Raw genomic sequence first — 45611 nt, forward strand, 5'->3', positions numbered from 1 at the left:
GGTCGCGGACTCGCCGGCCGCGAGCGGGCCCGACCACGACACCACGGGCTCCGCGTAGGACACCGTGCCGCTGTCCGCGGCCGCGTCGCCGTTGTAGGTCGCATCGTCCAGCACACCCGTGAGGTCGTCGGTGAAGGATGCCGGGTCCTCCTCGGTGTAGTCGCCCGTGCCGGTCGACGTCACGGTGATGCTGTACGTCACCACGTCACCAGGCTCGGCCGCGTCGACGTCCGCGACCTTCTCGATCTGCAGGAGGCGGATGGGCGTCACCACATGGCACTCGTCGGGGAGCTCCACCGGCGGCTCGGGATCGCGCGGCTCCACCGCGAAGCAGTTCGACTCCGGCGGGCCCAGCACCGCGTTGTCGAGCGAGGCGTCACCTGCGGGCGGATCGTCGACCGTCACCGAGTAAGTGATGGTCGCGGTCTCCCCCACCCCGAGCGACCCCGTCCACGTGAGGGTCGGCTCCGCGTAGGACACCGTGCCGGTGTCCGCCGCCGCGTCCTCGTTGTAGGTCGCGTCGTCGAGGATCTCGCTGAGGTCGTCGTCGATCCGTGCCGGGAACAGGAACGTGTACGGCACCGAGCCGGAGTTGGTGACCTCGATCGTGTAGGTCACCGTGTCGCCGACCGTGACCGCGCCCTCGGGATCCGCGGTCTTGACGATCTCCATCGCGCGCAGCGTGTGGTGCTCGATGCAGTCGGCATCGTTCGACTCGGGATCGGTGCAGTTCGACTCCTCGGGGCCGATGACCACGTTGTCGATCTCGCCGTCGCCGGTCACCGGCTCGTTGACCGTGACGGTGTAGGTGATCGTCGCGGTCTCGCCCGGCTCGAGCGCCCCGGACCAGGACAGCTCGGACCCCGCCACGGAGGCGTCCCCGACATCCGCGGTCGGGCCCTCGGTGAGCGTGGCGTCGTCGAGCACCTCCGTGAGGTCGTCGGTGAAGGTGGCCGGATCGTCCTCGGTGTAGGGCACCTGTCCGATGTTCGTCACGGTGATCGTGTAGGTGACCGGGTCGCTCGGCTGCACCCGGACGCCGCGGTCGGAGGTCTTCTCGAGCGCGAGCGCCCGGACCGGCACCTCGACGGTGCAGCCCTCCTCGGTCCCCGTGTCGCAGTTCGACTCCGGCGGGCCTACCACCGCGTTGCCCAGCACGCCGTCCCCGGTGAGGGGATCGTTCACCGTGGCCGAGTAGGTGATGGTCACCGTCTCCCCGACCGGGATCGGGCCGAACCAGCTCAGGACCGGCGCCGCGTACGTGAACCCGCCTGCCGAGGCCGCGAAGTCGCTGTTGAGCGTCGCGTCGTCGAGCATGTCGCTCATGTCGTCGGTGAACGTCGCCTGGGTGTAGTCGACCTGGCCGATGTTGGTCAGCGTGATCGTGTACGTGATGGTCTCGCCGGGCAGCACCTCGTCGTCGGGGTCGGCGGTCTTGAGGATCTCGAGGGCGCGCACGGGTACCTCGGTGGTGCAGCCCTCCTCGGTCCCTTGGTCGCAGTTGGATTCCGGCGGGCCCACCACCGCGTTGTCCAGGAGCCCATCGCCGCTCATCGGGTCGTTGACGGTGACCGAGTAGGTGATGGTCGCGGTCTCGCCCGCGGCCAGCGCGCCCTCCCAGCTGAGGATCGGCGCAGCATAGGTGGGCGTCCCCGCGTCGGCCGCCTCGTCGTCGTTGTACGTCGCGTCGTCCAGCACCGCCGTGAGGTCGTCCTCGAACGATGCGGGCGCATCGTCCGTGTAGTCCGCCTGGCCGATGTTCTCCACGGTCACCGTGTACGTCACCGTCCCGCCGGGGAGCACCTCACCCGCCGGGTCCGCGACCTTGGTGATCTCGAGCGCCTTCACCGGCACCTCGGTGGTGCAGGACGGATCGGTGGAGTCCTCCTCGCAGTTGGATCCCGGCGGGCCGACCACGGCGTTGTCGAGCAGCCCGTCGCCGCTCATCGGGTCGTTCACGGTGACCGAGTACGTGATGGTGACGGTCTCGCCCGCCGCGAGCGGTCCCTCCCAGCCGAGGACCGGCTCCGCGTAGGACGGCGTGCCGGAGTCGGCGGCCTCGTCGTTGTTGTACGTCGCGTCGTCCAGCACCGCCGTGAGATCGTCCTCGACCGAGGCCGGCGCCTCGGCCGTGTAGTCGGACTCGCCCGAGTTGGTCACCGTCAGCGTGTACGTCACCGTCCCGCCGGGGAGCACCTCACCGGCCGGGTCGGCGGTCTTGTTGATCTCGAGCGCCTTGACCGGCACCTCGGTGGTGCAGCCTTCCTCCGTGCCGTCGTCGCAGTTCGACTCCGGAGGGCCCACCACCGCGTTGTCCAGCAGCCCGTCGCCCGTCAGCGGGTTATTCACGGTGACCGAGTAGGTGATCGTCACGGTCTCGCCCGCCGCGAGCGGTCCCTCCCAGCTGAGCGTCGGCTCGGCGTAGGTCGGCGTGCCCGCGCTCGCGGCCTCGTCGTTGTTGTACGTCGCGTCGTCGAGGACCGCCGTGAGGTCGTCCTCGAACGATGCGGGCGCATCGTCCGTGTAGTCGGCCTGGCCGATGTTCTCCACCGTGACGGTGTAGGTGAGGGTCTGCCCCGCGACCACCTCGTCCGCCGGGTCGGCGGTCTTGGTGATCTCGAGGGCCTTGACCGGCACCTCGGTGGTGCAGCCCTCCTCGGTCCCCTCCTCGCACGTGGAGCCCGGAGGACCGACGACCGCGTTGTCCAGCAGCCCGTCGCCGCTCATCGGATCGTTGACGGTCACGGAGTACGTGATGGTCACCGTCTCCCCCACGTCGACGCCGCCGGTCCACGTGACCACCGGTTCGTCGTAGTCGACCGCGCCGGAATCGGCGGCCTCGTCGTTGTTGTACGTCGCGTCGTCGAGGACGTCCGTGAGGTCGTCGGTGACGGTGGCGCCGAGGATGGCGACCTGACCGGAGTTCGTCAGGGTGACCGTGTAGGTGACGGTGTCGCCGGGGATCACCTCGTCCGCCGGCGCGACGGTCTTGAGGATGTCGAGCGCGGTGATCGGCAGCACCACCTCGCACTCGGGTCCCGCGTCCTCGGTGTCGCAGTTCGACTCCGGCGGGCCGAGCACCGCGTTGTCCATCACCCCGTCGCCGCTGAGCGGGTCGTTGACGGTCACCGAGTAGGTGATCGTGACGCTCTCGCCCACGGCGAGCGGGCCCTCCCAGCTCAGAGTCGGCTCGGCAAAGGACGCCGTGCCCGCGGAGGCGGCCTCGTCGTCGTTGTAGGTCGCGTCGTCGAGGACGTCGGTGAGGTCGTCGGTGACGCTCGCGGGCTCCTCGGCGGTGTAGTCCACCTGCCCGGTGTTGGTCACGGTGATGGTGTAAGTGACCACGTCGCCTCGCTGGGCGCTGCCCGCGGCGTCGGAGTACTTCACGATCGAGAGCTCGCGCACGGGCACCTCGGTGGTGCACCCCTCCTCGGTCCCGTCGTCGCAGTTGGACTCCGGAGGTCCGACCACCGCGTTGTCGAGCAGCCCGTCCCCGGTGAGCGGATCGTTCACCGTCACCGAATAGGTGACGGTCACGGTCTCGCCCGCGGCCAGCGCGCCCTCCCACGACAGGATCGGCGCAGCATAGGTGGGCGTCCCCGAGTCGGCGGCCTCGTCGTTGTTGTACGTCGCGTCGTCCAGCACCGCGCTGAGGTCGTCGTCGAACGATGCGGGCGCATCGTCCGTGTAGTCCGCCTGGCCGATGTTCTCCACCGTCACCGTGTACGTCACCGTGCCGCCGGGCAGCACCTCATCCGCCGGATCGGCGACCTTGGAGATCTCGAGCGCCTTCACCGGCACCTCGGTGGTGCAGCCCTCCTCGATCCCGTCGTCGCAGTTGGACTCCGGTGGGCCCACCACCGCGTTGTCCAGCAGCCCATCCCCGGTCAGCGGATCGTTCACCGTCACCGAGTACGTGACGGTCACGCTCTCGCCCGCGGCCAGCGCGCCCTCCCAGCTGAGGACCGGCTCCGCGTAGGACGGCGTGCCGAAGTCGGCCGCCTCGTCGTTGTTGTACGTCGCGTCGTCCAGCACCGCCGTGAGATCGTCATCGAACGATGCCGGGTCTTCGACCGTGTAGTCGGTCTGCCCCGTGTTGGTCACGGTCACGGTGTAGGTGACCACGTTGCCCGGGAGCACCTCAGCCGTCGGCGCCGCCTGCTTGGTGATCTCGAGGGCGCGGATCGGGTTGGGCTCGACGCAGTCCGGGTCCGTGGTGTCCACGCTGTCGCAATTCGATTCCGGCGGTCCCACCACCACGTTGTCGAGCGTGCCGTCGCCGCTCAGGGGCTCGTTGATGGTCACCGAGTAGGTGATCGTGACGCTCTCGCCCACGGCCAGCGGGCCCTCCCAGGACAGCACAGGCTCGGCATACGACGGCGTCCCGCCCGTCGCGGCCTCGTCGTTGTTGTAGGTGGCGTCGTCCAGCAGGTCGGAGAGGTCGTCCTCGAGGCTCGCGGGCTCGTCCGCCGTGTAGTCCACCTGCCCGGTATTGGTCACGGTGATCGTGTAGGTCACCACCTCACCCGGCAGCACCTGTCCGTCGCTGTCGGAGGACTTCACCAGCTCGAGCTCGCGCACGGGCACCTCGGTGGTGCAGCCCTCCTCCGTGCCCTCGTCGCAGTTGGACTCCGGAGGTCCGACCACCGCGTTGTCCAGCAGGCCGTCGCCCGTGGGCGGATCGTTCACCGTCACCGAGTACGTGATCGTCACGGTCTCGCCGGCCGCGAGCGCGCCCTCCCAGCTGAGGATCGGCTCGGCGTAGGACGGCGTCCCCGAGTCGGCCGCCTCGTCGTTGTTGTACGTCGCGTCGTCCAGCACCGCGCTGAGGTCGTCGTCGAACGATGCGGGCGCATCGGCCGTGTAGTCCGCCTGCCCGATGTTCTCCACCGTCACCGTGTACGTCACCGTGCCGCCGGGCAGCACCTCACCGGCCGGGTCCGCCACCTTGGTGATCTCGAGCGCCTTCACGGGCACCTCGGTGGTGCACCCCTCCTCGGTCCCGTCGTCGCAGTTGGACTCCGGCGGGCCCACCACCGCGTTGTCCAGCAACCCGTCCCCGGTGAGCGGATCGTTCACCGTCACCGAGTACGTGATCGTCACGGTCTCGCCCGCGGCCAGCGCGCCCTCCCACGACAGGATCGGCGCCGCATACGTCGGCGTCCCCGAGTCGGCGGCCTCGTCGTTGTTGTACGTCGCGTCATCCAGCACCGCCGTGAGATCGTCATCGAACGATGCCGGGTCCTCGACCGTGTAGTCCGCCTGGCCGATGTTCTCCACCGTCACCGTGTACGTCACCGTGTCCCCGGGCAGCACCTCATCGGCCGGGTCTACGACCTTGGTGATCTCGAGCGCCTTCACGGGCACCTCGGTGGTGCAGCCCTCCTCGATCCCGTCGTCGCAGTTGGACTCCGGTGGGCCCACCACCGCGTTGTCCAGCAGCCCATCCCCGGTCAGCGGATCGTTCACCGTCACCGAGTAGGTGATGGTCACCGACTCGCCTGCCGCGACGGGCCCCGTCCAGCTCAGCGTCGGCGCAGCGTAGGTGGGCGTCCCCGCATCGGCCGCCTCGTCGTTGTTGTACGTCGCGTCGTCGAGCACCTCGGTGAGGTCGTCCGTGAACGTGGCGTCGAAGTAGTCCACCTGCCCCGTGTTGGTCACGGTGATCGTGTACGTCACCGTCCCTCCGGGCAGCACCTCGCCCGCCGGCTCGGCGGTCTTCTCGATCTCGAGCGACGCGAGAGGCACCGTGACCTCGCACTCCGGCCCGGCGTCCTCCGCATCGCAGTTGGACTCCGGCGGGCCCACCACGGCGTTGGTGATGAGGCCGTCGCCGCTCGGTGGGTCGTTGACGGTCACCGTGTACGTGATGACCACGGTCTCGCCCACATCGAGCGGCCCCGACCAGGACAGCACGGGCTCCGCGTAGCCGGTGGTCCCACCCGTCGCAGAGGCGTCGTCGTTGTAGACGGCGTCGTCGAGGACGTCGGAGAGGTCATCGGTGATCGAGGCGGGGTCCTCGGCCGTGTACGGCGCCTGGCCCGTGTTGGTCACGGTGATCGTGTAGGTGATCTCATCGCCCGGCTGCGCGCTTCCGACGGCGTCGGAGTACTTGACGATCGCGACCGCCTTGACCGGCACCTCCGTGGTGCAGCCTTCCTCGGTCCCGTCGTCGCAGTTCGACTCCGGCGGACCCACGACCGCGTTGTCGAGCAGGCCGTCGCCCGTGGGCGGATCGTCGACCGTCACCGAGTAGGTGATGGTGACGCTCTCTCCCGCCGCGAGTGCGCCCTCCCAGCCGAGGATCGGCTCGGCGTAGGACGGCGTCCCGGACGATGCTGCTTCGTCGTTGTTGTACGTCGCGTCGTCGAGCACCGCCGTGAGGTCGTCCTCGAAGCTCGCCGGGTCCTCGGCCGTGTAGTCGACCTGGCCGATGTTCTCGACCGTCACCGTGTAGGTCACCGTCCCGCCCGCGGGTACCTCATCGGCCGGGTCGGCGACCTTGGTGATCTCGAGCGCCTTGACGGGCACCTCGGTGGTGCACGGGATTTCCGTGCCGTCGTCGCAGTTCGACTCGGGCGGGCCCACCACGGCGTTGTCGAGCAGCCCGTCGCCGGAGATCGGGTCGTTCACCGTGACCGAGTACGTCACGGTGACGGTCTCGCCGACCCCCAGCGCGCCCTCCCAGGACAGGATCGGCTCGGCATAGGACGGCGCGCCGGAGTCGGCGGCCTCGTCGTTGTTGTACGTCGCGTCGTCCAGCACCGCCGTGAGGTCGTCCTCGAAGCTCGCCGGGTCCTCCGCCGTGTAGTCGACCTGCCCCGTGTTGGTCACGGTCACGGTGTACGTGACCACGTCGCCGGGCAGCACCTCGTCGTCGGGGTCCGCCGTCTTGGTGATCTCGAGCGCCTGCACGGGGTTGGGCTCGACGCAGTCGGGATCCGTGGTGTCGGCGGAGTCGCAGTTCGACTCGGGCGGGCCGACGACCACGTTGGCGAGGATGCCGTCGCCGCTCGGAGGGTCGTTCACCGTGACCGAGTACGTGATGGTGACGGTCTCGCCGGCCGCGAGCGCACCCTCCCAACTGAGGATCGGATCGGCGAAGTCGACCGTCCCGGAGCCCGCCGCGGCATCGCCGTTGTACGTCGCGTCGTCGAGCACGTCGGAGAGGTCATCGGTGATCGACGCCGGGTCCTCCGCCGTGTAGTCGGTCTGCCCGGAGTTGGTCACGGTGATGCTGTAGGTCACGACGTCGCCCGGAAGGGAGCTGCCGTCGCCGTCCGAGGACTTCACGATGTCGAGCGCCCTGACAGGCACCTCGGTGGTGCAGCCTTCCTCTGTGCCGTCGTCGCAGTTCGACTCGGGCGGGCCCACCACGGCGTTGTCCAGCAATCCGTCGCCCGTCGGCGGATCGTTCACGGTGACCGAGTAGGTGATGGTGACGGTCTCGCCCGCCGCGAGCGCGCCCTCCCAGCTCAGGATCGGCTCGGCGTAGGACGGCGTTCCGGAGTCCGCGGCCTCGTCGTTGTTGTACGTCGCGTCGTCCAGGACCGCCGCGAGATCGTCCTCGAAGCTCGCCGGGTCCTCCGCCGTGTAGTCCGTCTGCCCCGTGTTGGTGACGGTCACCGTGTACGTGACCACGTCGCCCGGCAGCGCCTGATCCGCAGGATCGGCGGTCTTGAGGATCTCGAGCGAGCGCACCGGGACCTCGGTGGTGCAGCCCTCTTCCGTGCCGTCATCGCAGTTCGACTCCGGCGGACCCACGACTGCGTTGTCGAGCAGGCCGTCACCCGAGAGCGGATCGTTCACGGTCACCGAGTACGTGACGGTGGCGCTCTCGCCCGCGGCCAGGGCGCCCTCCCAGCTGAGGATCGGCTCGGCGTAGGACGGGGTCCCGGAGTCGGCGGCCTCGTCGTTGTTGTACGTCGCGTCGTCGAGCACCGCCGTGAGGTCGTCCTCGAAGCTCGCCGGGTCCTCGGCCGTGTAGTCGATCTGACCGGAGTTGGTGACGGTCACCGTGTAGGTCACCGTGTCACCGGGCGCCACCGCGTCGGAGGGCGAGGCGGTCTTGACGATCTCGAGCGAACCGACCGGCACCGTCGTGGTGCAGTCCGGGTCCGTCGACCCGACCTCGCAGTTCGACTCGGACGGCCCGACCACGCCGTTCGTGAGCAGCCCGTCCCCGGTGGGCGGATCGTCGACCGTCACCGAGTAGGTGATCGTCACGCTCGCGCCCACGGCGAGGGGGCCGTACCACCGCACCTCCGGCGCGGCGTAGTTCGGGACGCCGCTCGTCGCCGCGAGGTCGCCGTTGTAGGTAGCGTCGTCGAGGACGTCGCTGAGATCGTCCTCGAAGTAGGCGAGCAGGTAGTCCGCCTGGCCCGTGTTCGTCAGCGTGACCGTGTAGGCGACAGTGTCGCCGGGAACCACCCCGTCGGAGGGCGACGCGGTCTTGACGATCTCGAGCTGACGGATGGGCACCTCGGTGGTGCAGCCCTCCTCGGTGCCGTCGTCGCAGTTCGACTCCTCGGGTCCGACCACCGCGTTGTCGAGCAGCCCGTCGCCCGAGATCGGGTCGTTGACCGTCACCGAGTACGTGATCTCGATGCTGTCGCCCGCCGCGAGCGCACCCTCCCACGCAAGGATCGGGTCGGTGAAGTCCACCGTCCCCGACGGCGCCGCGCCGTCGCCGTTGTAGGTGGCGTCGTCGAGCACCGCCGTGAGGTCGTCCTCGAAGCTCGCCAGCGCATCGTCCGTGTAGTCGACCTGGCCGATGTTCTCCACGGTGACCGTGTACGTCACGATGTCGCCCGGGCGCACCGCTCCCGCCGGGTCGCTCACCTTGGTGATCTCGAGCGCCTTGACGGGCACCTCGGTGGTGCAGCCCTCCTCGGTGCCGTCGTCGCAGTTCGACTCCTCGGGTCCGACGACGGCGTTGTCCAGCACGCCGTCACCCGTCGGTGGATCGTCGACCGTCACCGAGTAGGTGATGATGACGCTCTCTCCCGCGGCGAGCGGTCCCTCCCAGGACAGCACAGGGTCGGCGAAGGTCACGGACCCGGCGCCAGCCGCGCCGTCGCCGTTGTACGTCGCGTCGTCGAGCACGTCGCTGAGGTCGTCGTCGAAGGTCGCCGGGTCGGCGTCCGTGTAGTTGAACGTCCCCGTGTTCTCGACGGTGACGGTGTACGTCACCGTGTCGCCCGGCAGCACCTCGTCGACGGGGTCGGCCACCTTGGTGATCTCGAGCGCCCGGATCGGGTCGGGCTCGATGCAGTCCGCGTCCTGCGTCTCCGCAGGGTCGGTGCAGTTGGACTCCGGCGGGCCCACCACCACGTTGTAGAGGTTGCCGTCCCCGCTCACCGGCTCGTTCACCGTCACCGAGTAGGTGATGGTCACCGACTCGCCCGGCTCGAGCGCACCCTCCCAGTGCAGGGTGGTGCCGTCGACGCTCACCGTGCCACCGGTGGCGGAGGCGTCACCGTTGTACGTCGCGTCGTCGAGCACGTCGCTGAGGTCGTCGTCGATAGCCGCTGGGTCGTCGACGGTGTAGGCCACCTCGCCGTTGTTGGTGACGGTGACCTCGTACGTGATCGTGTCGCCGGGCACCACACCATCGGCGCCGTCCGAGGTCTTGACGATGTCGAGGGCGCGGATCGGCACCTCGGTGGTGCAGCCTTCCTCGGTTCCCGTGTCGCAGTTGGACTCAGGCGGGCCCACGACCGCGTTGTCGAGCAGCCCGTCGCCGGACGGCGGGGAGTTCACCGTGACGGAGTACGTCACCGTGACGGACTCGCCCGCGGCAAGCGCACCCTCCCAATGAAGGGTCGGATCGGTGAACGACGCGGTGCCCGAGGAGGCCGTCGCGTCGCCGTTGTAGGAGGCGTCGTCGAGCACGCCTGAGAGGTCGTCGTCGAAGGAAGCCGGCGCATCGGCCGTGTAGTCCGCCGGGCCCGGGTTGGTGACCGTCACGGTGTACGTGACCGTGTCCCCGGGAGCGGCCTCCGCGTCCGGCGAGACGGTCTTGAGGATCTCGAGCGCGCGGATGGGCAGCTCGACGTTGCAGTCGGGGTCGCCGGAGCCGTCGGCGCAGTTGGACTCCTCCGGGCCGACCACCGTGTTGCTCAGGAGCCCGTCGCCCGAGACCGGGTCGTTCACGGTCACGGAGTATGTGATGTCCGCGGACTCGCCGATCGCCAGGGCGCCGGTCCAGCTGAGGACCGGGTCCGCGTAGCTCGGCGTGCCCGAGGACGCGGCCTCGTCGTTGTTGTAGACGGCGTCGTCGAGCACGTCGCTGAGGTCGTCGGTGATCGAGGCCAGGCCGTTCTCATCGTTGTAGTCGACCTCGCCCGTGTTGGTCACGGTGATGGTGTACTCGACCGTGTCGCCCGGCAGCGCCGAGTCCGAGGGATCGGAGGACTTGGTGATGGTGAGGCCCGGGTCCGGCAGGTCGACGTAGATCGTGTAGTCCTCGACCTCGCCGCGCCCGGTGATGCCCTCGGGGTTCTCGGAGAGGTTGGCACCCGGTGTGGTGCGCAGCCGCAGGTAGGTCGGTTCGTCCACGGTCTGCACCGCATCGTCCGGCACGATCCAGGACAGATGCGCATTGCCGTCCACGCACTCGACGGCGCCGGCACGTTCGGAGCCCTCGAAGGTGCCGTTGAAGTTCCAGTCGACCCATCCGGAGACGTATCCCGGGCCGACGCACGCGACGTCCAGGTCGTACGGCTCGCCATAGTCGGTATCCAGGACGCCGGGCGGCGAGATGCCGTCCTCATCGGTCGCGGGATTGCCGGTGTTGTCGTCGTAGTCGGCACCGGCGCTGCCGATGTAGATCGCGTCCGAGTCGACGGTCGATCCGAGGATCGGGACGTAGCCGCCCGGGGTGCCGGGCGTGAACGACTCGTCGGAGACGTTCGTGATGCCTGCGTTCACGGTGCCACCGCTCCAGGTGGACTGGAGGAGCGATCCCGCCGACCCGTAGCTGAGCGGTGCGTCACCGAAGTCCGCCTCGAAGACCACGCCGAGCGCGACGGCGCTGTAGCCGCCGCCGTGCATCTGGACGTGCGCGCCCGTCGCGCCTTCCATGAAGCCCACCGCGATGGGTCCGTAGGTGTTGTTGACCTCGGAGCACTGGGTGTTGTCCGACGCCAGGCGGAGGGTGTTGCCCGTCAAGGTCGCGAGCGTCGAGGTGTCGCACGCGCGCGTGCGGTCGATCACGCGCCACGTGGCGTTCTGGTTCGGGGTCGCCTCGACATACTCGCCCTGACGGAAGTTGTTGCTCTCGGCGTCGGCGACCACGAGGCCGCGGACCTCGACCTCCTCGTCGCCCAAGAAGACGGAGCAGTCGAAGTCGAAGTCGACCGTGCCGGCGTTGTCGACGTTGGCGATGCCCGAGACCAGCTGGTTCGCGCCGTCGATGCCGCCGATGTTGTAGAGGTTGTCGAGCGCGTCTCCGCGATAGTCGCCGGGGCGGTACGCGCGAATGGGACCGACGACGTTGGTGATGGTGCAGGTGGTGGTGAGGGTCTGCAGGCCCACCGTCCTGGTGTTGCTCCGCGTGGTCCCTGACGGGATCGACTCGCCGTCCGCGCCCCACTCGAACCAGTCGATGTAGCCGGGGTACAGCCCGTCGCCGCTCTCGGCGTAGCGGGCCTCCGCCGGAGCGCCCACGGTGACCAGGGTGGTCACCGCAAGCACGAGCAGAACGCCCAGCGAGGCGAGCATGCGCTGCGGTGTCCGCAGCGCACGCACCCTCGAGTTGTTGCTCTTCACGCTGAGCCCCCTGCAGTTCGGCGGAATGCATCCACGGTAAGTCGGGGTTCGGGCAACTGCGAGTTTTAGGAAATAGTGCGATAAATGCCGGATATTGTCGCCGAATGGGGAATTCGCATGCTCGCGCGCGCCTGATGGCGGCGGTTGCGGCGACGCTCGTGGCGGTGACCGCAGCATGCGGCGACCCCGGGATCGCGCCCGAGCCCCTCCCTCCCGGCGTCGCCAGCTTCGACCCGGATGAGGACTGGACAGGCGCGGAATCCCCCATCCTCGAGTGGACGCCTGCCGAGCGCGCGGCGTTCGTCGACGCCTACCGTGGCGCCGTTCAGACGGCGCTCGCCGATGCGGGCCTCGAGGGGCAGCCGGCGGGCCTCGCGGGCGCCATCCGCGCGCTGCGCAAGGCGGACGCGGTCGCCGAGGACGTGCCGCGGCCTGTGCTAGAGATCATGTTCCTCACCGCGGTGAGCTCGCGCGTCACCGGACCGACGGAGGACGATGCGGCGCTCGCCCTCGACGCTGCGGCGGAGGCATGCGCCGCGCTCGACGCGGGCGAGGACTACTTCACGGTCGCGTTCGGCGACGGGGGCTCGACGCTGGACCTGCTCGCCTTCGACGACACACGTCTCGCGGCGCGCGTCTACGCCCCGATGATCTGCACGCGGCACGCCTCGGAGGCGATCGGCGTGCTGACGCGGCTCGCGGCCTGACCCGGCGTCGACGGGCGTCAGTCGCGCTCAACCCACCTGTCGATCGCCCACACGATCGCGAACGCGAGCCCGGGCTCGACACCATCGCGCACGTCGATCGTGTACTTGTCGCGCACGGTCAGCCACTTCTGGGTGATCTGCACCATCACCTGGCCCTGCCCGTCGCGCAGCGTGTAGTCCTTCTCGATGACGTTGCCCTCGAGCAGCCACTGCTCGCCCGAGGCGAGCGTGACGTCGATCTTGTCCTTGATGAACTTGAAAGGCTGCGCGTGCAGGTGCGCGACCTGCGCGCCGGCGGCGTCCGTGACATCCATGCGCTTCGGGATGCCCATCATCCGGCCCGTGACGTCGAACAGCTTGGTCCCCGCGGCGTCAAGCACGTCCGCGCGCGGTCGCGGTCCCATCTTCCCGTCCACGAGGAACAGGTCCGCCTCCGTCGCCGGCTCGAGGATGCGGAAGTCGCGCCCTGCCCCGAACTTGCTCTTCATCAGGAACCGGGTGAAACCCTCCGGTGCGACGGCTTCGGACATGCTTCCTCCTCGAGTGCGGTGCCCTCACCCTAGCCGCGCCGTCAGGAATGTCGAAGGACGTGCGCGGATCGGCCCGCTAGGACGATGCGGCGCCTCCGAAGTGCTCCGCGATCCGGTCGAGCCGCGCCGCCACGACGTCACGGAAGGACGCGTGCGCGAGGCGGGATCCGAGCGTCGGGTCCTCGACATGCACCTCGACGCGGAGGCGAGTCCCATCGTCCTCCGGCGCGAACGTCCAGACGAAGACGTCCAGCGGGAGGTCGTGGTGAGGACGGTGGTGGCCACGCAGCCAGATGCTCGAGCGCGCCTCGTAGACCAGCCGCTGATCGGCGAGGGACTCGGTCACCGTGTAGTCGACGTCCTCCTCCAGCGGGAAGGGCGCGGGGTAGTCGAGGTGGGCGGTGGTCCCGACGCCGTCGTCGGTCAGCTCGACGTCCACCACCTCGACGGGGTCGCCGTCGTGGATGTTCCGGGGGTCACGGCAGTACTCGAACACGGCGTGCACCGGTGCGTCGACGTGGACATCGAGATCGACCCAGGGCCGCGAGGCTGACATCATGCTCATCTCCCGCTCTCCAGCGTACGTCGCGCGGCACTCTAGATCTCGAGGAGCCTCAGCCCGTCGATGGGCCGCTCTTCCCAGACCGCGAACGGGTCCTCGGCGACGGCGGTCCGAGCGATCGGCGCCAGACGCTCGAAGTCCTCCCGGGAATCGAAGATCGCGAGCCCCACGAGGCGCTGCGAATCCTGGTCGGCGAGCGTGTGGATCTCCCTGAGCCCCGGCATCCCGCGGATCGCGTCCCCGTAGCGATGCATCGACTCGATGAGCGCGTCGCGGTGCTCCGGGTGGGGATGGTGCACCGACATGAGGATGTACATGCGTCCACGTTACGGGGGCCCTTGCACCCGTGCGCGGGGGAGGCACGGGCCGACGTCGGCGCGGCATCGAAACCCTCCCCCGCCGTGCGAGAGCCTTCCACTAGGGTCGCTGGCACACCCCAGACCACAGGAGCCGGACCGCCGATGGAGCATTTCGACACGATCGTGATCGGCGCCGGCGTCGCGGGCCTCAGCGCGGCAAGGCTGCTCGCCGCTTCCGGGCGCACCGTGGTGGTCCTCGAGGCCCGCGCCCGCGTGGGCGGCAGGGTCTGGACCGAGCGCGGCGACGGCCGCATCACGGACCTGGGCGCGTCCTGGATCCACGGTGTCGACGGCAGCCCCGTCGCGGCGGCGGCCACCGCTTTCGGCATGCCGACGGTCGAGTTCACGGTGGGCGGGTACCAGGTCGACAGCCGCCCCATCGCCTACTACTCGCCGGCAGGCATGCGGCTCGGCGACGACGAGGCGGCACGGTTCGCGGCCGATGTGCACGCGGTCGATGCGTCCCTGGAGGCAGTCATCGCCCGCTCCGGGACCGCGGACTCGTACCGCGACGTCACGGAGGCGGCCATCGCCGCCCAGGGTTGGGGCAAGGCACGGGCGCAGCGCGTGCGGGAGCATCTCGAGCACCGCTCCGAGGAGCAGTACGGCGCGTGGATCACGGAGCTCGCCGCGCACGGCCTCGACGACGACTCGATCGAGGGCGACGAGGTGGTCTTCCCGGAGGGATACGACGCCCTGCCGCGCAGACTGGCCGAGGGCCTCGACGTCCGGCTCGGGCATGTGGTGTCGCGGATCGCGTGGTCCGGCGCGGGCGTCCGCGTCCGCTCCGACCAGGGCGAGCTCATGGGCGCCACCGCGGTGCTCACGGTGCCCGTGGGCGTCCTCAAGTCGGGCGACCTCGCCATCGTGCCCCCGCTGCCTGAGCCCGTCTCGGGGGCGCTGTCGCGGCTCGGGATGAACCGCTTCGAGAAGTTGTTCCTGCGCTTCCCCACGCGCTTCTGGGACGAGGACGTCTACGCGATCCGGCAGCTCGGCCCCGAAGGGCGCGCGTGGCACTCCTGGTACGACCTCACCGCGCTGCACGGGGAGCCGACCCTGCTCACGTTCGCGGCAGGTCCCCCGGCGCGCGAGATCGCCGGGTGGGACGATGCGCGCGTTGCGGAGTCCGTCATGGTCCAGCTCCGCAGGCTGTACGGGGACCGCGCGGTCGACCCCGTCGACGTCCGCGTCACCGCGTGGCACGCGGACCCCTACGCGCGGGGCTCCTATGCGTACATGACCGTCGGTTCGGCCACCTCGGACCACGATGCGCTCGCCACCCCGGTCGGCGGCGTGCTCCACCTCGCCGGGGAGGCCACATGGACCGACGACCCGGCGACGGTGCCGGCGGCGATGCTCTCCGGGCACCGGGCCGCGTCACGCATCGTGGGGCGCGACCTCGGGATCGACAGGCTCTGGCGCTAGGACGTCACGCGGCGCGTGCCTCGAGGCCGATCGACATCCCTCCGTGTGCCTCGCTGCAGATGACCAGCAGCTCGCCGTCGCGCGCCACGCCCGTCGTGACACCGTCGGCGGAGACACCTTCGGACTCCGCCTCTGCGATCGCCTCCGACACGACTGCCGGATCGGCCCCGAGCGAGCGGACGATGCCACGAGCGAGGTCCTCGAGCTCGCCGACGGCCGCGTCGCCGACCGCGTCGAGCACCATCAACCCTGCCGTCCGGTCGTCCAGCGAGCCGCCGAGCTCCATGAAGTACTCGAGCTCCGCGACATTGGCGTCGAGCGCCGCGTCGAGCGTCTGGACGGGGCCGGCGCCGACGCCGGAACCCGCGGCCGCCGACGCCTCCCCCGGCCCGTGAATCGCGTATGCGCCCACGATCACGGTGAGCGCGATCACGAGGGCGATCCCCGATCCCGCCCACAGCTCCGGGGACGATGCCTCGTCGGCCTGGGGGCGCATGGTGGTCATGGCGGTCCTCTCGGGTCGGTGCGATCCACGCGACCGCATCACCGAGCCTTCCGCGCGACGGCCTCGCGCGCATCGTCCAGACGCAGTGACCCGTCGCTGCCACGGACGCAGTACGACGTGCATCGTCCCCCGCAGATGCACGAACGGGGCCGACCCACTTGACCCGCCACTTGCTTTTTGCAAGTATGGCTTTCGTCCATATTGCCGGACCCTGGGGAGGGACCACCATGACCGCGATGTTCGTGAACGTCCCGGTGACCGATCTCGAGCGCGCGAAGGCGTTCTACACGGCCGTCGGCTTCACCATCAACCCGCTCTTCAGCGACCACAACGCCGCGTGCGTCGTGGTCGAGGACGACCATGCGTACTTCATGATCGTCACGCGCGACCACTTCCAGACGTTCACCGACAAGCCCCTCGGGGACCCCGCGGTGAACCCGTCCGCGTCGACGTCGCTGTTCCTCGAGTCCCGCGAGGCCGTCGATGCGACGCTCACCAGCGGACTCGCCGCAGGCGGCACCGAGGAGAAGCCCGCCACCGACTACGGCTTCATGTACCAGCGCCAGATCACCGATCCCGACGGCAACATCATCGAGTTCGGCTACATGGACCCCGTCGCCGCGGCGCAGGGGCCCGAGGCGTACATGAACCAGCAGGCCTGAGGCCCATGGCGGCACGGGAGTACGGCCAGTACTGCGGCGTCACACGAGCCGTCGAGCTCGTGGGCGAGCGCTGGGCCCTGCTCATCGTGCGCGACCTCCTGGTCGGGCCGCGCCGCTACGGAGAGCTCGCCGCGGGACTCCCCCGCATCCCGAGCAACATCCTGGCGGCGCGGCTCAAGGAGCTGCAGGCCGCAGGTGTGATCCGCCGCATCCCGCGCCTGCGGGTCGTGGTCTACGAGCTCACGCCGTACGGGCGCGAGCTCGAACCGGTGGTGCTGGCGCTCGGCGCCTGGGGGCTCCAGCATCTCGACGAGCCCCGCCCGGAGCAGATCGTCACCCCCGCGTCGATGGCGATAACGTTGCGGACGGCCTTCCGGCCGCTCGTCGCGGCGGGCCTGCCGGCGACCACGTACGGCGCCCGCTTCGACGATGCGCCGCTCCGGGTCCGCGTCGACGCCTCAGGGCTCGACCTCTCCCGGAAGGACGGCCCCGTGGACCTCCTGCTCGAGGCCAGCCCCGGCATCCACCGACTCGTCGCGGGCGATCTGGCCCCCGCGGCGGCGCTCGCGTCGGGGGCCGTCGGCATCCTCGCCGGCCCCGATGCCCTTCTCGCGCGCTTCGCCGAGACCTTCCGCCTCGCGGCGTGACGGCACGCGGGAATGGCGTGCGGATGCCCGACCGTTCCCTCTGAGGCGCGCACCGAGGCGACGCCGAGGGAGGGAGAGGGACGTGAGCGAGAGCGCCGACACCGCACCCCCCAACAGCCCCTTCGGCTCGGAGGACGCGCTGCGCGCCGTGCCCCGGCCGGACGGTACCGCTCCCCTGGTGCTCGTGCTCGGCGCGACCGGGTACATCGGTGGACGCCTGGTGCCGCGGCTGCTCGCGGGCGGCTACCGCGTCCGCGTGCTCACGCGGTCCGCACGCCGGGTCCAGGCGCTGCCGTGGTCCGCCGACGTCGAGACGGTCGAGGGCGACGCCGCTGACCCCGACGCGATGGATCGCGCCACGGACGACGTCGACCTCGTCTACCACCTGGTGCACTCGATGCACAGCGGCCGCGACTACGCACGGCTCGACCGGGCGATCGCCCACAACGTCGCCCGCGCGGCGACGGCGCACCACGTGGGGCGCCTCGTCTACCTTTCCGGGCTCCACCCCGACGGCGTCGAGCTGTCGGCGCACCTGGCCTCACGCCAGGAGGTCGGCGAGATCCTGCTCCGTTCGGGCACGCCGACGCTGGTGCTCCAGGCGGGCGTGGTGATCGGCTCGGGCTCGGCCTCGTTCGAGATGATCCGCCACCTCACGGAGGTGCTGCCCTACATGCCGGCGCCGCGTTGGGTCCGCAACCTCATCCAGCCCATCGCGGTCCGCGACGTCCTCTACTACCTGCTTGCCGCTGCGAGAGCGGAGCCCCAGGCGCACGGCACGTACGACATCGGCGGCCCGGACGTCATGCGGTACTCGGAGATGATGAACGGGTACGCCGCCGTGGCCGGGCTGCCCCGCCGGGGCATCACCGCGCTGCCGGTGCTCACGCCCGGGCTGGCCTCGCACTGGGTCGGGCTGGTCACCCCCGTCCCCAGCCGGATCGCGCGGCCCTTGGTGGAGTCGGTGCTGCACTCGTGCGTGGTGAAGGACGATGCGGTGGACGCCGTCATCCCGCCGCCGCCGGGCGGCCCGACCGGGTACCGCGACGCGGTGCGCCTCGCGCTGGGCCGCATCGAGATCGACGATGTCGAGACCAGTTGGGTGGACGGACGCGTGCTGGGTGCGCCGAGCGATCCCATGCCCAGCGACCCGGACTGGGCGGGACGGACCGTGTTTAAGGACGCGCGCAGCAAGCCGACCACGGCGGACCCGGCCGAGGTCTGGAGGGTCATCACGGAGATCGGGGGCGCGACCGGCTGGTACTCGGCCTCCGTGCTGTGGGCGGTGCGCGGGCTCATGGACAGGGTGGTCGGCGGGGTGGGCCAGCGCCGCGGGAGGCGCACCCTCGCGGAGCCGCGCGTCGGCGACGCGATCGACGTGTGGCGCGTCGAGCACATCGAGCCCGGGCGCCTGCTGCGGTTGCGCGCCGAGATGCGCGTGCCCGGCCGCGCGTGGCTCGAGCTGGGCGTCGAGCCGGCAGCCGAGGGGGCGGTCTATCGTCAGCGGGCCGTCTTCTTCCCCCGCGGCCTCACGGGGCGCCTGTACTGGCTGTCGGTGCTGCCCTTCCACGGCCTCGTGTTCAGTGGCATGGTGAACCGCATCGTCGCGGAGGCGGAGCGCACCCAAGGCGCCGAAACTCACCCCGGTTCCTGACGCATCGTCCTTGCTCGGTCCCCCCGCGGGACCCAGGACGCCTACGGTGGTCACATGACCTCCGAGAACGTCGAGAACGACGCCGCCGACGCGCCCACCCAGACCTTCGCCGACCTCGGCCTCGACGGACCGATCCTCAAGTCGCTCAAGTCCGTCGGGTACGAGACCCCGTCCGCCATCCAGGCGGAGACCATCCCGCTGCTGCTGTCCGGCCGCGACGTGGTCGGCCTCGCGCAGACCGGCACCGGCAAGACGGCCGCGTTCGCCCTGCCGATCCTCGCGCGACTCGACAAGTCCCAGAAGGCGCCCCAGGCGCTCGTGCTCGCCCCGACCCGCGAGCTCGCGCTGCAGGTCTGCGAGGCCTTCGAGCGTTATGCGGCGGACCTCAAGGGCGTCCACGTGCTCCCGGTCTACGGCGGCCAGGGCTACGGCGTGCAGCTGTCGGCGCTGCGCCGCGGCGTCCACGTGGTGGTCGGCACCCCCGGCCGCATCATGGACCACCTTGACAAGGGCACGCTCGACCTGTCCGAGCTGAAGTACCTGGTGCTCGACGAGGCCGACGAGATGCTGAAGATGGGCTTCGCCGAGGACGTCGAGACCATCCTCGCGTCGACGCCGGACGACAAGCAGGTGGCGCTGTTCTCCGCGACGATGCCCACCCAGATCCGCCGGCTGTCGCAGCGCTACCTACACGAGCCTGCGGAGGTCACGGTCAAGCGCAAGACCACCACGTCCGCGAACATCACGCAGCGCTACCTGGTGGTGGCGTATCAGCAGAAGATGGACGCCCTCACACGCCTGCTCGAGGTCGAGAACTTCGAGGCGATGATCGTCTTCACGCGCACCAAGAACGACACCGAGACCGTCGCGGAGCGCCTCCGTGCGCGAGGTCTCGCGGCCGCTGCGATCAGCGGCGACGTCGCCCAGGCCCAGCGCGAGCGCACCATCAAGCAGCTCAAGGACGGCAAGCTCGACATCCTGGTCGCGACCGACGTCGCGGCGCGAGGCCTCGACGTGGAGCGCATCACCCACGTGGTGAACTTCGACATCCCGATCGACACCGAGTCCTACGTCCACCGCGTGGGCCGCACCGGCCGTGCGGGCCGCACCGGCGACGCGATCAGCTTCATCACGCCGCGCGAGCGCCGGATGCTCACGGCGATCGAGAAGGCGACGCGCCAGCCGCTCACCGAGATGCACTGGCCCTCGGCGGACGAGGTCAACGCGACGCGCCTCGCGCGCTTCGACGACTCCATCACCGCGGCGCTCGAGCAGAGCGACCGCATCAGCCGGTTCCGCGACATCATTGCCCACTACGTCGAGCACCACGACGTCCCGGAGGCCGACGTCGCCGCGGCGCTCGCGGTGGTCGCCCAGGGCGAGACGCCCCTGCTGCTCGACCCGGCCGACGAGCCCAAGCGTGCATCGTTCGCCCCCGACCGCGGCTCCCGCGATCGCGGGAGGGACGATGCGCGGGGCGCCGGTCGCGACGAGCGCGGCGGGCGCGCGGGGCGCGGCCCGAGCGAGGGCTTCACCACGTACCGCATCGAGGTGGGCAAGCGTCACAAGGTCGAGCCCCGGCAGATCGTCGGCGCGCTCGCGAACGAGGGCGGCCTGGCCCGCGGCGACTTCGGCAAGATCACGATCCTGCCCGAGTTCTCCCTGGTGGAGCTGCCCTCGACGCTCCCGCCCTCGGCGCTTCAGCGGCTCGGCGGGACGCGCATCTCCGGGCGCCTCATCGACATCCGTGAGGACGCCGGTGGCCCCTCGCGCGGCGGCCCGCGCGGCGGCCGCTCCGGCGGGGACCGCGGCGGCCGGTACGGCGGCGAGCGCGGTGGGCGCTACGGCAACGACCGTGGCTCGCGCGACGACCGAGGCGGCCGCGGCGATCGCGGCCCCCGCAAGCCGCGCTGGGACTGAGGACTGGGCGCGGTGCGGGCGCCCGGGATCCGGGCGCCCGCACCGCTCAGTTCGCGACGGGCGAGAACGTGTCGTAGGCCTCGATGACGGTGCGCACCCGTGCCATGGCCTCATCGCTCAGCCCCGCGTCCCCGGTGACCTGGTGCAGCGCATCGACGGCGACGTTGCCGTACTTGTGGCCGGCGTCCTCCGGAACCGCGGTGGACAGGATGAGGTCGATCATGCCCTGGAACGCGGTGACCACGGGGATCCACACCATGTCGTTGGACACGGACGCGGACCGCTGGCCCTCCTGGAGCCACGCGGGCTCCGACCAGATGACGCTGGGCCCGATCCACACGATCGGGTCCGTGCCGTGCTGGAGGTACGCGATGCGCGTCTCCTCCCAGGGTCCGTCAAGGGTCTCCAAGCCGCCCCACGCATCGGCCCATCGCACATGGAGGCCCTCCTCGAGGACCGGGAGGGAGTAGGGGCTGCCCGCATCCCGCGCATCCTGCGCCGCGCTCCAGACCGGGGTGAACGAGGGCGTGCCGGCGAGCACCGCGCCCTCGGTGGAGGCGAGCAGGTCGTTGACGTCGCTGTACGCCGACTGGATGCCGAAGCTGCCCAGGCTCAGCCCGTAGACCACCAGCTGCGGACGGTCGCCTTCGGGAAGCCCCTCCCACCAGGCGGTCACCGCCTCGACAAGCGCGGTGGTGCCGTCCTGCGACAGGTCGGGCGTGAGGATCGCCGAGATCGGGCTGCCCGTCGCGCCGTACTGCATCGCGACCAGCGCGGTGTCCCCCGCGTGCAGGTACTCGAAGCCGTCGATCGCGGCCGGATCGAGCCATCCGGAACCCGTGGTGCCCGCGATCATCAGCACGGAGCGGTCCGCCGCGCCGGTGCGCTCGAGCTCCTCGACGGCGAGAGCGGCGCGCTCCTCGAACGAGCCGGGGACGTCGACGCCCACGTAGACGCGGATCGGGTCCATGGCGTCCAGCCCCGTGACCGCCGCGATCTCGTCGCGCGTGGGGCCGCCACCCACGATCTTCGCGCCGGCCTGACCCACCTGATCCCACGCGATGAGGCTCTCCTCGCTGCCCGAGCGCAGCGCGCTCGTGGGCTGGGGATACTCGGGGTCGTACTGGCGGTTCTTGCTCTCGGACGCGACGGTGAGCAGGAAGGACAGGAGGGACAGCCCGATCGAGAACACGGCGAGCATCGCCACCACCGTGCCTGCGCCAGTCATGGTCGTGTGCGCGCGGGGGCGCGTCTCTCGCCACGGCATGCGCGGCTCCACGAGCGCGTGAAGGCGGCGGTACCCGCGCGCGACGCCGTTGCCGATCGCGAAGGCGAGCCACGCGCCGAGCAGGTATCCGATGCCCGCGACCAGCCAGTCGAAGCCGCTCGTGTCGGGCATGCCGACCGCCTCGCGCACCGAGTTCTGCCAGCCGATCGCGAACGGCATGATCACCGCAGCGCCCACCAGGCCGATGAGCGCGACGATCCAGACCTGCGCCTCCGCGGCGGCGGGGAGCCGGCCGCGCGACAGCCGCGCGATCCCCCGCCATGCGACCACGCCGATGCCGTAGCCGACCGCGAACGCGAGGCCGGACACGAAGCCCTGGCCCCAAGCCGGGCGCGGCAGCAGCGACGGCGTGAGCGACAGGGCCACCGCGATCAGGCCGACCGTAGCCCCGGCGATGTCGAGCCGGGCCTTCATGCGTGACATCCCGATCACAGGCGTCCTCCCTCGTTGACGCCACACTAGCGGGCGTGATGCCCGGTATGTCGCACGTGACGATGCGGTCCTTCCGGCACCGGCGGACCGCCCCCAACCTTCGGTAGGATTGAGCGGGTGTCCACACCCGCCTCGTCCCCCGCCGGACGGCACCAGATCGACCCCGATGAGCTCGCGACCACGCTGCGCGTCCTGGCCTCGCTGAGCGACGTCGACGAGTCGGACCCCGACTTCGTCACGGTCCGCAACGCCACAGCGGCGATGATCAAGGCCGTCAAGGCGAGCCGCCGGCGCGAACGGCGCAACGCGATCAACGTGGCCGACTCCGCCATCGTGGCGGCGACCGCGACCGGCGCCTCCGACCGCATTGACGATGAGACGCGAGGGCTCACGCTCGAGGCTCGCGCGGCGACGCCGACCGTCGGCACATACACGAAGGCGCGTCCCTGCTACATCTGCAAGCAGAAGTACACGCAGGTCGACGCGTTCTATCACCAGCTGTGCCCGGCCTGCGCGGAGACGGGCCACCTCAAGCGCCACGCGAGCACGGACCTGCGCGGCCGTCGCGCGCTGCTCACCGGCGGACGCGCGAAGATCGGCATGCACATCGCGTTGCGACTCCTGCGTGACGGCGCCGACCTCACCGTGACCACGCGCTTCCCGCGCGACGCCGTGCGCCGCTTCGCCACCATGCCGGACGCCGCCGAGTGGCTGCACCGCCTCACGGTGGTGGGGCTCGACCTGCGCGACCCCGCCCAGGTGGTCGCGCTCGCCGACTCGGTCGCTGCCGGAGGACCGCTCGACATCCTCATCAACAACGCCGCGCAGACCGTGCGGCGCTCCCCCGGCGCCTACGCGCCGCTCGCCGATGCCGAGGAGGTGCCGCTCGCGCCGGGACTGTGGCCCGAGGGTGCGGGGCCGCGTCTGCTGACGCTGGGGCGCACCCACGACGCGCATCCGCTCAGCATCGAGTCCTCGGTCGCCACGCACCCGCTTCTCGCTTCGGCTCACCTGGCCGAGACGGGCGCGCAGCAGGAGGCCCAGCGGCTCACGGCCCTGGCGCTCGCGCCGGGGTCCTCGTCGCTCGAGAAGCTCGCGGATGGCACCGCCATCGATGCGGGCGGGCTGGTGCCCGACCTGCACGACACCAACTCGTGGATCCAGGCCGTCGGCGAGGTCACCCCGATGGAGCTCCTCGAGGTGCAGCTGTGCAACTCGACCGCGCCGTTCATCCTCATCAACCGCCTGCGGCCCCGCCTCGCGGAGGCGGCCGCCGCATCGTCCTCCGGGCGCGCCTACGTGGTGAACGTGTCCGCGATGGAGGGCGTGTTCGAGCGCGGCTACAAGGGACCGGGGCACCCGCACACCAACATGGCGAAGGCGGCGCTCAACATGCTGACGCGCACCAGCGCGCGGGAGATGTTCGAGTCCGACCAGATCCTCATGACCAGCGTGGACACCGGCTGGATCACCGACGAGCGCCCGCACCCGACCAAGGTGCGGCTCGCGGAGGAAGGCTTCCACGCGCCGCTCGACCTGGTGGACGGGGCCGCGCGCGTCTACGACCCGGTGGTGCGCGGCGAGGCGGGCGAGGATCTGTTCGGGGTGTTCCTCAAGGACTACGCGCCGTCCAAGTGGTGAGGCGGACGGACCGCTCGTGTTCAGCCGAAGACGTCGCCCACGGTCTTCCACGTCTCGGCATCGACCGCCTTGCCGAGCGCGTTGAGGACGATCGGGAACAGCAGGATCGCGTTCCGGACCGTGAACCGCCGCCTGACCGTGGTGTCCACGGGCCACGTCGGCATCTCGGCGATCTGAGCGCCGCGGGCGCGGATCGCCGAGATCTGCGACCTCAACGTCGCACGCGTCGCATCGTCATAGGCGCCCCGGAGCTCGTCCTCGAGCTCGACCAGCTCCTTGCTCTCGCGATCCGCTTTGCTCTCGAGGACGCGCTTCTGGGCCGTCATCGACCGGTGGAACGCGACCATTGGAAGGATGAACGCCGCGATCTCCAACGCGATCGCCACCGGAAGCAGGGCGAAGTACCAGTCGCCCCAGCCGGTCCCGAGGTGTGCGAACCCGGCCATCGCCGCCCATCCCGACTTGCCGACGGCCGCCAGGGACTTGCCCCACAGGACCAGGACCAGCCACACGGCCGGGACGGCGACGACCGCCGCCTGCTTGAGGAAGAGGTCGCCGACGGGCCTCATCCCTGCCGCGCCGTCACCGTGGCCTGGCTGCACCGTGAGCGTCCATTGCGCCCCTCGTTGGATGCGCCCACCCAGCATCGCGATCCCGAGGACCACCCCGGTCGCACGGCCGACCAGGTAGCCGGCGAGGCACGCAAGCAGGATCTCGGCCAGGTTGTTCGCCTTGTCCGCGACCACTGTCGCTTCCGCTTCAGTCGCCACCACCGCGCGGGTCAGGAATCCCCCGCCGATCGCTCCCGCCACGAGGGGCCCCAGCAGCCTGCCGATCATGTCCCCAGCCCGCGCCGTCCTCTTGCCGAGCTCGTCGGCCGGCCCCTCGAGCACGCCTCTGACCACCAGCCTCTCGACGCAGCGCTCGGCGGCACCGACGAGCCTGTACGCCCACGGGAGCCCCAGGCAGACGGCAAGCGTCCCGCTGACCCAGACCCAGTCCCAGGACCCGGGAAGCCCGCGGGTGGTCGCCTCGGTCAGCGCGACCGCGACGATCCCTGCGCCGAGCATCGCCCACGGGTGCGCACCGATCCACCGCTCGACCCGTGCGCTCGCACCGAAGAATCGCCCCGCCGGGCCACCGTCATGAGGCGCCTCGATCCAGTTCATCAGCTTCTCGACGAGCGTGGCTCGACGTGCGCCGCCGCTCACGATCCACGCTCCCCGAGTCCGTCGATCTGCCAGCACGCAGGTGGGGTGGAGACCGCGCGCGCCGCGACCCCGACCGCAGGTCGCCGCCCACGCGTCATGACGCCGTTCGGCCACAGCCCTGATGCGGCATTCGCACCTGGCTCCCGCGCGGACCGCGATACGCCCATCCTTCGAATCTACCCGCGGGGCCGTCGGCCCGGCGGGCGCCCCTGAGCCGCTGCCCATCGGGCGGCGGCCGTGACTAGCATCGCCCCATGGGGGACATGACGGTGTCGGCCGCGGTCGCGGCGACGCCCACCACGCGCGACCGGTACGTCGACCTGGTCCGCGTGGGCTCCCTGCTCGGTGTGGTCCTGGGCCACTTCGCGATGGCCGCGGTGGTCCTCGACCACGCGACGGGCACGGTCGAGGTCGCGAACGTGCTCGAGGCCGCCGCCTGGACCCGTCCGCTCACGCTCGCGTTCCAGGTGATGCCGCTCTTCTTCGTGGTCGGTGGCTTCGCCCATGCGACATCGTGGCGCTCGTTGCGGTCGCGGGGCGGAGGCTACGCCGACTTCGTGCAGGCGCGCATCGGCCGCCTGCTGATGCCCACCGTCGTGTTCGTGGCGGTCTGGATGGTCCTGGGCGGCGCCATCGAGCTCCTGTGGCCGGACTCCCCCGCCACGGCACCGATGCTGCAGATCTCCGGGCAGCTGCTGTGGTTCATCGGGATCTACCTCATCGCGGCGGCGTTCGCGCCGGCCCTGCTCGCGGCGCACGAGCGCTGGGGCACGGCGGCGCTCGCCGCCCTGGCCGGAGCCGCCGTGGCGGTCGACGTCCTGCGCCTCGCGGGTGGCGTCTACGGCGTGAAGTGGCTGAACTTCGCCTTCGTGTGGCTCACCATCCACCAGCTGGGCTTCTTCTACGCCGACGGGGTGGCGGACCGGGTGGGCCCGCGCCGGCTTGGAGGGACGATGCTTGGGCTCGGTGCCGTGGTGCTGCTCGCCCTGGTGACATGGGGGCCCTACGGATGGTCCATGGTCTCCTATGACGGCGAGCCGCTGTCCAACCTCGCGCCGCCGACAGTCGCGCTGCTGGCCTTCGCGTGCGCGCAGGCGGGGATCGCGCTCCTGCTGCGCGCGCCCGCCCGGCGGCTGCTTGACCGGCGCCGGGTCTGGACGCTCGTGGTCGCCGGCGGCGCCGTGGCGATGACCGCCTTCCTGTGGCACTTCACCGCGCTCGTCGGTTTGCACGCGGCGCTGTGGGGCGCCGGCGTGGATCTTGCGGGCGATCCGACTGTCGCCTCCTTCTGGTGGGCCAAGCTGGCGATGCTCCCCGTGTTCCTGGTGCTCGTCGCGCTGCTGGTGCTGGCGTGGCGGCGGTTCGACCGGCCGCCGGGCCGTGCGGTGCTGGTCGGCCCGTCCGCGCGGCGGACCGTGGTGGCGGCGCTCGCGGTCGCGTGCGCCATCGTGGGCATGCTGGGGTTCGCCGTGGTCGGATTCCGCGGCGTCGTGAGCGGCTACACCGGTCACGTGGCTGTGCTGCCCATGAACGTCTGGGGCGCGGCGGGGCTCACCACCGCGGCTGTGCTGCTAGCACGGCTCGCCGTGGCGGAGCAGTCGCGCCGGGCGTAGGCGGGGCCGGCCCGAGTGCGGCGCAATGCGCTCGTCTCGAGAACGTGCCCCGCCTCGGAGGTCTGGGCCTTCCGGCACGGCTATGGAACAGTGGGCGCGTGAGAGAATCTTCCCTGGTTGCGGCTGCTGACGCCGTCCGTGCCGCGGCTGAGCGCCGTGCGCATCGCCGACGACTGGCCATCCAACTCGAGACCACCGCGGCGCTCGTGGCGACGCGGCGGGATGAGTTGGCGGAGCTGGAGCGGGTACTGGGCGTGGAGCAGTCGGATGTCCGCCGGCTGGAGGACCTGTCGCTGACGAAGATCTGGGCGACGCTGCGCGGAGAGACAGCCGATCGCCTGGCCGTCGAGAGGGCGGAGGCGGATGCCGCCTCGCTCGCGGTGTCTGCCGCACAGGCGCGGCTCGACAGCGCCGTCGCTGACGACGCGCGAGTGCGCCGCGAGCACGATGCCCTCCGCGGAGCGGATCGCTCGTACGCCGAAGCGCTCGCCGCGTATGAGGCCGCGATCCTCGCGACCGGCGGCCACCACGCCGCCGCGCTCACGGAGATTGCGAGCCAGCTGGGCACAGCCGAGGCCCACCAAGGCGAGGTCTCGGAGGCTGTCAATGCGATGCGCGCCGCCAGATCCGCGCTCGACGCGGCTCTCGCGAAGCTGGACAGCGCGGGCGGGTGGTCGACATATGACACGTTCTTCGGCGGCGGCCTCGTCGGCGACATGGTCAAGCACTCGAGGATCAACGACGCGACCGAGGCCTTCAGGAAGGTCAACCGGGCGCTCGAGCGGCTGTCGGTCGAGCTCGCCGACATCGGGGGCTCGACCATCGACGGCGTCGAGCTGTCCGACACGCTGGCGGTCTTCGATGTGCTGTTCGACAACATCGTCAGCGACTGGATGGTGAGGGACCGCATCTCCCAGGCCCAGACGCGCGCCAAGGACCTTCACCGTCGCCTCTCTCGGCTCTCCGACGAGCTGGGTACCGAGACCGCACAGATCGCGGCACGAATCACCGAGCTGCAGCGGCGGCGCGAGGAGATCCTCACCACCACCTGACCAGTTGGCCCGGGGGATTCGCCTGCTCGTCCTGGTGATCCTCATGGCCGAGCAGCGTCGCTATTCTCGGACTGTGCGCCGGCCCACGCTTGTCATCCTCGGCGGCTTGCCGGCCGTCGGGAAGTCGACAGTAGCTTCCGTCCTCAACGAGACTGGCATGTTCGCATACATCCGTATCGACAGCATCGAGCAGGCTCTCCGCGACTCCGGGGAGATGGGGCCTGATGGCGTCCAGGCTGCTGGTTACCTCGCGGGATATGCGGTGTCCGGCGACCTTCTCGACGGGGGCAACGACGTTTTGGTCGAGTGCGTGAACCCGATCGAGGCCACACGAGCCGCGTGGCGCGATGTTGCCGAGACGCGCGGAGCTGCAGTGATCGAGGTCGAGCTGCATTGCAGCGCCCCTGAGGTTCATCGAGCGCGAGCAGAGGGCCGTGTGGTCGACGTGCCAGGCCTGAAGCTCCCCGACTGGCAGGCGATCCAGACCCGCGAGTACGACGCCTGGGACAGTGCAGACCTGCACATCGACACCGGCACCACCAGTCCGCACGACGCCGCGTCATTGATCCTTGGAGCTATCTCCGCCGGATAGCCGCCGACACGCATGCCGCTGGGCCCCTCTTCGGCCGGATCGTCGTAGTAGCGTCCCTCCGTGAGAAGGATGCCCGCCGTGCTGGTCGCGATCCCTGAAGAGGCCGCGGTGTTCACCCGCTTCGCACACGACGTCATCAGCGAGGGGCTGCGAGAGGGCACCGTCCTCATCGAGAGCGAGTCCGGGCCGTTCCTGCTGGTGATCACCGGCGCGGGCATGACCGCCGCTGCCGCCGCGACCGCCCTCACGCTGCATCACCCGCCCGCCGGCGTCGAGATCGCCGCAGTCATCTCGGCAGGCACCTGCGGCGGCATGCCAGGACGCGTCAAACGCGGCGACATCGTCGCCGCTACCCGCTGTGTCGACTGGTCCGCCGACTGCACGTCGGTCGGGTACGAGTGGGGCCAGATCACGGACGAGCACGTCCGCTACCTGTCGGACCGCCACCTGCTCTCCGCCGCGATCGCGGACGGCGCGGTGGCTGGAGTGTTCGCATCGGCGAACGTGTTCGCCACGCCCGAGTCGGTCGCCACCATCACCGCCGGCTTCCCCGACGCGATCATCGCCGACATGGAATCCGCCGCGATCGCGCAGATCGCCTACCGAGCCGGCGTGCCCTTCCTGTCTCTCACGTGCGTCTCCGACATGTGCTCCGGCGACGGCGGCGACGAGTTCAACGCGAACGTGTTCGACGCCTCCGAGGCCTCCGCCAGGGCCGTGCTGCGACTGTGCGCAACGATCGCGCTCGCGAACGCTCCAGCCGAGATCGCATAGGAGTCGTGACGGTCGGGGTTAGCAGCGCCACCCCGACCGGAACTCGCCCGGAGAACGAGGTCTCGACGCTTCACGCTCGTCGGGCGGTGGGCGTGCCGCTTGCGACCGTGTGCAGGTTCCTGACAGCTTCTCTGTCCACCGCACGCGCCCCGGATGGTGGGGCAACGATGGGTCGCCGTCGGCTACGCAGGTCCGCCCGGCCGACGCTGAGGACGAGGAGGCACGGCCTTCGCGGCGACGATCGTGCTCGAAGGGATCCGTTCGACGCCACGCACGCCATCCACCACGACGGCCTGGTCGTCTGCGCTGAGCAGCTCGCCGAGGGCGTCCGTCGCTCCTCCGGTGGGGAGCAGGTAGCGCACCACCACTCGCGCGCCGGGTGCAGGAAGGCGGATTCGACCCTGTCCATCGCTCTGCTCGGGCATGACCTCATCCTTCCAGAGCGACCAGGTCGCGACGTCGAGGACCCCCTTGGCCACCCGCGGCTAGGCTTTCATGGTGATCGGCCCCCATCCGCGCATCGTCTCCACCCGCGTCCGCGTGCACCCTGTCCCCCGCGCCCTCGCGGCTTGTTGCGTCGACGGCGATGTGGTGCGGTGAGCGAGATCTTCGATGCGCTGCGGCGCTGGCCGGATGTCGAGGCACCCGGGCTCGTCGCCGTCGACGCGGCAGACCGGCTGATCCTGGACGAGTCCGCTGAGCTGCGCGCGGCGGCGCGGTCGGGCGACATCGTGGTGATCAACGACGCCTATGGCGCGCTGACCCTCGGGGCGGCGCATGCCGGGGCGAGCGGGATACGTACGCACATCGACGCGATCACCGGTGAGCGCGCGCTAGAGGCCAACGCGTCTCGCGTGGGCCTCACCGGCCACTTCCGCTCCGTCCCCCTCGACGCGGAACTGGCACCTGGGGCGCGCATCGTGTTGCTTCGTCTGCCCCGTTCCCTCGACGCGCTGCGCGACATCGCCGGCCTGATCGCCGCGCACGCCGACCCGAGCGTGGTCGTGGTCGCGGGCGGGCGGATCAAGCACATGTCGGTGTCGATGAACGAGGTGCTGAGCGAGTTCTTCGGGAGGTTGGACATCAGCCTCGCCCGGCAGAAGTCTAGGGTGCTCCTTGCCCGTGAGCCTCGCGACGGCCGTGATCCATCCCCCGCCGCCGCTCGAGTCGAAGGTCTCGAGTTGCGCGCGTACGGCGGCGCGTTCGCGGGCGCACGGCTCGACATCGGCACCCGTCTGCTGCTTGAGCACCTTCCCGACGCCCCGCCCGGCGGGACATCTGACGATCCCTTGATCGACCTGGCCTGCGGCACGGGGATCATCGGTGCGTGGATGGCGACCACGTATGGCGGCGCGCATGTCTACGCATGCGACCAGTCGGCGATCGCGGTCGCGTCAGCGAAGGCGACGATGCTCGCCAACGGCATCGAGAGCCGCGTGACCGTGGCGCGCGACGACATGCTTGGCGCCAGGCCGTCCGCCAGCGCCTCGCTCATCACGCTGAACCCGCCGTTCCACTCGGCCGCCGCGGTGACCGATCTCATCGCACCGCGGATGTTTGCCGACGTGGCCCGGGTCCTGCGCCCCGGAGGCCAGCTGTGGTGCGTGTGGAACTCGGGACTCAAGTATCGGCCGCTGCTCGAGCGTGCGATCGGCCCCACCGAGCAGGTCGCACGGAACGCCAAGTTCACCGTCACGGTGTCGACGCGTCGGTGAGGGATGCCCGACCGATCGCTCGTGGGTGGCGGCGGAGACCCGCGCGATAGCGCCGCGTCGATCCGGTGACCCTCGCGTGGGCCACGGCTCGGGCTCAGGTCGGATCGGACAGCAGCAGCACCCACGCCCGGCCGGCATCCAAGCGCGCGAACATGAATGCCGCCTCAGCGCCGTCGGATGTATGGATCGCCCAGCCCCCCTGGTGGAGCCACCGCCCGGCGTTGGCGGGAGCGGACTCGAGGAGGTCCGCGAGTGCGTGGTCACCGGAGTCCCGGAGGGTCTCGAGGGCGCTGAGTAGCGGGATCAGCCGGGCGCACGCCTCGATGACATCCTCGATCGCGTCCTCGTCCGCATGCATCTCGAAGCCCGCCACCAGCGAGTCGACCACGGCATCCGCCAGGGCCGGTCGGTCCGGATGCTCGCGCGCTACGGCGCCGTGGACGTCGTCTGCGACAGTGGGGTCCTCCGCGTAGAGCTCGCGGAACTCCTCGATCTCGATCCAGAGCGGGTTGTCGTCAGGCTGGTCGGTGCTCACCCCTCCACGGTAGACGCAGCCGCCGCGGGAGCGTCGCCTCGAACGCCACCTGCACCGGTCGCCGGGCCCATGAGCAGGTCGCCCGGCGGAAAGGGATCGCGGTGCACCGCTGTTTGCTGTCAGCTCGGGAGTCAAGCCGCCATGCCAGCGGGGCGACGGCGATCGCCGCAAAGATGAGTAAATGATGACCGGGTCATGTCACTCCATGCAAAAAGTCCTGGTAACACGCGAGTTACCAGGACTTTCCGCTTGCCTTACGTCGGGCTGACAGGATTTGAACCTGCGACCCCCTGCAGGGACCGGACATCTTCCGGTCCTTCACGGTCGTCTCGGAATCTCGCGAATTCCCTCGGATTACTCGGGAACGTGGCGGCTCCCTCATCCCGACTGTACCCGGTCATCTCCGGTTGGTCCCGGTTGAATCTGATGGTTTCCCGATGGGCTGCCCACCCGCCACGCAGGTGGTTCGGCAGCTAGTCGAACTTGGACTCATCAAGCCGACGCCGCAGGTGCGACATGAGACTAAGCGCATCGAGACAATCATGGTGGCTAATGACGCCAAGGCCCTTGATCGTCGCTAAGAGTTCATGCGAGAGGGGGTTCCTGAAAGCGGCCCAAATCGCCTTCGCCATCTCTCGTTGCCCGTTCTCGAGATTCTTCACCGTGTCGCCCGAGATCCGCGGCGAACCAGTCTGGTAATCCGCGGTGAAATGCAGCCGATCACCACCCTCGCCGAGGGCCTTGCCGAACAAGCTTGCCTCAGGCTCGTTTGGCATTCTTGCCGCAACTCTGAGATCGGCCACGTACTGCTTGCAGGCCTCGAGAAGCGCTTGATAGTAGTCGCCACCCTTGAAGTAGTCCTCGCATGCGCCCTGGATGGCCGGGTGCAAGTGCCGCCAGACAAGATCGGCATACGGCGGCGCCAGGCCCTTCAGGCTGTCAACCGCCTTCCCTCGGTCGCCATCACTCATGTCTGTCTCATCGGACTCGATAATTCCGAGGAGGTCCCTCAATGGCTCCCGCTCAGGCCCATGAACCGTTGCTACCCACTCTTCGGTGTCCACACCTGTGCGATCCCTCACCTGAGCTTTCTTCTTGTCGGCACGGAGCGCCCGACGCAGGAGCGCAATTTCCTCGACGGCAGACTTGAGGACCGCGCGGATCTCCGCAGCATGGGGGTGATCCCAGTTGACAGCGCGCCTGTCCGTGGCGACTACATCGGGCTTGATCTCATCGAGCAGGTCAACCGTGACATGGCCGGTCAGGTACGCATAGGCATAGCTCGAATCGCTCGCACCGAAGAACTCCGGCTCGTTTACGAGCCGGCCGCTCGCGTACACCGCAACCCCACGCATTTGAGTCGGCAACGGCTTCTCAGCCGCGACGACCGTTCCGTGGATACCCTTGCTGGTGAGCGCGGACGCAGTGCTCGGCAGGTCCTCTGGCAACGTCCAGGAGAACTCTCGTGCGACTGTGCTCACGCGAAGTTCTTTGGTGACCGGGATGCGCGTGCCGTCGCGATCAACCACGTCCAGCGCCACGTCGTCGCCGCTGTAGTGGAACAGCCGCGAAAGACTCTCGGCCAGGTCACTCGCAGAGATATCGCTCACCCGCGCAAGCCGCGAGACGGCGACTGACGTACCCTGTCCGTCTTCGGGCGCCGGCACTCGAGATTCAGATGGCTCGTAGTCGCCATCGGTGGTGCCGATGAGGTCGTCCCAGTCAAGCGCGATGACGAGCGCTGAATCGTCGCCCCGACGCTTCGTGGACACCACAATCTCTTGTCCGATTCCGAAGAGTGCCAGCTTCCCGAGCCCCTTCTTGCCCGAGACCACGCGCTTTCCACTCTCGGACATGCCGACAGGAGCTTCGCCGCGCCGATTGCGACCAATGCGGAGGTACTTATCTCGCACATCCCGGCGGGACATCCCGTGGCCATTGTCCGAGACCTCGATCCGCTGCTCGGTGCCCTTGCCTGACACCAGCACTGAGATCTCCGTCGCGTCTGCATCGTAGGCATTGGCCACGAGTTCGGCCACGGCATTGGGCAGCCTCGAGTACATGTTCGACCCCAGGTGCTCGATGGTGTGCGGGTCAAACTTGAGCGACAGCGGGGCGTCTTCACTGGTAAAGGGTTGTTCGGCATCCATTTCACTACGACATTACCCACACACGAGCGCACCAGAGCGATGCGACTCGCGGCGATACGCGATCGTCGAGTTCGCCTTGACCTAGCTGCCTCCCTCGGCCATAGCCGGGCCACCCGGCGACTTGATTGAGCTCAACAAGGCCCCGCAGCCCGCGGTCGCTGGACTTCAGTCGTGCACGGGCGGGCTTTGCCGTACGCCGTCGAGCACGCCTTCGAGTAGGCCTTGCACCTTTGCGCCTCCAAGGACCAACTGACGGTCAAGCAGCCTGTTCGCAGTCTCGCAAGACGTTTCGCTAACGAGCGAGCAGCCGTGGCATGCCGACAAGTTGAGATTCGAAGCGCCCTGCCGATCGCTCTCGATGCAGACCGGATCGTTGGAACAGACGTCTGCGTCGTTGAGCGCCGTGATCAGCAGCGGAACCAACTCGTCCGGCGCGCCGAGACGAACCAATCCTCCGAGCGTGCCCTGAGCGTCGCCTGCAGCCGTGTAGATCAGGATCCCGGCGGTGCGGTCAACGCGATCGGAATTGGCATAGATCCGTTCCTGGAGCGAAGCCGAGGAGTAGCCGCTAGCAAATGCCAGCCTGCGGATCAGGAGATGGGCGATGGTGTGGAGCGCGATGTACCGCGGTTCGGGGACGTCGAGGCGGTTGGCCCACGTGCTGGTGTTGCGGCGCGCGATAAGAGTCTCGGCCCGTGCTCGTACATCTGGGCGTGCCTCCCAGCCAGCGAGGTAGGTCTCGTCGAACCGGATGAAGATCCCCTCACCGAACATCTCGATTGCCGGGTAGATCGGCTTGCGGCTCTTGTCCGGCCCGAGATCAGCCGTGATGAGGTCTGCGCCCGCGTCGTGCCGGCGGAATCCCAGCAGCGCACGTACCTCACGAACTCGACGAACTTGACCGACGGAGACAATCCGGCCCGCCAGCGCGTTGGGCCATTCCGTTCGCGGCGCGAGCGGCCAACCGTCCACAACGAAGTCGCCTCCGCTGGCGTCGCGCCCACCCGGCTCGACCTTCTTCAGAAAGGCCGCCCACTCACCATCCTTGAGGTCAAGGAGCGGCGTGCCCACGTCTTCACCGTCGTCCGCGGCGACGCCAAGAACGACCTCGAGGGTGGTGCCCAGCTCGTCGGCAATCCACCCCCCGACCATCTCAGCCTGCGGCCCGCCGTTGTCGGCCCTGACGCGGTCGAACAGCACGTGACCGCGGATCTTGTCGGCCAGTTCCGCGGACTGTGGACGCTCCTCAGGAATGTCCAATGCCGAGAGCCGCTCGGCAATGTAGTTACCCGTGGCTCCGCGTTGTGCCGCGACAAGGGGATGCTCACACACCCGAGCCGGCGGGTCACTTTCCCAGGGCTGCCGCCCGTCGCATTTGATCCCGTCTCGCAATAGCGCGCCCTTGGTGACGAGCTCCGAAACGGATCGCGAACGCTTGCAGCCATTGCACGTGATCCGAAGGGACTTCAGGCCCTCGCCGTGCTTTGCCGACCGAATGAACTTGAGCTCCTTGTAGGACCTGCAAAAGCGGACCTCGTCGGTAACACCTTCATCGTTGCCTCGATGTGCCCACATGAACCAGTTGATGTCCTGAATGTGGCTCCCCTTCTCGCAGATCGCCACGTAGCGCATCGGAACAAGGGCCCCGCCACATTCACACTTGTTGGTCCACTTCCCGCGGTCTTTGCCGCTCAGCTTGGAGAGCTTGGTGCAACGCTCGCAGAACCGCCACTCGGGGAACCTCCAGTACAGAAGCCCCGGCGTCTCCTTGGCTGCACGGCCCGCGTGCGTGGGAGCTTGCCTCAAGACTCCCGGCCCGATGCGCTGCAGCAGGCGTTCGCACGAGATCTCGTGAGCATCCTTCTTCTGCCACCACGATGTGTCCGGCGCGATCAACGATTGACCGCGCACATCAACGATGGCACCCACCCCGAAGGGCGAAAGGATCTCCGACGATCGAAGATCATGCCTGATACGTTCCACGGTCCACCTCCTCCAAGGGCTCGCGGACTTCCACGGCGACATTGGGCTCGACCGATCGCATGGAGTCTCCCACTAGCCATCCTTCGCCGGATTGCCCGAAGCGTTTGAGCAGCGCCGGGTCGTCGGACTTGGCGCCGTCGTACTTCAGACTTCCCGACTCGGCGCGCGCATTTGCGGCGCGACGGTCCCAATCACGCAGCAACGTCCAAAGCGCCGCCTCCGTCTCATCGGCCTCAACCCGATCCGATGCCTTGACGATCTCGACGAGGTCGCCAACGAGTCGATCGAGCGCCGCTTTCACGGCGGCATCGTCGAGGTCGAGGTCTTTCGCCGACTCGTTGGGAGCAAGCGATGGGATCGAGTGCCTCACGAGTGCCACGAGCGCCCCGGCGAGAGAGCGATCCCGCGAAGCCAACGACCACGGGGTCACGCTCGTCGGCTCTACGCTCCGGTAGAGCGCCTCGTGGTAACCCCTGAAGGTCTCGAAGTGGGACCTGTCTCGTGCGCGATTGGAACGAAACAGGGTGGCGACGATGCCCTTGTTGGCACCTCGCCCGACTCGACTCGTCGCCTGGATGTACTCGGAAGTTGTCTTGGGCTGACCGACCATGAGCATGAGCGCAAGCCTTGGAATGTCGATTCCGACCGACAGCATGTTCGATGACAGCACCACGTCGATCGCCTGGTCCGTCGCGTCGGCACTCTTCGAGAGTTCACGCAGATCGTTCGGGAGCTCCTCCGGACCCTTCCGGCTCGTGAGCTCAAGAACCCTGCCGGCTCGAACCTTTCGCAGCGGCAGTTCGAGCCGCTCCGACCGCGGCTCGAGTCGTCCGTTGACGTCATCGACGACCAAGGTCCCCGTGCGCCCCAGCTCCCGGAGGCTGTTGTGGTACATCACTGCCGTCCAATACGCGTCACGCGTCGCGCCTGCATCGGGTTCCTTCGCCAGCACCTCGGGAATCTCGATGAGCGGGGCCGAAGCGGCGATGACCGCCGAGACCTGGGAGAGCGACTGTGGCATCAGCCCGACGTAGAGTCGCCCTTCGCCGCTCTGCACAGGCTCTGAGAAGAATGTCCGATCGTCGTCGAGCCCAGCGGGCGGGTAGAGAGCAACCTGGCGCCCATACAGGCCACGGACCTGCTCATTCGAGGCCCGGATGGTCGCAGTCGAGGCAACGATCTTCGGAGTGCTCCCGTGTTGCCTCAAGAGCAGTTGGATCACAGCGTCGAACACGGCGACGGTAGTGCCGAGGGGACCAGACAGCAGATGCAGCTCGTCCTGGATGATCATGGAGGGCTGGCGGAAGACGGTATTGATCCCGAGCAAACGACCAGCTTCAGGCTTGAACTGAAGCCTGGCGAACTTGTCGACTGTCGCGAGCAGGATCGTGGGCGGGTCGTCGTACAGCTCTTCGTCCACAACGCCGACGGGCAGCTCGTCGGCGAACGCGCACTTCTGGTTGGTGCAGTGGATGACGACTTGACGCCCGACGACGCGCATGCCGTATCGGCTCGCGTCGACAGACCTCGACTCGGGGACGAGTGGAGTCCTGCACCACGGGCAGCTCTCGATCTGGAACTGATTTGCCTCGTCAGGCCTGGCCGCTCGATGTAGTCGCTCGAGTGCGGCCTTGGCATCGGCATGTGTTCCGGGAGTGACTTCATTTCCTACCCAGAGACCGATGGAGAAGGGCGACATTCCTTTCGCACGAGGGTCCGCGAGTTCTCCGGGTCGCCTCATCAGCTCCATGGCGCAGACTAGTGACGCCGCACGCTGAAACTGTTGCGACGTCAGTAGCCGAAGGGTGTAGCGGGTGATGACGGCGGTTCCGCCGCCCGCGACTCCATGGGTCAATCGACGACGGAAGATCTCGATGGCCGCGAGCCCCAGGTAGGCCTCCGTCTTTCCACCACCCGTGGGGAACCAGATCAGGTCGACAACCTCACGGTCCTCGTGCGTGCCGTTTACGGTGGAGGCCAGCGCGACCAACAGGAAGCCAAGCTGGAACGGACGCCAGGCCGGTTCGACCACGTCGTGAGGATCCGTGCCTCCCGCAATCTGCGCCTGCTGCATGTTGCGACGCATCGCCGCCATGCCGAGCGCGAAAGCGACCCGGAGGTCTTGATGGTCCGGGTCGCGTAGAAGACCCACGCCCCCACGCATGCGCCCTACCGCGGTCCGAGATCGCCCTACGATCCTTCCAGCGACGTCCGCCTCAGGACCGAAAGACGCGACCCGCGCCTCCTGCATGCCCACCCACGAATCGAACGCGGCGACGAAAGACTCGAGCGAAGCGACGACCTGTTCAGGCGCGGTGTCGAGCCGCTCGAGCAGGTCCAGGCGCAACGCATCGGAGGCTTCCGCTTCAGGTTCGAACGCCGTCGTCGTCACGCCGGGGACTACGAAGGCCGGCACAGGATCGAGGAAGACCCTCTGAATCTGCCCGTCAATCCGTTCCCAGTCGGCTGCCATTCCATGTCCGACCGCGTAGATCTTGCGATCGCGATAGCGAAGGCGTAGCTCGGCAGACTCCGGGTCGATGTCGATCGCGTGGGTTGTGTCGTACTCGTGGATGCGATGGCCCTCAAGGGGAGCGACACTCAGCGCGACCTGGAAGAGCATCAGCGGGATATCGAGGCGGTCGTCGCCGGTTGCAGCCGACAGCACCCTGACGTGCACAGTGACGAGGTGCGCTGATCCGTAGCGCCGCCATCTGGACCCGACCTCGACGGGCACGGCGCCGACTTCCAACTGCTGCATCTTGCGCTCGGACGACAGTTCGAGGCCGTCGAGTTGGAAGGGGTTTCGTAACCAGCGCGGCGGGCCGTCGCCCTCTACCTGCGAATAGGTTCCGCCGGAGAGACTGCACAGAACTGCATCGCCGTCGGTGATGAACGAGATCGCCACGGACGACGGGCGCCAGTCCTCTGCAAGCGGACCGGACGCACCCTCTTCGTCGACGTCGCCTTCGGGCACGTCGGCATCACTGATGGAGTCGGATGGCTGCGGGGCATCGTCCGGCGCAAGGAGCTCTGAGGATGGGAAGAGCATCCCCACGGAGTACTGGCGGTTCGGCATGTTCTCGACGACCTCGTGAGCGCCACCGTCTGGACCGACGTAGGTCGAGCGGAGGTGCGTCAGGACGTGCCGCTGCGGTCTTGTCAGAGTCACTTCGCCATCAACTGCTTCCGGATGAGTTGCTGCAAGTTCTTCTTGTCGTCGTTCGTGGTCACGATGTGGAGAGAGACTCGCGCACGTGTCACTGCAACGTAGAACGCGGCCCTGGCTACGTCGTTGAAAACGCGCGGGAGATCGCACACGATGACGTGCTCCGCCTCGAGGCCCTTGGCGAAGCGTGGACTCGTGACCGTGAAGCCGCGATCCGAGATGTGCGGCGCCTCTGTCGCGCTTGTGAGGACGATCCAGATCTCCGAACGTGTCGCTCCGTCAGCGACAAGCCGTGCTGCGACCTCCTCCGCTGCACCGAGGTCTGCAGGTCCGTCAGGGGTGTGCCATTGGACTTTCTCGCCGTGGACGATTCCCGGGTCGCCGACGTCCGCACCGAGGTACTGCTGGACCACGTGGACGATCGCACCGGTGTTCCTGACGTTGAGGTCCAGGTCGAACGATGCGGCGTCCTCACTCACGATGGCGAGGACGTCCTCATCGAACGCACCATCGACGTGAGCTTGGTTGTTGGGGTCAAGGAACATGCGCCAGCGTCCGCCAGATCGCCCACCCTTGACGACGGCGTCGATCCGATCCATGCCTTCTGGAGTCATGAGGTCTTGTGCCTCGTCGACGAAGACGACGTCGTACTGCTCGTCTCCACGGAGCTCATGAAACGGGAGGAGCGCGATATCGCGGCCCGCGATGCGGGGTGCGAAGAAGCCGACGAGCCCCGGGGAACCAAAGGTGATGAGGACCTCGCGCCCTTGCTCAGCCTCCTGCTTGGCACCTTCGGCAAGAATGAGTGACTTGCCGGTGCCGGCTCCACCGCTGGCGAGCACGCGGGGATTGCGTGCGAGCGCCGCAAGTACTCGAGCCTGACCTTCGGTGGCGCGATTCTGCTCCTCGATCACCGCGCCTCGCTGGGCGTCAATCACGGGCACGCGGGTGAACTCGCCGAACAATCGCGCGCGCAGCTCGTCCGGTCGAGCGCGCTTCTGTCCGGTTGGCGCGGACCGCGCGCCTACGACGACGACGTCGAGCGCGGATCCGAGCGAGGCCACATTCATGTCGTCCTTCGCAAGCCAGTGCGTAGCGCGCCACTCGACGGAGTGCGGCGGCGAGTCGATATCCGGCGTGACTACTAGCGCTTCATGAGCGAACCAGTCCGTCCGCTCTTCACGGAGGATGTCGCGCAGCGCGAACGCAGCGGACTGCGCCTGCGCCATCGGTGACTCGCGCAGCTTCTTCCAGTCACCGTGGCGATTTACCGAGTACCAGACTCCATCGTGCTTGCGAACCCCTCCCCCTTTCACTTCGACGACAACCACGACGCCCCGCCAAAGGATGACGAAGTCAGCCTCCGCCTGTTGCTTGTGCTCGTGCGAGCGCAGGTTCACGGAATGGAAGGCGACCGCATTGGGATCGAGGTCCACGCGACTGAGCAGGCGCGCGAGCTTGCGCTCGGCGTCGCTCGTGGCGTTGCGCTCGATATCGATGAGGTCGGGGATGAGGATCATGAGCCCTGCTCCCGCCACAGGTCTTCGTACTCGCGGTAGCCGAGGTAGTCGCTTACATCGCCGAAGTTGTCGGCCATGTCAACGATCAGGCACTCGTCTTTGCCGCCGTTCTCAGGTCCGCGCAGACCACGTCCCGCCATCTGGATGTATGCGTTGGGGCTGAAGGTGGGCCGAGCGATATAGAGCGCCCGCACGCCTGGAGCATCGAACCCCTGGATCAGGAGGTCGCAGTTCGCGAGGATCTGAATCTCACCAGCCTTGAACTGCTCGATGACATCGCGTCGCTGCTGGCGGCCGGTCTGGCCCGAGACAGAGTCAGCCGCCCTCCCCCTGTATCTCAGAGTCGCGGCCAGAACTTGCGCGGAAAGCACGTTAGGCGTGAAGACGAGCACCGGCCAGGACTCGTCTTGGCGCAGGATATGGTCGACCAAGATCGACATGCGCTGCTGGTCTCGCCCAACCCGGTTGAGGACGGCAGGGCTGATTCGGCGGAGGCTTCTCACCTCATCGGCCTCACCAGGGAGGAGAGATACATCGACGCCCTGGAGGACTTCGTGTTTGACGCGCGCCAGCACTCCCAGTTCTGCCAATTGCGTATAGGCGTCGCCGTCGAATGCGTCGATCTTCCGGTTGCCGAAGCGGCTGGCGAGGGCCTTGGTGGCGGACTCAGAAGTCCCCTTGAACGGCGTCGCGGACAGACCGACAAGGGGTCGCTCCCATCCACGGCCCGCGATGCCAAGCCACTCGAGGAGTCTCGTGTAGAGCCTGGAGTCACCGGCCCGATGACCCTCGTCGATGATGACTGCCGCTGCGTCGCGGAGCCAGGCATACTCCGAGTTTCCGATGATCTTGTCGAGCTTCGCATCGGTGGCCACAATGACGCTGAACTCAGTATCAGGCTCGTGGACGATGTGGTTCTCCCAGAGCCGGCCGATTGTGAGGGGTCGTTCATCGCCGAGCCCTCGCCAGACGGTGCTGAAGGTCTGAACGGCCTGTTCGCACAGTTCCTGGGATTGGGCGATCCACAGGATCGGGCCATTCAGCCTATCGTCCTTGAACAGGCGGAGCACTGTCTCTGACGCGACGCGAGTCTTGCCGGCACCCGTGGGAAGCTCGACCATCGCCTTGAGCGCGCGTCCGTCAGCCTCGCGGAGGGTGAGCACGTCACGAAGCTGCCGGCTGATCTTCTCCTGGAACGAATGCAGCGGGTTGAGGATAACTGCACCCGGCACGACGAACTCGTCAACTTGACGTTGGTTCCTGCGGCCGGCGAATGCACTGCCGAAACTCATCTTCCTCAGCCATGCGACTGTTGCGGGCCGACCAGCCCACTCGTCGGGGACGTCGGGGAATCCGATGTCGCGGAACGCGTCGGCAAGCATCCGGATGGAATCTGATCCGTAGACGGTGAGGAACAGTTCCGATACTGAAGTCCCGTCATCTACAAGCGCCTGGGCTTCGAGCGCCGACCAAAGGCCCTTGGGAAGAGCTTCTCGGAGCTCGTCCGGTCCGAAGTAGACGTCCAGGCGCTCCGCGTCAGTGGTCGCGGCTTGCGCTTCGTGCCGCATTCCTTCCAGCATCTGGTCGAGGCCGGCCTTCAGTACTGCGTCAAGTTCCGCGTTGTTCAGCTGGAGATCGAATTCCGTGTTGACGAAGCGCAGAGCCTCGCGTTCGTCGGCGCTGCTCCGAATCACGAGGTTCACTCCGTCGAGCAAGGCCTCGTGGCTCTGATCCTCAACGCCATCCTCGAAGGTCACCCGCTTGACGATGACGGCGGCGCGGGAGATCGTCGCATTCGCGACCTTGGCCGCGACGAGCGTGTGGCGAAGCCCAGGGAAGACGTCAAGGATCCGCTCCCGATCCTGCTCTCCCTCGGTGAACATCGAGAACGATAGGCCGTCTTCGACGCTCTTGCATCCAACGCGCGAGACGAGTTGGTCGACGTCGCCGTCGGCCACGCGCAAGTACGGCTTCTGGCGCGCAGCGAGGAACGCCTGCTGTTCGTCCGATGTCGCAAGGTACACAGTGTTCGTGGGCCGCGCCTCGACCATGCGACCGACGCGCGCGGGAACGCTTGGAGGTTTGGTACCCGAGAAGGCGTGAGTGGTCGCCGCGAGAATGAACTCGACAAGGACGTCATCCTTGAGAGTCGGGGGGTAAAGGTCTTGATCGAGCGCTTCGCGGAGCATCGACTGCGGAAGTGCCTCAAGTTCAGATGGCAACTCGAGCGCCTCGCCCACCTGACGCGGTCCCCTGAACAAGGGCAGGAGTCCGTCGTACCTTACGAGCGACGCGGCAGCGACGTCCGCTGGGCGGCGAGGTCCACGGGTCGTCGGCAGAAGGCCAGCGTCCTCGACGGCCCACCGCGCTGGCGATTTGACCGCGTAAGTCCTCCCAGTGTCCAAGTCTTCGCAGACCCACGCCCGGTCGCCCCGGTCGAGCAGATCGGACGTCCAAGATTCGCGGATCGCAGCGGGGGCGTCCACGTCACGCAGCATGAACAGCATCGAGACCGGTCCAGGCCCTCCGCTCGGCGTGAGATCGATCCGCTCGGTTGGCCGCTCCCCCGGGCCACGTGAGCTCTCAAGCGTCGAGAGCACGTAGCGGCGGTAGTCCTCCGCCATCGGCTCATCCTCGAAGGCGAAGTTCTCGACTGGGGTGCGGACCACGCCCAGCTTGTGTGCCACGGCCGGTAGGCAGCGCTCGTGGTCCAGGATTCTGGAGTCGAACTCGGCTCCGAACGATTCGGCGAGATCGAACACTTGGGTCGGCCAAGACCAGCCACCATCCTTGGTTGGGACCATGACCTTCGCACGATGCTGGTTCAACACCCTCACCGCGACTGGAACCGCAACGTCCATGACGGCGTCCCAGAGCTTCGGGAGCTCCGCAGCGTTTGGCGGAACTGACATACGCGCCAAACGCGCGTGAAGGATCGACTCCGGATCCAAATCCCGGAATCCAACGTGCCGAAGGTCGGCCTCAACCCCCGGTTCCGCCAAGAACGCAGGATCGACGAAGATCGCTCCCTCGATGTCGACCTCCACATCCTTGTTGAGGAAGACGACGTCCTTGTCCTTGAGTGCGAGGAAGCCAGCGGTAGTTGGAACCACTTTGGCGGTGGCAATCGCCTCGATCTTCCCCTGCTGCGTTACTGCAACTCTGAACGCTTCTGCGGACGATCTTGGGTCGCTGCCCTCTGCCCACTCGCGGAACCACGACAGGGCCCCCCTCTTGTTGACATGGTCAAGCGCCCTCTTGAGTTCGCGCCCGCCAGGGTCAATCCCCGAGCTGGCGATGTCGGCGATGAAGAGATCGCGGACGCGGTTGACGCGAGTCGGCGTGGCGTAGCACTTCGGGTGAGGCACGTCGTCACCAGTATTCGGCGAGGCGCACCACGCCTCGTGAACATCTGAAGGGAGGCTCACCTCGAAGTCGAGCGGCCGCAGCTCAGCGACGTGCCGCAGTCTCCCGGTCGCATCCGGAATCACGTCCCGCTTCGCTGCAATTTGGGGGATGTGCGCGATAAGGACCTCGTCGCCGAAGCTCAGGATCTCGCGGCCACGCGCGGGCATGTAGTCGAGGTGCGCCGCGGGGTCGTTGTCGCGCACCTTTGGCAGCAAGTCAACAAAGAGCGCGGAGACCGTGCGCAAGATCTCCTTGTTGTAGTCATTTCGAAGAAGGGTCGTGCGGTCGTCATTAACGCTCCAGGGCGCGTTGAAGAGTGCCGACGCCGAGGTCTTGTCTTGGAGCGGGAAGTACGACCAGAACTGCCCGATGCGCTGGCGCACCTGGCGCTCGGGGACCGCGACTGTGACCTTCACCTCAGCGCGTGAAACAGCCTCGCCAACCTGCCGGCGCGCCTCCGCGGATGGCGCGTGCATGGTCTCGCCAACAAACCACGTGTCACCCTCACCGTTAGGGCGCTCAATCCGAAGCCGCCCGTCGCCAAGGTCACGCGAGACGTGGGACGTCTCGAACCCTTCGTCGCCCAGGACTCGCAACTTCACCTCGCGGACCGCGCCAACAAATAGCAGGAACTCGTCCGAGAAGTCCTCGATCTCGCGCTTCAGGCGCTCGATGTCGGTGATATTGGGAAGCTTGACGACGGTAGCTGCCCAAGCGCCAAGTCCTGCCAGGATCTCGTCGTTCGCAAATTCAGTGGCGGGGTCGATCAGTGTCGCTGTTCGGAGAACCGGGAACCGCCGCACGCCCGAGCCAACGCGTGAGAGCGCTGCGCGCGCGTCGGGAGAGTTGAACTCGAACGACACAGAACGACTGAAGACCTGCGGCGCATCAGAAATGGCGAGCACCGACTTGAACCCCAGGCCGAAGCGCCCGATTTCGTCGCCTCGCTTACCGCTGAGATGCGCCATAGTGATCGCGGTGAGGCCCGTCGTCGAGAATGGGCGGCCAGCGTTGGCGCAGTACAGAGTGCGCATATCAGGGTCGAGCACAATCTCGACGCGCCCCGCCGCGTCGCCAAGCGCATGAGCGTCCGTGCCGGCAAGCGCATCTGCGGCGTTCTGAACGAGCTCGAGCAGGGTTCGGTTCGCGTAGCCGCCCGTGCGGATCGACTCTTCATGGTTTGCGTGCTCGGAGATCAGGTCCGGGTGGATCTTGTAGGAGTCGATCGTCCGCTCGAACTGGCGGCTGACTTCGGCGACGAGGCTAGGGTCCGGGCGCCATACGGCAATATCAGTAGTCATCGGCAATCACCTCGGACCCACAAACGCTTGGCGGCACCAGGCGCCAGCGCACCCACCGATTGGCCCTCCGATGCGGCACCTACCGCACAACCATTTGGACTCACTAGTTCGCCCGCTCTGCGGCCGTTCCCGGCGCGCATTGCAGCCCCCCGCTGATATTGCAACGGCAAACTCCCATGTCATACGTGTTGATCCGTACTAGGACCCTGGCGCGACATCACACCAGGCTGTGCCCGGGAGTTTAGGGCCACCACACGTATGACTCTGGACAGCCACGCCGCACCGTTGACACTCTCAGTGGCAGCAATTGTCAGGCCTCGGGCTCCACCCTAAGCGAGGCCCGACAGCGTCATTCGCGCAGTGCGCATCGGAAGCAAGGACCAGCACAACGACGCCGCCCAAAGGCGCAAACGCCCCACGCCAGGGCGCGCGGTTGAGCGGTTGCTGTGGCTCAATCGCCGAACGGGTCTGGACCCCCTTCAGG

26 protein-coding genes (1 of these 26 running past the window's edge) are annotated in these 45611 nt (G+C 68.4%); 12 read left to right on the top strand and 14 right to left on the bottom strand.

Annotated elements, in window-relative coordinates; genetic code table 11:
• A protein-coding gene (locus tag AOM06_RS14820) for a CshA/CshB family fibrillar adhesin-related protein (RefSeq protein WP_062306527.1) crosses the window boundary here: on the bottom strand, positions 1-11772 show its 5' portion. It extends 735 nt beyond the left edge of the window; 11772 of the gene's 12507 nt are visible here — the first part of the coding sequence; the start codon lies at positions 11770-11772; its stop codon lies off the left edge, out of view.
• A gap of 104 nt (positions 11773-11876) precedes the next feature.
• On the opposite strand from AOM06_RS14820, the gene AOM06_RS14825 reads away from it, so the two are divergent.
• Positions 11877-12479 carry a hypothetical protein gene (locus AOM06_RS14825; protein ID WP_156163695.1) on the top strand — a complete coding sequence of 201 codons (603 nt, stop codon included), beginning with the start codon at positions 11877-11879 and terminating at the stop codon, positions 12477-12479.
• A gap of 17 nt (positions 12480-12496) precedes the next feature.
• Here the strand turns inward: AOM06_RS14825 and AOM06_RS12120 are convergent, their stop codons facing one another.
• The 3 genes from AOM06_RS12120 to AOM06_RS14970 form a co-directional block, all read right to left on the bottom strand.
• Positions 12497-13009 (bottom strand): LURP-one-related/scramblase family protein, encoded by a 513-nt coding sequence (locus AOM06_RS12120; RefSeq protein WP_062306535.1) that lies wholly within the window; start codon positions 13007-13009, stop codon positions 12497-12499.
• Between the two features lie 76 nt (positions 13010-13085).
• On the bottom strand, positions 13086-13574 hold the full coding sequence (locus AOM06_RS14965; protein WP_062306541.1) for an SRPBCC family protein: 489 nt from the start codon (positions 13572-13574) through the stop codon (positions 13086-13088).
• A gap of 32 nt (positions 13575-13606) precedes the next feature.
• A complete protein-coding gene (locus tag AOM06_RS14970) occupies positions 13607-13888 on the bottom strand; it encodes an antibiotic biosynthesis monooxygenase family protein (RefSeq protein ID WP_062306546.1) in 282 nt (93 codons plus the stop codon).
• Between the two features lie 144 nt (positions 13889-14032).
• Between AOM06_RS14970 and AOM06_RS12135 the strand changes: the two genes are divergently transcribed.
• Positions 14033-15355 (top strand): flavin monoamine oxidase family protein, encoded by a 1323-nt coding sequence (locus AOM06_RS12135; protein WP_062306553.1) that lies wholly within the window; start codon positions 14033-14035, stop codon positions 15353-15355.
• 4 nt (positions 15356-15359) lie between these two features.
• Here AOM06_RS12135 and AOM06_RS12140 read toward each other — a convergent pair whose 3' ends face one another.
• The gene (locus tag AOM06_RS12140) at positions 15360-15860 is read right to left on the bottom strand and encodes a hypothetical protein (protein ID WP_062306557.1); all 501 of its coding nucleotides are present in this window, start codon (positions 15858-15860) and stop codon (positions 15360-15362) included.
• A gap of 227 nt (positions 15861-16087) precedes the next feature.
• Between AOM06_RS12140 and AOM06_RS12145 the strand changes: the two genes are divergently transcribed.
• From AOM06_RS12145 to AOM06_RS12160, 4 genes are all read left to right on the top strand, one after another.
• A complete protein-coding gene (locus AOM06_RS12145) occupies positions 16088-16522 on the top strand; it encodes a VOC family protein (protein ID WP_062306563.1) in 435 nt (144 codons plus the stop codon).
• Positions 16523-16527: 5 nt separating this feature from the next.
• Entirely contained in the window at positions 16528-17169 is a 642-nt protein-coding gene (locus AOM06_RS12150; RefSeq protein WP_062306568.1) for a winged helix-turn-helix transcriptional regulator, read from the top strand.
• Positions 17170-17251: 82 nt separating this feature from the next.
• A complete protein-coding gene (locus AOM06_RS12155) occupies positions 17252-18823 on the top strand; it encodes an SDR family oxidoreductase (RefSeq protein ID WP_062306574.1) in 1572 nt (523 codons plus the stop codon).
• A gap of 54 nt (positions 18824-18877) precedes the next feature.
• The gene (locus tag AOM06_RS12160) at positions 18878-20743 is read left to right on the top strand and encodes a DEAD/DEAH box helicase (RefSeq protein WP_062306580.1); all 1866 of its coding nucleotides are present in this window, start codon (positions 18878-18880) and stop codon (positions 20741-20743) included.
• 46 nt (positions 20744-20789) lie between these two features.
• Here the strand turns inward: AOM06_RS12160 and AOM06_RS12165 are convergent, their stop codons facing one another.
• On the bottom strand, positions 20790-22445 hold the full coding sequence (locus AOM06_RS12165) for an alpha/beta-hydrolase family protein (protein ID WP_062306585.1): 1656 nt from the start codon (positions 22443-22445) through the stop codon (positions 20790-20792).
• Between the two features lie 135 nt (positions 22446-22580).
• Between AOM06_RS12165 and AOM06_RS12170 the strand changes: the two genes are divergently transcribed.
• Positions 22581-24104, top strand: coding sequence for an SDR family NAD(P)-dependent oxidoreductase (locus tag AOM06_RS12170; RefSeq protein ID WP_062306591.1), 1524 nt, complete (start codon positions 22581-22583; stop codon positions 24102-24104).
• Between the two features lie 20 nt (positions 24105-24124).
• On the opposite strand, the gene AOM06_RS12175 is transcribed toward AOM06_RS12170, so the two are convergent.
• Entirely contained in the window at positions 24125-25315 is a 1191-nt protein-coding gene (locus AOM06_RS12175; RefSeq protein WP_062306598.1) for a hypothetical protein, read from the bottom strand.
• A 254-nt stretch (positions 25316-25569) separates the two neighbouring features.
• Between AOM06_RS12175 and AOM06_RS12180 the strand changes: the two genes are divergently transcribed.
• From AOM06_RS12180 to AOM06_RS12195, 4 genes are all read left to right on the top strand, one after another.
• Positions 25570-26928 (top strand): acyltransferase family protein, encoded by a 1359-nt coding sequence (locus tag AOM06_RS12180; protein ID WP_062306601.1) that lies wholly within the window; start codon positions 25570-25572, stop codon positions 26926-26928.
• Positions 26929-27026: 98 nt separating this feature from the next.
• A complete protein-coding gene (locus AOM06_RS12185) occupies positions 27027-27980 on the top strand; it encodes a coiled-coil domain-containing protein (protein WP_156163697.1) in 954 nt (317 codons plus the stop codon).
• 43 nt (positions 27981-28023) lie between these two features.
• Positions 28024-28572, top strand: coding sequence for a P-loop nucleotide/nucleoside kinase family protein (locus AOM06_RS12190; RefSeq protein ID WP_062306705.1), 549 nt, complete (start codon positions 28024-28026; stop codon positions 28570-28572).
• 69 nt (positions 28573-28641) lie between these two features.
• On the top strand, positions 28642-29346 hold the full coding sequence (locus AOM06_RS12195) for a 5'-methylthioadenosine/S-adenosylhomocysteine nucleosidase family protein (RefSeq protein WP_082105553.1): 705 nt from the start codon (positions 28642-28644) through the stop codon (positions 29344-29346).
• A 182-nt stretch (positions 29347-29528) separates the two neighbouring features.
• Here the strand turns inward: AOM06_RS12195 and AOM06_RS12200 are convergent, their stop codons facing one another.
• Positions 29529-29771, bottom strand: coding sequence for a putative acetyltransferase (locus tag AOM06_RS12200; RefSeq protein WP_062306709.1), 243 nt, complete (start codon positions 29769-29771; stop codon positions 29529-29531).
• Positions 29772-29942: 171 nt separating this feature from the next.
• On the opposite strand from AOM06_RS12200, the gene AOM06_RS12205 reads away from it, so the two are divergent.
• Entirely contained in the window at positions 29943-31061 is a 1119-nt protein-coding gene (locus AOM06_RS12205) for a class I SAM-dependent methyltransferase (RefSeq protein WP_062306617.1), read from the top strand.
• A 94-nt stretch (positions 31062-31155) separates the two neighbouring features.
• Here AOM06_RS12205 and AOM06_RS12210 read toward each other — a convergent pair whose 3' ends face one another.
• The 6 genes from AOM06_RS12210 to AOM06_RS12235 form a co-directional block, all read right to left on the bottom strand.
• Positions 31156-31596, bottom strand: a complete 441-nt coding sequence (locus AOM06_RS12210) for a hypothetical protein (RefSeq protein ID WP_062306622.1) — start codon at positions 31594-31596, stop codon at positions 31156-31158.
• 473 nt (positions 31597-32069) lie between these two features.
• Positions 32070-33746, bottom strand: coding sequence for a TIGR02391 family protein (locus tag AOM06_RS12215; protein ID WP_062306626.1), 1677 nt, complete (start codon positions 33744-33746; stop codon positions 32070-32072).
• Between the two features lie 165 nt (positions 33747-33911).
• Positions 33912-35729 (bottom strand): DUF1998 domain-containing protein, encoded by a 1818-nt coding sequence (drmB, locus tag AOM06_RS12220; protein ID WP_062306631.1) that lies wholly within the window; start codon positions 35727-35729, stop codon positions 33912-33914.
• A complete protein-coding gene (locus AOM06_RS12225) occupies positions 35710-38808 on the bottom strand; it encodes a helicase-related protein (RefSeq protein ID WP_228372946.1) in 3099 nt (1032 codons plus the stop codon). Before AOM06_RS12225 ends, drmB begins: the two co-directional genes overlap by 20 nt.
• 89 nt (positions 38809-38897) lie before the next feature.
• Positions 38898-40418, bottom strand: coding sequence for an NERD domain-containing protein (locus AOM06_RS12230; protein WP_062306644.1), 1521 nt, complete (start codon positions 40416-40418; stop codon positions 38898-38900).
• A complete protein-coding gene (locus tag AOM06_RS12235) occupies positions 40415-45127 on the bottom strand; it encodes a DEAD/DEAH box helicase (RefSeq protein ID WP_062306649.1) in 4713 nt (1570 codons plus the stop codon). The genes AOM06_RS12230 and AOM06_RS12235 overlap by 4 nt, the downstream gene beginning before the upstream one ends.
• Positions 45128-45611 lie beyond the last annotated feature (484 nt).

The organism is Demequina subtropica (assembly GCF_000971235.1).
Lineage (GTDB): Bacteria > Actinomycetota > Actinomycetes > Actinomycetales > Demequinaceae > Demequina > Demequina subtropica.

Coding starts and splice junctions, on each gene's coding strand:
- AOM06_RS12165 (WP_062306585.1), bottom strand. CDS start 22,445: ATGAAGGCCCGGCTCGACATCGCCGGGGCTACGGTCGGCCTGATCGCG.
- AOM06_RS12190 (WP_062306705.1), top strand. CDS start 28,024: ATGGCCGAGCAGCGTCGCTATTCTCGGACTGTGCGCCGGCCCACGCTT.
- AOM06_RS14970 (WP_062306546.1), bottom strand. CDS start 13,888: ATGTACATCCTCATGTCGGTGCACCATCCCCACCCGGAGCACCGCGAC.
- AOM06_RS12120 (WP_062306535.1), bottom strand. CDS start 13,009: ATGTCCGAAGCCGTCGCACCGGAGGGTTTCACCCGGTTCCTGATGAAG.
- AOM06_RS12140 (WP_062306557.1), bottom strand. CDS start 15,860: ATGACCACCATGCGCCCCCAGGCCGACGAGGCATCGTCCCCGGAGCTG.
- AOM06_RS12200 (WP_062306709.1), bottom strand. CDS start 29,771: ATGCCCGAGCAGAGCGATGGACAGGGTCGAATCCGCCTTCCTGCACCC.
- AOM06_RS14965 (WP_062306541.1), bottom strand. CDS start 13,574: ATGAGCATGATGTCAGCCTCGCGGCCCTGGGTCGATCTCGATGTCCAC.
- AOM06_RS12160 (WP_062306580.1), top strand. CDS start 18,878: ATGACCTCCGAGAACGTCGAGAACGACGCCGCCGACGCGCCCACCCAG.
- AOM06_RS12230 (WP_062306644.1), bottom strand. CDS start 40,418: ATGATCCTCATCCCCGACCTCATCGATATCGAGCGCAACGCCACGAGC.
- AOM06_RS12195 (WP_082105553.1), top strand. CDS start 28,642: ATGCCCGCCGTGCTGGTCGCGATCCCTGAAGAGGCCGCGGTGTTCACC.
- AOM06_RS12150 (WP_062306568.1), top strand. CDS start 16,528: ATGGCGGCACGGGAGTACGGCCAGTACTGCGGCGTCACACGAGCCGTC.
- AOM06_RS12215 (WP_062306626.1), bottom strand. CDS start 33,746: ATGGATGCCGAACAACCCTTTACCAGTGAAGACGCCCCGCTGTCGCTC.
- AOM06_RS12225 (WP_228372946.1), bottom strand. CDS start 38,808: ATGCCGAACCGCCAGTACTCCGTGGGGATGCTCTTCCCATCCTCAGAG.
- AOM06_RS14825 (WP_156163695.1), top strand. CDS start 11,877: ATGGGGAATTCGCATGCTCGCGCGCGCCTGATGGCGGCGGTTGCGGCG.
- AOM06_RS12145 (WP_062306563.1), top strand. CDS start 16,088: ATGACCGCGATGTTCGTGAACGTCCCGGTGACCGATCTCGAGCGCGCG.
- AOM06_RS12235 (WP_062306649.1), bottom strand. CDS start 45,127: ATGACTACTGATATTGCCGTATGGCGCCCGGACCCTAGCCTCGTCGCC.
- AOM06_RS12135 (WP_062306553.1), top strand. CDS start 14,033: ATGGAGCATTTCGACACGATCGTGATCGGCGCCGGCGTCGCGGGCCTC.
- AOM06_RS12180 (WP_062306601.1), top strand. CDS start 25,570: ATGGGGGACATGACGGTGTCGGCCGCGGTCGCGGCGACGCCCACCACG.